The following is a 49,175-nucleotide window of genomic DNA, read 5'->3' on the forward strand; positions in this document are numbered from 1 at the left end:
AGATCATAGTTGCTTGTCAGTTCTTGACGGTTGATTTCATCCGGGTTGGACGAATGCGATCGTTTGATTTTATTTTTGAAGAAATTAATCAGCGTATTGCTTTTCTGTGCCGCATAATCTTTCAATTGTTGATTTTCGATGGCGCCAATTCCCACACGATAAAACAAATCCAAACTGGTTTTTAGTTTGAAGTAGTTCACCAATTCATTGACCACCCCTTCATTCAGGGTGATTTTGAGGTGTTTTAATTTACGTGTCAGTAATTCTTTTCCTTCTTCGGCAATTTTCTTAGTGTCTTCGTTAAGTACACTTCGAATTTTATTTTTCGCGCGAGAAGTTGTCACATAATCCAACCAGTTAATCGTTGGTTTTTGGTGGGAAGAAGTGATAATTTCAACCTGATCCCCGCTTTTCAATTCGTGATTCAAGGGAACCAAACGTCCATTAACTCTTGTCCCTCGCGTTTTAATTCCGATTTCGGAGTGAATACTAAAGGCAAAGTCCAACGAAGTCGCGCCTTTGGGTAAGGATTTGATTTCTCCTTTGGGTGTAAAGACGAAGATTTCCTTGGCATACAAATTCATTTTGAAATCTTCGACAAAGTCGACCGCATTGGATTCTGAGTTTTCCAACGCTTCTTTCAACAAGTTTAGCCATTTCTCAAGTCCGGATTCTTCCGTAGCACCTTGTTTGTATTTGTAATGCGCCGCGTATCCTTTTTCCGCGATTTCGTCCATGCGTTCGCTTCGAACTTGTATTTCGACCCAACGGCCTTTCGGACCCATGACGGTGATGTGCAAGGCTTCATACCCTGTCGATTTGGGCGATGAAATCCAGTCGCGTAAACGACTCGGACTCGGACGATAGTGGTCGGTTACGACAGAATAAATTTTCCACGCTAGGAATTTTTCGTCGTGGGTATTGGATTTATAAATAATACGTAATGCAAATTTGTCGTACACTTCATCAAAGGTCACGCGCTGCACCATCATTTTACGACGAATCGAATAAATGGATTTGGGTCGGCCCTTGATGATATACTCAATCCCTTCTTCGTCCAAAGATTTTCGCAACACATCCGACACCATTTTGATGTAAGCATCTTGTTCTTCTTTGGTTTCTTTGATTTTACTGACAATGTCGTTGTAAATAGTCGGTTCGGTATATTTCAACCCCAAATCTTCCAATTGGGTTTTGATGTTGTACAATCCCAAACGGTGGGCGAGAGGCGCATAGATGTATAAGGTTTCCGAAGCAATTTTCTCTTGCTTGTATTGCGGCATCGAATCCATCGTTTGCATGTTGTGCAAGCGGTCGGCGATTTTGATGAGAATTACCCGAACATCATCGTTTAACGTAAGCAGCATTTTTCGGAAATTCTCCGCCTGCATTGAGATGTTCATGTCTTTTTTTACCTGCGCAATTTTGGTCAATCCACCTACTAATTGGGCAATTTTCGGATTGAATTGCTTTTCGATGTCTTCAACAGTGATTGGCGTATCTTCTACCACATCGTGCAATAGTGCTGCCGCGATACCCGTGGCACCCAAACCAATTTCAGAAGCCACGATTTTAGCCACTCCAATAGGGTGAAAAATATAGGCTTCACCGGATTTACGGCGTTGGTCTTTGTGCGCATCTACGGCCACATCAAACGCTTTGCGAATCAGTTTTTTATCGTCCACACTTAAGGTTTGGTAACTGATGCGCAAAAGTTCTTTGTATTCTCTAGCGAGTGCTTTTTTCTCTTCTTCTAAATCTATCTCGTGCATAAGAAATCGTTGGGTTGGCTAAATATACAACATTTTCAGCCAATCCTGCAAGATGGAAAGATAGGTTTTGTCTATTCGACCTTCGAAAAATTCAAATCTTGAAAATCGTAACTGAAATCGGTCAACGGCGAAATCGCTTCCATTGTAAAACCGATGATTTTCCCGCTGGAATCGCGTTTAAAGTATACGTGGGCATCGGCCAACAAACTGCGGTTGTACCATTTCACAGCATAATGATCACCTTCCACCCAATGTAAGGTTCCCGTGAGTCGGGGCGAACGGTGGGAAGTGAAAATGGTTTTGCCTTTTGTCGAACTAATCGTAACTTCCCCAAACCACGGGTCTTTGAATTCGCCAGCCACTTTTGAATAATCTACTTTTATTTTATTCGTTTCGTTTTGTGTGACTTGCGCCCATATTTTATCAGTGATTTCATCGGCATTGTTTTCTTTCGCTTTGCGCTCTGTACTCAAAGCCGTAACGTGATCGGGATAGTTGAATCCCAAATAGGCATCTTTAATAGAGTTTGAAATCGCATTGAAAGCCGAACCGCTTTGTTGGTTAGTGAACACAATAATTCCCAATTGATCTTCGGGAAATAGGATAGTTTGTGTTACAATTCCGTCCAAACCGCCGGTATGAGAAACCTGTAGATGGCCGTTAATATCGGTCAATTGCCATCCCAATCCATAGGTTTTGAAATGGCAGTTATAAGGCGCCACATTCGTAATCGGCATGATGGTTTGTGGGGTCCACATTTCATTATGTGTAGTTAAACTGAATAATTGCTTTTCAAGATTCGAACCGTATTTACCGCGATTCAATTGGGCAATTACCCATTTGCTCCAATCATTCACCGAGGTTTGAACGCCTGCCGCTGCATCAAAAATGGGGTTTTTGTACCGTTTGATGACTTCCAATTTGCCATTAGTGGGTACATGCGGCACGATGGCATTGGTGGTGTCTTTGAGTCGGTTCCATGAAGTCGCACTGCGCTTCATTTCCAACGGTTCCATCAGGTTTTTCTCTACAAATTCATTCCAAGACATTCCAGATACTTTGGCCACGACCTCACCCGCTATGATGTACAATAAATTGTCGTAATCGTATTCCGTACGAAAGCCGGAAACGGGTTTTAAATATTGAATGTTTTGGATAATGTCTTTGGGGGTAAAATTATGTCCGTCGGGCCAAATCATCAAATCTCCAGCGCCCAATCCCAGTCCGCTCTTATGAATCAACAAATCCCGAATGGTGAATTCTTTCGTGACATAGTCGTTATACATTTTAAACTCGGGTAAATATTGAATGACTTTATCGTCCCATTGTATTTTCTTTTGATCGACCAAAATTCCTAACGCGGCTGCAGTCATCGCTTTGCTGTTGGAAGCTACCGCAAATAAAGTGTTGGCATCGACCTTTTCTTGCGTTTTAATATTGGTAACCCCATAGCCTTTGGCCATTACTAATTTTCCGTCTTTGATAATTCCTACTGCTATTCCGGGAACATTAAAGGCTTTACGCGTACGTTCTACCACATCGTCCAATTGGGCTTCGGTCATTTGGGCGAATGTCGTTAGTGAAAAGATGAGGAACAGGGTAGCTACAAGTGTTTTTTTCATGGGAAGAATAATTAAATTAAAAACCACGTTGACGTTTGGCTTCAAAAAGTAAGATCGCTGCCGCCACGGATACATTCATGGAATCAATGGTGCCCGACATGGGTATGATGATATTTTGGGTGGCCGCTTCCCGCCACGCAGCCGTGAGTCCGGTGGCTTCAGTGCCTACTACAAGGGCGGTCGGACCCGTATAATCGTTTTCGTGATAGGCGTTTGAATTTTGTAAAGTGGCGCTATAAATGGCGATATTTTTTTGTAGTAAAAAGGTAATGACTTCTTCAGAGCTTCCTGTGGCAATGGGATTGGTAAATAAACAACCCACACTGGAGCGCACGATATTGGGATTGTAAAGATCCGTTTTGGGGTTGGCAATCAAAACGGCATCGGCACCTACCGCATCGGCTGTGCGTAACAAAGCACCCAGATTCCCGGGTTTTTCAATCGCTTCAGCTACTAAAACCAATGGGTTTTTGGGTAAATCTAAACGAGCAATTTCGTGATTTTTCATTTTTGCTACCGCAATTATACCTTCTGTGGTATCGCGATAGGCCAGTTTTTGATAGACTTCTTTATGAATTTCTATCCATTCGCAAGAAACGGGTAATTGTTTTTGTAGTTCAGAATAATCAACAAGTTCAGGAACAAACAATACGGTTTCCAATTCGTATCCGCCTTTCAAGGCCAGTTCAATTTCCCGTTGGCCTTCAATCAAAAATGTGCCGGATTGTTTTCGGGCTTTGGCTTTTTCTTGCAAAAGGACAAGGGATTTGATGAACGGATTTTGGGTCGAACTGATTTGTTTCAAAACAATAAATTTAGAAGGCTAAAATACGAGAAATCGGCGAAACCTTAAAATGTGAAATAGAGCCAACCCACATAGGGTTCGGGATAGCCATCGTCGTTTAATTTCAGTACGTAATAATAGGTTCCTTTGGGCGAAATATAATTACTAATGGTGTTTTTATCGATCGAAAATCCGTCCCATTCTGGTAAGTTGTTATTACCTGTCCATACCAAATGCCCCCAACGGTTGTAGATTTCGAGGGTGAAGTGGGTGAAAATATTATACAATCCATCAATATGAAAAGTGTCATTCGCTCCATCTCCATTGCCTGAAACATAGTTGTAAATCGTAGGCGGACAGTTTTTGGTTTGCAATTCAAACGAACCAATGGTATAACAATGGGTATTATCAATGCGGAAATAAATGGTTTTGGGTGTGGCATTCGCCCAGTAATTTTCGGGAGTAAGGATGGCATTGACCTGATTGGTCGCATCACTCACAGATTCATAGTAGCCTGAAAATTGCGCTGAGGACGCATCAAATGCGGTATTCGCATAGTCGAAAAAGTCAAATTGACCGGAAGTAAACCCTTGGTTACAACTCACCAATGGCGCTAAAGTTTGGACCACCGGACTCGTCCATAACGAAATGGAAAACGATGCCGCGTTATTGTTTTCAATGAGTTCGATCACCGTACTCTGTCCCAATCCGTTGTCGTCCACTTGTGCATCCAACGTAAAAGTATCCGGAACGGTTGTAGGGATAGTAAGGGTAACTTGTCCCGTTTCACTTCCATTAACAGGAATGATGGTTTGGGTTTGGGCTTGCCCCACAAGCGTTCCTCCAATATAAAATGCAATCGGTGTTTGTGCGGGTAGTGGGTCGGTGGCATTCGGGTTGGAAACCGTATAATGCACTGTAATATCTCGTGAATCGCAACTTTGGTCGACCGAATCGATTTGAATGACAGCATCAGGGAGCTGACTGTTAAATGTCGTAACTATGACATTCATTAAAACCATATCCTGTCCCGAGGTGAGTTGGATCAAAGCTGAGGTATCCCCAATTTGGATGTTGTTTTGGATGGAGTAAATGTCCAAATCCATGTTGTACATTGTCGAACTGCCTGTAATGGAATTGGTACCGTTAAAGGCATTCGTGGCCGGATTTAAAGGCGGATTGCTCAATAAATTTCCGTTGATGCGCAGACTTTCATTTACGGCTAAATTGGAGTCACCTTCCCATGCCACAAATCCAATTTTGGCCCCAACATTATCCACTACATTCAAGTTGGTTAAATTGATATTTATTGACGAAGGAATACTTTGCAGACCATCATAAATATTCACTTGATTGATGGGTAATGTAGGGTCGGAATACACAATCACCAAGGCCCAACCCGCAAAATTGGTTCGGTTTAAGCAGTAGCCGGGCTGAGTTATAAGTTCATTACTAATGTCTAAGTCAGCTAAAGTATAGATTCCGTTGCCTGTGGTTTGGAGTAGAGCAGTTACATCAGCGAAAGCACTGAAATAGGGAAGTCCGGAGGAGCTGTTAATGTTTGAAAATAATCGAGTTGCGGTTACAGTTTGGTTGTTTAATGAAACCGAAGTGTCGCCGGTACCCGAGCCTGCCCAATACAAAAAGGCTTGGTGCAATTGTTGTGTCCCGGCAAGTGTTAGTGTGGCTGAAGAAGCGGCTGCAATCAAATTTTCACAACCAGCGGTGGTGTTATTTTCTCCCAAATTCAGGGTGTTGCCCACAAAAGTAAAGTCGTAACGACCATTATATTGTTGGTACAAGCCTACATTTTGCCCATACATTTTCCCCATTAGGAAAAAAATCAACAATAATCTTGTGTAACAGACGTTTGGCATTGAAATTATTTTATTGCATCTAAAAATAGTAATTTATTTTTTAATTATCGTTAAATTTGAATTGGTCTAACTAAAACGGACCAATCGAAATCACAGAGAATCAACAGATTTGTACCAAGTAATCCCATACCAACCTTCCGATTATGAGCGCTGGAATGCCTTTGTAGCGCAATCCCGTAACGGTACTTTTCTATTTCATCGCGATTTTATGGAATACCACCAAGATCGATTTCATGATTTTTCAATGTTGGTGGTAAAAGAGGAAAAAGTTGTTGCCCTTTTGCCCGCCCATCGTGTTGACAATGCGGTGTTTTCTCATTGGGGGCTCACGTATGGCGGCTTGGTATTGCCCGTTTATACCCATATTTCCGAAGTTATAGGCATAGTGCAATCCATTTTAAACTATTTGCTTCAAAGTGGTATTGAAACCTTGCACCTCAAAGAAATTCCTTCTTTTTATTGCCAAGGTTACAATGGAGATTTAGCGTATATACTGCACCAATGTCAGGCACAAATTACCCGAGCTGATTTGCTGTCTACCCTCGATTTAACACTTCCATTGGCGATTTCAAAATCCCGAAAAGAAAGCATTCGTCGGGGTCAAAAGAACGGTTTGATTGTGCGGGAAGAAACGGATTTAACCGCTTTTTGGAACGAATTGTTGATTCCGAATCTCGCCCAACGGCATGCTGCGAAGCCGGTGCATACGCTGGAAGAAATGACACTTTTACAAAGCCGTTTTCCTCAAAACATTCGCCATTTTAATGTCTATGAAGGCGAAAATTTAATTGCGGGAACCACCGTTTTCTGTACAGGTCGGGTGGCGCATCCACAATATATTGCGGGCGATGATCGTCGTTCTGAAACGGGTGCGTTGGATTTTTTATACCATTTTTTAATTACAGAAGTGTACTCCAATTGTCTGGTTTTCGATTTTGGAATTTCGAATGAAAACCAAGGGAAAAATATCAACAGTGGCTTGCAGTTTTGGAAAGAATCCTATGGTGCTCAACCCGTAGTTCAACATTTTTATCGAGTGGCCACCGCCTCTTATGTTCAACTAGATTCCATTCTCCTATGATTCCATTTTTAAACTTACAAGCGCTCCATGCTCCGCATCACGAAGCCTATCATTTGCGTTTGCAACATATCTTGGATCAGGGACAATTTATATTGGGGGAGGAGGTAACCCGTTTTGAAAAATCCTTTGCCGAGTTTTGCGGTGCTCCTTATGCCATCGGTGTTGGAAATGGTTTGGATGCAATAACTCTCACGTTACGTGGGTATCAACTGTTAGGGAAGTTACAACCTGGGGATCATGTTTTGGTGCCCGCCAATACATTTATCGCTTCGATAATTGGAATTCGAGAGGCAGGAATGGTACCTGTTTTGGTCGAACCCGATCCGGAAACCTATAATCTCTCCACAAAAGATTTAGAAAAGTATTTGAATTCCAAAGTCAGAGCAATCATGGTCGTTCATTTGTACGGTCAATTGGCTCCCATGGAGGAATTGATCGCCTTTGCCGAGAAACTCCAATTGCTACTCCTTGAAGATGCGGCACAAGGTCACGGTTTGCCCAAAGTGGGGAATCATACCCAAACTTACAGTTTTTATCCTGGGAAAAATTTAGGCGCACTTGGTGATGCAGGGGCGGTAGTTACACATGAAGTCGAACTTTATCAGGTCATTAAGCAGCTCCGAAATTACGGTTCTGACCAAAAATACCACAATGAATTGCCCGGTGTGAATTCGCGACTTGATCCCTTGCAAGCGGCTTTTTTGTCGGTGCGACTCCCATTTGTTAACCCAGAAAATGAACAGCGTCGCGCCATTGCCAAACGTTATACTGCCGAAATTAATCATCCTTTGATTCAAACACCAAGCATTGCGGATTACAACCGTCATGTGTTTCATTTGTATGTTGTTCGTTGTGCACAACGCGATGCTTTGCAACAATATTTATTTGAAAAAGGGATTGAAACGTTAATTCATTATCCCATTCCGCCCCACAAGCAAGGTGCGTTTCCCGAGTTACATCATTTGCCATTGTCTTTTACCGAACAACTGCACCGCGAAGTGTTGAGTTTGCCTATGAGTCCGCTCCTCACCGATGAAGAAGTATCGTACATCATCCAAACTTTAAACGCGTTTTAATGGCCGGACTACGTTCAATATGGAAAGAAGATTTATGGAAAATTGCATCCCTGAACAGTCTTTCCATTGGATTAAAGTTGGTCACCGGATTTATCACGTCCAAGCTATTGGCGGTTTACATCGGACCTGCCGGATTGGCTTTGGTGGGAAATTTGCGTAATTTTCTCACTTCTGTAGAGAATATCGCAACTTTCGGATTCACCAACGGCATTGTGAAGTATACCGCTTCGTACCAAGACCAACCGGAACGGCAACAAGAGTTTATCAATTCGGTGCTTACGTTTCTGCCTATCATGGCGCTGCTGTGTTCACTCGGAATAGGCGGCTTCGCTTCGTATTGGAATGCATGGCTTTTAGAAGGTGATTCCGCTTATAACTCGGTGTTTTTTTATGTAGCGTTAGCATTGCCATGGTATTTGGTAAGTGTGGTGTTAACGTCCATTCTCAACGGTTTAGAAGCCTACAAAAAAGTGGTGTACACCCAAATTTTTGGAATGTTGGCAGGTTTGGTACTTACAGTCGGATTGGTACTAACCACGCAAACCTACGGCGCATTAATAGCAGTAGTGGCCGCTCCAGCACTTCAATTTTTTGCGGTTGTCTTTTATTTAAAAAAACAAATACAAGGTTTCCGTTTCCAAATTCATAACAGCGATTTGCAAAATTTATCCCATTATTCATTGATGGCCATTGCTTCCTCAGTGATTGGTCCGTTGGTATTTATTGCCATTCGAAACCGACTTATCCTTTCGTCGGGGATGGATGCTGCTGGGTATTGGGAAGCGTTGAGTCGGATCTCTAGTTATTATTTTTTGTTTTTATCCACGTTAATCAGCTTGTATTTTTTACCGCGATTGGCTAAAGTCACTACAATAGCTGAAGAAAAGTCCATTTTGAAATCGTATTTTTTTCAACTCATGCCCGTATTTACCGTAGGCTTAATTGGAATTTATCTATTCAGAGTATGGGTAGTGCGTTTGTTTTTTACCAGTGCGTTCGAACCCGTAAGTGACCTATTAATTTGGCAGTTGGTTGGTGATTTTGGAAAAGGAATGGCGTTGATTTTAGGCTATCGTTTTTTTGCTTATCGCCAAACCCAATTGTTCCTTTTTACCGAATTGTTTTCGTTGGCCAGCTTGTATTTTTTAGCCCAATATGGCATACAAACCGAAGGTCTTGTCGGACTTATGAAAGCCTATGCGCTGAATTACGGAATTTATTTCGTCTTACTCGTCTTGCTGTACCGTTTTGGCAAGCCCGTGCATAGGTAGATCGCCGCGGCCATAGCCGTGCACTTCGATGCAATCGTATTGAGCTAAATCATATACGGCTTGAATTCGTCTGACTTTCTCTTCAGCATTGCAATTTTTTCCGTGTAAATTTCCGGTAAGTTTGTTGTTTTTGTATTCCAAATGAGTCGCAATAAGGTCGAATTGTTGTTGTTCTGTCCAAGCTTCTAGCCATTCTTTCGCGGAAGCGGTCACAATACAAATCGTGGCATATTCTTGTTCTTTTTTTAAAGAATCAAAAAGCGAACGATTCAACGCTTTATCAATTTCATGCAAAGCAAACTGCCGACCGATGGATGCTAATTTATCTTTTGGCATGCCCCCAAAAAAGAAGCGCAACCAAGTGGTTTTGGCCTTAGTAGGTGAAACTAATCGAAGTAAATAGCCGAGTAGAATCGGACTCAATATTACCATTCCGAAGAAATACCGACCCTTTCCAAAGTAGGTTCGGGTAAAAACAAGCATACTGTCATGGGTATACAAGGTTTCGTCAAAATCTACAAATACGATTTTTTTCATGCTTGTCCGTATAAAAGTAAGCCCATAAAAAGTAGCCAACCCAAAAGGGTACATTGTAAATAACGGTCTTTTAAAACCAAGGTATTCGGAGCCAATGGTGTTTGATCGACTATGGCCAATTTCAAATACCGCAGTAATCCGTTCAAAACAAAAAAGGCAGAGATATAAATGTAATCGGATTGGTATTGGTTTTGGATGTCCGGACTCATGCAATACATCAAATACGCCACCGTGATTAATGCACTTAGTATTCCTAAACAAGTATCGATGAAGGCCAAATTATAGTGTTCGATGTTTTTCCGAGTGGTCACGCCTTCCAAATGTAAGATGAAATCGGTTCGGCGTTTCGCTAAAGCCAGAAATAAAGCTAATAGATAGGTTTCCAGAATAATCCAAATCGAAAGATGGGTCGATGAGGCTATACTTCCCACCCATAACCGCAACAAAAATCCGATCGCGATAATCGACACATCCACCAAGGCAATTTGTTTGAGTCGGATACTATAAAGAATATTAATAAAAAGGTAAAGTGCTAAAACCCCCACGATTTTGGGATGGCAATAATAGGCAAGGGCGAATCCAATTCCGAGTAATATGCCGGCCAATCGATAGGCTGCAGTTAGTGATACATCACCAGCGGCCAACGGTCGGTTTTTCTTGACGGGATGCGCTTGATCTTCTACGATGTCCCGACTGTCATTAAATATATAAACACTACTGGCAATCGCACAAAAAGCAAAAAAGGCTAAAAAGGTGTTGCCCATTTGTACCCATGTGATTCCACCCGAAAAGAACAACGGCGCCGCAATAAAAGCGTTCTTAATGTACTGTTCCGGTCTTAGAAGTTTGAGGTAAGGGTGCATTGAGCGATGATCCGTTATAAACAATGAAATGTTGCGTTTCCTTGATGGGGTGAAAATGGCGAACGATATAATCGGTGACCACACTGAAATCCGCTCGGTCTTTGGGCATGAATAATTCGTTCCCTTTGATGAAGGATTTCTCTACGAAAATAAGGTTTTCTTTTTGACTAGCAATTTTTAGTAGTGTTTTCGGGTCGCGGTGAATTTCCCAATTCAATAACCAGTCGGCAGGCAATGGATTACGTAGGGAAAATGCATAATAACCAATGGGAATATTGGGAGCGAAAATGTATTTTTTATGGGGATAGGCAACTTGAAGTGTTTTGAGTTCTTTCATTTTTTCAAAATGCCCTTTGCTGGTTTGTATCCCTTCCAATTTTGCACTGACCACACCGAGATTGTAATGCAATTCAGATAACGGACGTTCAGCATAGGGTTGGTAGTGATAAACGGTACCTGTAATGAGAAAGCAAGCGGTGATCCATTGGAACAAAGGCATATAATTTTTGGGCATCCCTTCGAAAACAAAAAAATAGAATACGAGTAAGAGTCCGAGCCCCATAAAAACAGGAAAAGGATAGCCCAAACTAATGCTCGAACACCAAGCGATTCCGAGAATAATCCATAAAGGTGTTGACTTGATCCAATCCTTTTTTTGGAGGGATATAAAGGATACCATGCCGATTAATAACATACACCATAGCAAACGAGCACCTTCTTGAAAAGTGGTGAGTAATCCGTAGACCAAAGCCCATAAGCTACCGGCAATGGCGATTTGAAGCAGCATTTGACCGAAGGTTAGTTTTTGATAAAGCGCATAAATAATAATGAGTAAGGCTATTACTCCCACAGGAATCCATGCTAAGCCCAGGTTTTTATATCCTAAAATATAATTCTGAACTCCGGAAAGCCACAAGTCGGATAAAGTTGTTTCTCCCGTGGTATGTGCTATAAAAGCAGGGAGTAAATGATTGAGGTACAGGGCTAAAATGCCAATTCCAAGAAAGAAAAGTTGCCACAAAAACAACCAAAGTCCTTTTTTACTATCAAAATACAACACCGTTGCAACTAGAAATAATAGAGGAACGGGATAAAAAGATTGTTTGGTTAAGGCCGATAGAACCGTCATTAAAGCGATGATGGGCCATAGAAAAGCATTTTTTTTATGGGCATACGAACCCAATAAATAAAATGCTATGGATGCGAATAAGAGTCCGTCCGTAGTTGGCCAAGGATACATGGGGAAAAATTGAACGGAAAAACAAATTCCGCCCAAGGCAAGCACGCTTAACGTTGTTTTTTCCCAACGGTAAAAGTATTTAAATCCTTTAACCCAGAAGCGAATTTGCAAAAAGAAGAGGCACCAATTGATCAATTTTAAAATATAAAATTGCCCGACTAAAGGTGTGATTTTCATCAAGCCAGCCCAAAGGTACAGGGTGGCGGGCGGACCTTTGAAAAAAAAGTCGCGATAAGGAATTTCGCCGTTTAGGATGCGCCAACTGTACCCTACGATATAACCACTGTCCCAAAGGTCCATTCCTTGGGTGGCGAGAAAGGCTGCCGCAGCAACACAGAGTAGCGGTACTATTAATTTACGGAATTCCATGTTTGTAAATACTGTTGTGCTACAGCAATGTAATCATGGTGTTGGCGAATAAAAGCTTGTGCATTCGCACTTATTTGTGCAATCTTTTCGGGATGTTGAATAAGGTCACCCAGTTGTTGCGCTAAATAGTCAGAATCGGGAAGGGCATTGATGGCCACTTCATTTTCTTGTAATCCGTATTGATTCAAAAATTCAGTTTCAGCTCCCGTGAAAACCACTTTGCCTTGGGCCATTGCTTCCAAGGCATTATACCCTTGGTCAAAAGCAAAAACTTGATCTAAGAGGATATGTGCTTTTTCAAAATAGGTATGGTATTCGCAATAGGGGATATCAGTAGTCGTAATTATTTCGGCACGATCTCCCCAACGTTCTTTTACAATAGTGAGGGCCTCTTCAAAAAAACGAATTCCTTTGGTGTGGTAATTTCCAGAATTGATACCTAAAAAAATAACCACTTTATCGTGAACAGGATTGGGTTGGAAGGTATTCTTTTCGGTATTGACAGGATTCGGAATGAGTCCCATGAATTTCGGATGATTGCGTAAAGGCGCCACATAATCCAAGTCAGAGGCGATGATACCTTTACAATGTTCCATTAAAAACGCATGAATTTTTTGATGTTCCGGCGTTTGGTATTCCCACATGAAAAGGTATTCTGACGCCGTGGTTTGTTGGTTTTCAAAATACGGATCCATGATTGAGTACCGTTCTTTTTTGGCCAACATATGTTTGAGGTTAAGCGTATCCACGCCACAACTCAATAGATAACAATTCGCGTTTTGTGCGACAATTGTTTGAATTAAATTAAATTCCCAGTTGGGTGTTGTTTGTATCGGCTTTTCATTGATGAATTGCACAACATCAAAATCTTTCAATTGTGGCAAGTGTTTCCAAAAGCGAAAGCCGTGTTCGTAGACCACCAAGTCTTTTTTGAAGAGTCGGAACCAAATACGACGAATAAACGATCCGGGAACGGATTTAAAAAAGCGACCTCTAATGGAAATGTCTGCGGGATAATTTTTAAAGCCGTCGCCGTTATTCACTAACACAACCTCATGGCCCAAAGCCTGAAGTCCTTCTTTTAAGGTGTTGTGCAGCCGACTAAATTCGCCCAGCAGTAGTATTCTCACTTTCGTTATATTTGTTGTGGCTAAAATAGGAAATTTTGAACGTACCCTCAAAAAACTTAACAGTATGTTTGGTGTCAGATCAATTAGCAGGCGGTGGCGCTGAGCGTTTTTCGGCACAACTTTCTATTTTTTTAAACCAACATCAAGTCGATGTGCATCATGTCTTGGTGTTGGATGCTATTGAATACGACTATGCGGGAACGATTTTTAATTTAGGCCTTATAAAAAACAAGCATACCGGTTTTTGGGGTAGAATACAACGATTCAAAGCCCTGTGGTCGTATTTTAGGACCCATCGTTTTGACGTGATTATTGACACCCGTGTGAAAAAGAAATTTTGGCAAGAAGGGTTGATTCATCGTTGGGTGTACAACGCTCCGTATGTATTAATGGTGCATAGTGCACGAACCGAATGGTACCTTCCCAAAGGGAACTGGGGTGCGCGTTGGATTTATCAAAAAGCCGCTGCTGTTGTGGCTGTTTCCCAAGGAATTTCGACCCAACTCCGAGAGGTTTACCAACTCCAAAATGTTCAGACGATTCCGGTAGCGGTGACCACATTTCCCCAGGAACCCCAGCATTTTTTACCTCCTTTTATTTTAGCCGTGGGTCGGATGAACGATGCTATTAAACAATACGATCGTTTGCTTGCAATGTACGCCCAATCCACCTTGCCTTCCCAAGGTATTCGATTGGTGATATTGGGAGAAGGAGGCAAGTTGGTTGAATACAAAGCCTTAGCATCAGCATTAAATATTGAAAATACCGTGCATTTTCCGGGTCGAGTTTCCAATCCGGGATTGTATTACGAAAAAGCCCTATTTACCGTACTGACGAGTAAGAATGAAGGATTTCCTTCTGTACTTTTGGAATCACTGGCTTGTGGAACCCCTGTTATTGCTTATGATTGTCCTACAGGTCCGTCAGAAATTATTCAACACGAAATCAATGGCTTACTGGTTCCTGACCAAGATGAAACTGCATTTATTGCGGCGATGGAACGCATGATTTCCGAGAAAGCCTTATATTTACAATGTAAAGACCAAGCTCCCGCTTCAATCGCCTCCTTTACTTGGGACGTAATTGGCGCACAATGGTTAGAAATGCTAGCGAAAATCCGATGAATTTAGAATTTATTGATATCCCCAAAATTAAAAACCCCAAAGGCAATATTGCTGTACTTGAGGGAGAAGTTGTTCCCTTTGAAATCAAAAGAGTTTACTATTTGTTTGACGTTCCCTCGGGAGCGCGACGTGGTGGACATGCACATAAGAATTTGATGCAAATATTAATTGCCGTTTCTGGTAGTTTTGATGTGATTTTAAAAGACGGTCGGACGACACATAAAGTGACATTGAACCGTCCCGATCGGGGTCTCTTGATACGGAACAACATTTGGCGGGAAATGGAAAGTTTCTCTGCGGGTGCCGTAGGTTTAGTTTTGGCTTCGGATGTCTATGAGGAATCCGATTATATTCGCACCTTTAAGGAATATCTGGCTCATGTAAAATGAGAATCGTCTATGTCATACCCCGCATGTCGGGCGAAGGTGGTGTTCAACGTGTGATCGCGATGAAAGCCAACTATTGGGTACAACAGCATCAGGCTGAAGTGCATTTGGTGACACACGATCCCACTCCATCTTTTTATACCTTACATTCTCAAGTGCGATTGCATTATATGAAACTTAAAGGCAATCGGTTGGGATATTTTATCCAATACATCACACAAGTCAAAGCGTTAATCCAACAAATTCAGCCCGACGTGGTCATGGTTTGTGACGGATTCAAAGGTTTTTTTCTACCCTATTTTATTCGCAAAATCCCTTGTGTTTTTGAATCTCATGGTTCCTATTATAACCGCGTTTTTCAACCCAATCAATCTTGGGTGAAAGATATGCAGTACCGCATAGAATTGGCCGTAAAGCGCCATTTAGCCAAACGATTTTCCCGATTTGTGGTTTTGTCTGAAGCGAGTGCCTCCGAATGGAATTTGCCCAATTCTACGGTTATTCCCAATCCCAATTGGGTGACTAAAGAAGCGGTTCAATTCTATCAACCCACTCCCATTGCGCTTGTGGTGGCCCGTCACAGTTATGAAAAAGGAATCGATCGTGTTTTAGCGATTTGGAAACAATTTACCGGGCAACATCCCGATTGGCAATTGCATATTTATGGATCAGGTGATGCTACAGACCACCAATTATTGGCATCGAAATTTGGGATTACCCACTCGGTCCGATTTTTTGAACCGGTTCATCAAATGGAAGCGGTATACCAAAAAGCCGGAATGTTTTTAATGACTTCCCGATTTGAAGGGCTGCCCATGTCCATGATTGAGGCGTTAGCATTCGGAATTCCCTGTGTGGCCTACGATTGTCCTGTGGGCCCCCGTTCGTTATTACAGGGCAAAAATGGATTTCTTGTTCAAGAGCAAGACGAAGCTACTTTTTTAACGAGAATGAATGCTATTGCTTCGGACAACTATGCAAAAGAGGAGATGTCGAATGCCGCTCGAGAATCGGTGCAGCAGTTTGAAATATCCATTGTGATGCGACGTTGGTTCGAATTGTTAACCGAACTTGGAGTTCGTTAATTGCGCATCAAATAATACAATTTATACAAGTCGAAAATCCGAATATTGGGTTTGCTGGAGCGTAAATTGCGTTTCATTTGTGGGGCAAGTAGTAGTAGAATAGGGTAGAGTATCGGTTTAAGTCGCCATTGCAAAATGCGTTTATGCCATTTCAAGGCCTTAATGTCTTTAGAAGTTATCCATCCTTTTTGTACCATTTTTTTGGCATTTTCCAAGGCTTGTTTTGTTTTTTCTAAAAACACTTCGTTCTCTTCCAGTCCGAGGTGAATAGCCGGATTATCAATGTGTGTAATGGTTTGCCCCGTGTTTGCAATTCCTTTGACAAAGAGCAAATCTTCGTACCCATAAGAGGCAATCGTCGGATTGAATTGCACGGCTTCAAACACTTTCCGCTCGATGCATAAGTTGGAGGTAAGGCAAGTAGCATATGGATTGATTTGACGTTTTTCAACCGGAATTTCTTCCCTTTTTTTGCCATAAATCCAACGCAGACGTAAGTTAGCCGTCGGTTTTTCGGTTTGGTAAGCAATGCCGCCAAATACAATGTGATGTTCTTGAATCGCCTTCAAATACCGTAGTATAAAATCAGCGTGTTGCGGCATCATATCGCCATCCAAAAACAAAAAGTGGGTTCCTTTTGCCGCTTTTGCCAAAGCATTTCGATTGGCTGCACGACCTTTGTTTTCCGTATGGGAAATAAATTGACAATGGGGCCAACTGTTGATTTTTTCATTGGATGGGTTCCAATGGGAATGCGATGCATCATCAAAAACCAATATTTCAAAGGGATAGGCTGCTTCGATACACTGTTGGTGTAGTACTTCCACGAGCGGAAGCATATCCCTATCGTATGTTGGCAGCAGGATGGAAAGCATTATACGGTTTTCTGAACCACTTCAAAAATGGCTCCGTCTTCACATTTTAAGGTTTTGGAAGGGTATTTTAACAACAAGGCATAATCGTGTGTTGCCATGATGATGGTTTTTCCGTTGGCATTAATTTTCTTCAACAATTCCAATACTTCAGCACTGGTTTGCGGGTCAAGATTACCTGTGGGTTCGTCGGCCAAAATTAATTCGGGGTCGTTTAATAACGCACGAGCAATGGCCACTCGTTGTTGTTCACCACCCGACAATTGGTGTGGCATTTTGGAAGCAAATCCTTTCATACCAACGTGATCCAACACTTCGTCAATTTTGTCTTGCATTTCCCCTTTGTCGGTCCAACCTGTAGCTTTTAAAACAAACAACATGTTCTCGTTCACCGAACGATCGGGAAGCAATTTAAAATCTTGGAAAACGACGCCTAATTTACGGCGTAAAAACGGAATGTCTTTTTCCTTCAATGTTGGTAAATCATAGTCCACCACATATCCTTCACCCACCGTAAGTGATAAATCACCATACAAAGTTTTCATCAAACTACTTTTTCCTGTACCACTTTTTCCAATGATGTAAAGGAAATCACCAGGATTCACTTCGAGATTCACTTGGGATAAAATGACACGGTTTTCTTGATAAATCGTTGCATTTTGTAACGATACGACGGGTTGCGACATAAGAGTATTTTGTTAGTGGGGTAAAAGTACTAAAGTTAACGTAGGTTTTCAAAATAAATTTTAGGGAATAGGTGATAGTCATTAGACGGTGGACTTTAGACGTTAGTTGTTGGAGGAAGTAAGTTTTTGGAAGGGGTGTAGAAGTGTATGGGGTGAAAAAGTGTATGGGTGTAAATGCGGAAGGGGTTTAAAAGTGTAAATAGGAATAAAAGGTAATAACCATAGTAGCCTCGGCTCAATGAAGGCTTAGAAGCTTAGCTTCTCAGAATCTCAGGAGCTTTCATGCACTTTCCTTCGTGTTTTGTTCGATTTTGAAGCAACGCGAGTTATTTTTCCCCAATCGATTAGGGGCGCAACTATGGCACAACTGTGGCACAACCCTGAAGGAAACTAGAAGGAAACTAGAAGAAAAGTAAACAGTGTACAGTATTCAGTTTTCAGATTAACTTAACATGTCATGTAGGTTGGAAGTACAGTTTAGTTAAATTAAAAATTAGGATACCTTGTGTTAGCTGATGTGGGTTAAAATGAAGTTGTTTTTATTTTGAATAAAGTATAATTCAGTTTGATAAGTCAGCGCTTAAAAAGCATCGGAATTCCCTACTCGGTCTATCAAAAGGCTGCGACGGGTTGGGTTTAAATGAACGAATTGCTGTATAACTTTTGTTAAGAAAAATGTTTATAATAAAACCCGTTAACCTCCCGTTATACTAGGGATACACGTATTTTTGAATACGTACCAAAATTGGATAAACATGCGAAAATTAGAATTGTTTTTAGTGCTTAACGGCTTGGCAATCACCTCCGTGGCTACGGCGCAACAAACCGCGGTATACACTCATCAATTGAGTGATTTTGACCGTGCTGTAGCCTTGTATAAAGACCAGCAATATTTGGCAGCTCAGTTACTTTTTGATAAAGTGAGTCAGCAAAATAAAGAAGTAGAAGTACAAGCCGATTGTGCTTTTTACATGGCCAGTTGTGCGGTACATTTAAACCAACCCAATGCGGCGACCATGGTACAGGATTTTGCTGCGCAGTATCCCACAAGTACGAAGTTAAACCAGACTTACATTGAAGTCGCCCATTATTACTTCGAGCAAGGCGATTATCCCCACGCGTTGGAGTATTTTGACAAAGTGGATGAAAGTGCGCTCACCTATGAAGAATTGGACCAATTCAATTTCCAAAAAGGCTACGCGTATTTCAGTGCAAAAAAAGCCAAAGAAGCTACGGCCTACTTCAATAAGGTTGCCAATTCCAAAAAATACGGTTCACAAGCCCGCTATTATTTGGGGGTAATGGCCTACGATAATGATAATTTTAAAGATGCCTCCAAGTATTTTGATCAGGTGGCTGGCGATGAAAAGTTCAAAGAAAAACTGTCTTACTTTCAAGCCGACATGAGTTTCCGTCAGGGGAATTTTGATAAAGCCATCGAACAAGGGAAGACGGCCATGGCGAAGTCCTCTGCGGCAGAAAAATCAGAATTGAATAAGATCATAGGCGAAAGTTATTTTAACCAAAAAAAATACGCCGAAGCCTTGCCGTATTTGAAAGAATACCGCGGTAAAAAAGGCAAATGGAGCAATACCGATTACTACCAATTGGGGTACACCTATTACCAACAAAAAGATTACGAAAACGCCATTTTGCAATTCAATAAAATTATTGATGGGAACGACCATGTTGCGCAAAACGCCTACTATCACTTGGGTGAAAGTTATATGCGTACCGATCGTAAACCCCAAGCGTTAACGGCGTTTAAGAGTGCATCCGATATGAATTTTGAGGTAAAAATTCAGGAAGATGCGGCTTATAATTATGCGAAGTTGAGTTATGATATTGGGAATTCCTACCAAAGTGTGCCTGATATATTATCCGGATTTATAAAAAAATACCCCAACAATCCCAACAAAAAAGAAATCGAAGGCTTGTTGATCAATTCTTATATTACTTCCAAAAATTACAAAGAAGCCTTGTATTTGTTGGAGATGAACAAATCACCTGAAAACCGTGGTGCTTATCAAAAAGTGGCTTTTTACCGCGGTTTGGAATTGTATACCGACGGCGATTACAAAGAAGCACAAGTACTGTTTAAAGCGTCGTTGCGCGAACCCAAAGACGCGCGATTTACAGCCCGTGCTACGTTTTGGAAAGGCGAAACCGAATACCTGTTTGATAATTTTCAAGAAGCCTTGCTCAGTTTCAAACAGTTTGAAGGCATGGCAGAAGCCAAGGGTACTCCCGAGTACAAAAACATCAATTACAACATTGCCTATTGTTATTTCAAACAAAAAGAATACGATCAGGCAGGGAATTATTTCCAAAAACAAATCGATGCAGTTAAAGACGACCGAATTCGTTTAAACGATTCCTATTTGCGTTTGGGGGATAGCCGATTTGTAACCTCCAAATACTGGCCGGCTATGGATGCCTATAACAAGGCGATTGACATGAAAGTGGTGGATGCCGATTATGCCGCCTACCAAAAAGCCATCAGTTATGGTTTTGTAGCAAAAAATGACCGAAAGATTGAAGATTTCGTGAAGTTTTTACAAACCTTCAAATCTTCGCAATACCGCGATGATGCTTTGTTCGAATTGGCGAATACGTATGTGGCTGAGCGAAAAATTGATCAGGCGATTAAAACCTATGATGATTTATTAAAAGAGTTTCCGGGCGGAACCTATGCTGCCAAAGCGGTTTTACGCCAAGGATTGGTATATTACAACGACAACAAGGATGAATTGGCTTTAACCAAATTTAAAAAGGTGGCCGCCGATTTTCCAGGAACACCCGAATCCATTGAAGCGGTGACAACTGCCCGATTGATTTATGTGGAAAATGGTCGTGTAGATGAATATGCTACTTGGGTGCGCTCATTGAGTTTTGTCGAAGTTTCAGATAAAGAACTCGATGACGATACGTATGAAGCAGCAGAAAAACAATATTTGCAAAACAATGTGAAGTTGGCCATCTCTTCTTTAAGCGGCTACATCGCAAAATTCCCACACGGATTGCATGCATTGAAAGCGAATTTCTATTTGGCGCAATCCTATTACGCGGATGGATTAGAACAAAATGCAGTTCCCAAATACGATTATGTAATTGACCAACCTAAGAATGAGTTTACGGAACAATCACTGGCGCGTTTGTGCGAAATTCATTTGAAGAAAAACGATTATGCCAAAGCCACTCCGGTATTGCAACGTTTGGAAGCCGAAGCGGATTTCCCACAAAATAAAACTTTTGCCCAAGCCAATTTGATGCGAGCGTATTACGAAACCAAAGATTACCCGAATGCAGTAGTTTATGCGGAAAAAGTGTTGAACAATCCCAAGACGGATAATAAGGTAAAAAGTGATGCACAAATTATCATCGCCCGTTCGGCCATCAAAGCCAATGATGAAGCCAAAGCCCGCGTGGCGTATGCGAATTTGTTGAAAATTGCCAAAGGCGAGCTCGCTGCAGAAGCATTGTATTATGACGCCTATTTTAAAAACAAAGACGGCAAATATGCTGATTCGAATAAAATCGTTCAAAAATTAGCTAAAGACTATTCCGGGTACAAATATTTTGGTGCCAAAGGATTGGTCGTAATGGCTAAAAATTATTATGGAATGAAAGATAGTTTCCAAGCCACCGCCATTTTAGGTAGTGTGATTGACAACTTCGCCGAATACCAAGATGTGGTCGATGAAGCCAAAGCGGAATTGGACCGCATCAAAGCAGAAGAGTCGAAAACCAATTCTTCCATTGAAAACAACGGCAAATAATTAGGGACAACATGAGAAAGCAAAATCTATATATCGCAGTTACGTTAGGGGTACTTTTTGGAAGTTCGACCCTAAGGGCACAAAAACAAGATGAAAACATCGGAACCGAAGTGGTGAATGTGGTCAAGCCGTATACGCCAACGATTTCAGATGCTTTTAAAGTAAAAGAAACACCCTCTTTGGAAGATGAAGAAACAACCAAAAGGGAAACTATTCAATACAATATTTTTTCTTTTCCCGTGGCCTCCACATTTACCCCAGCCAAAGGAAAAGCAGCTGGAGTAGAACAAGAGCCGAAAGCGAAATTGTATAATAATTATGCCACTTTAGCGGCAGGGAATTACGGCAATATTAACGGCGAATTGTTTCTAACGCATACCTTAGAAAATAGTGATTATGTGGGCGTCATGTTGCGTCACTTATCTTCGCAAGGCGGGATTAAAGATGTAAAGTTGGATGATAATTTTTCCAATACCGGGTTGGACCTAACCTACGGCAGTAAATCCCAAAAAATGGCTTGGAATGCCGATTTGGGTTATCAGCGCCAAGTGTACAATTGGTATGGATTGGATTCAAATTTGTATTCGGGAATGACTCCTGAAGCACAAGATGCTTTTTTCAATTCCTTGGAAACCAAAAATGCTTACCAAACCATTTATGCCTGTGGCCGCTTGCAATTGAGTGAAAGTGCATTCAAAGAAGCCAGTTTGCGATTTACCCATTTTTCGGATAGTTATTCCTCTGCAGAAAACCGTTTTGTTGCCAAACCTTCCTTCGAATTTCGTGTGATGGACGAGAAAGTGAAATTGGATATGGTGTTGGATTATTTGGGGGGTTCATTTGATAAAGATTATTTCAATACTACCGGAATTAAATACGGGTTTGCCAACTTTGGGGCGCAGCCTTCGTTCCAAATCAATCGCGATGATTTTACGGTGAATTTTGGAGCGGCGTTTTTCTACAGTTCGGCCACAGAGGGCGGCGAAAGTAAGTTTTTTGTGTATCCAAAAATTACAGCGAGTTATAAAGTTGTGGGCGATATTATGGTGGCCTATGCTGGGGCAGAAGGAAATTTGAAACAAAACTCGTATCGCGATTTTGTGCAAGAGAATTTCTTTTTGTCGCCAACACAAATGGTGGCTCCCACCGATCAAAAATACGATATCTATTTTGGGTTAAAAGGTAAGTTAGCCAACGCGATTGGGTATAATGTTCGCGCTTCTTATTTGACTGAAGATAACCGTGCCTTGTTCCGTAACAATGTATATGATGCCGGAGTTGTAGATCCTAAAGATTATGCTTTAGGCAATACATTTGGAGTGGTGTATGATAAGTTGAATACATTAAGTCTCTTTGGGGAATTGAAAGCCGATTTATCGAAAAATGTACAGTTTGGCGCCAATGCCACGATCAACAGTTACAAAACTTCTGCCGAGCAAGAAGCCTGGAATTTACCGAGTATCCGCGTTGCCTCTACGTTAGATATTGCCATCACTCAAAAATGGTATACAGGAGGTTCGGTATTTTTTGTAGGCGATCGTAAAGAATACAAGTTCCAATACAATTCAGCGGTATTGCCTATAGTTCCTTACACCCCAGAAATCATCACGTTAAAGAGTTATTTTGACTTAAACGCTCATTTGGGGTACAAGCATAACGAGCGCATGACCTTTTTCTTAAAAGGCAATAATTTAGCCAATCAGAATTACCAAAAATGGTTGAATTATCCCGTGCAAGGTGTTCAGGTGTTGTTGGGGGCCAATATCAAATTTGATTTCTAATTCAAGAAAATTATATTTACCAACCTGTAAGCGTAGGTTTACAGGTTTTTTTTATGCGTATGAAAGACCAGATAAAAGTTCGCTACCAACAATTGTTACAAGACCGCATTGACGTCTTTAAAGACATGATTGCGCAGTTAACCGAAGGGGCACAAAACGATGCTAAAGGTTCGGCAGGCGATAAACACGAAACAGCCTTATCCATGATGCATTTGGAACAGGAAAAACTGAACAGTAAGTTGAAAGAAGTCCTCGACCAAAAAGCCATCATTGACCGCATGGATCCCAATCTAGTAACTACTAAAGTTGCCTTAGGGAGTTTGGTAGCAGTGAATGGAATGTGGTTATTTATTGCTGCCGCCTTACCCAAAATCACCTTCGACGGAAAAACCATCATTGCTGTGTCTCCCCAAGCGCCATTAGGAAGTGCTTTGATGGGGCAGGAGGTGGGGTTTACCACACAAATTAATGGAAATCAATATACTATTGCGGCGATTTTTTAGTTATCTACTAAAGATCAACCGCCATGAAGTATTACGTAACCCTTATTGCCTTGTGCATCGCACCTTTTGTTTGTTCACAGTCTTACGGTGAATTTAAAGTACATGATAACGGCCTTATTTATTCCGAAACAGCCGTTGGAAAATTGATACATATTGTTGACTCCTTGAATCTCAAATTTAAAGTCTGCGATCTTTCAAAAAATTTTCAAAGTTTGCCCCAAGCTCAAGGATATTATGTTGAATTAGAAGGACCTCGCTGTAAAGAAGCTGTGGCTGATTTAAAGTCAGGGATGTCTGCTGATGTTTTTATTCAAAAGTATCAACCCGAACACAGTTCACTTTTGTCAATTCTTCAACAAGAATACATCAATTACGAAAAACGGCCAATGATTACTTGGCGGATGTTGGATGTTTTGCAACAAAAGGACTATGAAGTAGAACTTCCTAAAGACGAATACAAAACCCAGTTTTCGGGTCCCTTAAAGCAAAAATGGGTATATCATTACAAGGTATATGAATATGATAAAAGTGAGCATTTATCGGCGATGTATTTCTTGTCTTCACCCGAGTCGAAATCCATTCCGTCCCATTATTCTCGAGCCATTCAATATGCTTTGTGCATGATTGATACTACGCAAACGGTGATGTTAACCGAGAAAGTTAATTATGAACGATTTGATCGCAAGCACACCAAAGCTTTTTTAAAGTTTTGGAATTATTTGGAAAAAAAGTATCCCCGTGTAAAACCGCGGCCTTACGATTACGAGTTAGGATTTACCTTATCTCAGTTGAATGACTATGAGATGCCAGATAGTACAGCGACTTTCCCCTATGATACTATCGCGGATATCGATTTTGTCACGGTAGATTCCACAGCTGTCGATACTGCAATCGTCGATACTACAGTTGTTGATACCACTGCGGCCGCATTTCCTTATGTACCCCCCAAACCTTCCCGATTATATCGGCGTTTACAACGAATGACTAAAGAAGAGCGACAACAATTAAGGGCTCAAAATGATGCGAATTATCGATATAATTATGAGCAGGATAGTATTTGGGATTCCCATTTAGCAGAGCAGGTTCAAAAGCTCTATACATCCGACAAAAAATTTAGCAGTCTATTACTCGCTGCCTATGAAGATGCGATACGTAACTCGCATTCTGACGCTAACTTAGAAAGGGTGGTTGCATGGACACTTGGTAGACGAGAAGCTTTAGAAATGAAACGTCGACGTCGGGTGATTGGCGGTTGCAGTATGGACCAAGGACCACGCATTCATGCTCAAGAAATTGCTGTTTTAGCTGCAGAAACGACCAAATGGGAAATTTTCCTTAGAAGTCATTTGGATATTATGAACGATCGCTTTGAACGTGTTAGTGATGGAAGTTATGCCTATGCGGGACGTAAAACCTATATCCGTGAATTGGAGGTGCTTGATATTAATCTGATTGATTTGATTGTCGGCATTACTTTACGAATCGATAATCCTTCACCAAACCATTATTACAGTTCGATCAGTCGCATGGGGCGAGCTTTGGCGGAATCCCAAGATCGGGAGCGTATAGAACGAACAATCTTAGAAGCCGTTTCGGCAACCGACTTAGATGTGTACAACCGACAATTGTTTTACTATTTATATATGAATTACGTATACAATTTACCCGATAAGACACAACGAGAGGTTGCTGGAATGCGACTCAATGCACTACTACCTACTTTACCTTTCTCTGCAAAAGGGTATGTAGAGGAAAAGTAAGCAACTTTCAAATTCTAAAAAGAACCGTTCAGAAATGAGCGGTTTTCTTTTATATTGTATAGTATTCTTCAATTATTGTTTTAATAATAAACTAAATTTAGATTTATAGTTTTAAAAATATAATCTAAACTACAATTTTGCTTTCACAATAAAACAATAATAAAAGAATACGAGTATGTGTGGATTTTTAGCCATTATAGGAAAAGGAAAAGACGAGCAATTGGTGAAAGCACTTTCAAATCGTATGGCCCATCGCGGACCCGATGAAAGTGATATCCATGTTACTGAAAATGGACATATCTTAAGCCATGAACGTTTATCAATTATCGATTTACATTCGGGCAAACAACCCATTCAAGGTTCGAAGTCGGCTTGGATGGTACATAATGGCGAAATCTACAACCATCAAGCATTGCGTGAAGGCGTATTGAAAGAACATTCGTTCCGCACCAAATCCGATTCGGAAGTGATTGTGCATTTGTATGAAGAATTTGGATACGACTTCGTCGACCAATTGGATGGTGACTTCGCTTTTGTGGTGGTTGATGGCGATGATTACATTGCAGGTCGCGATCCACTTGGGGTGAAACCTTTATATTACGGAATGGACGAACGTGGACGTATGTATTTTGCGTCAGAGATGAAACCGTTGGCGGATCAATGCAAAACGTTTTCCACTTTTCCTCCCGGACATTATTACACACCCGAAACCGGTTTTGTGAAATACTACAAACCCCAATACGAAGATTATACCGCTTGTGTGGAAGAAGCCGACTTGGCGCTGCTTCGCGAAAAATTGACCGAAGCTACCCGTAAACGTTTGATGAGTGATGTACCAATTGGCGTATTGTTGTCTGGCGGTTTGGATTCTTCATTAACGTCTTCCATCGCTTCGCGTTTGTTGAAAGAACAAGGCAAATCCTTGCATTCGTTTTCGATTGGGTTGGATCCTAACGCGCCCGATGCGGTAGCGGCTCGTAAAGTAGCTGAATTTTTGGGTACTGAACACCATGAGATTCACTTTACTATCGAACAAGGTATTGAAATTTTAGAAAAACTAGTGTGGCATTTGGAGACCTATGATGTGACGTCCATTCGGGCGAGTACACCGATGTATTTCTTGGCCAAAGCCATTACCGAAAAAGGCATTAAGGTGGTGTTGTCAGGTGAAGGTGCCGATGAGGTGTTTGGCGGGTATTTGTATTTCAGAAATGCGCCCAGCACGGTTGATTTTACCAAAGAAACCATCGAACGCGTTCAGAAGTTATTTACCGCTGATTTGTTACGTGCTGATAAGTCAACCATGGCGCACGGATTGGAGGCTCGCGTACCGTTTTTGGACAAAGCCTTTTTGGACTATGCGATGTTGATCAAAGGCGAAGAAAAATTGCCCAAAACCTATGGTGGGGTAGAAAAATACATTTTGCGTAAAGCCTTTGATACTCCTGAGCAACCCTATTTGCCTCAAGAAGTTTTGTGGCGTCAGAAAGAACAGTTCTCGGATGGCGTTGGCTACAACTGGATTGACACGTTAATCGACTACTGTTCGGCGCAAGTTACCGATGCACAAATGGAGCAAGCGGCGGAGTTGTTCCCGTACAACACGCCGGCGACGAAAGAAGCCTATTTCTACCGTACCTTATTCCATAAGCATTTCCCACAAATGAGTGCGGCACAAACCGTACGCAAGTGGATACCGAAATGGCAAGAAAACCAGGATCCGAGCGGACGTGCCAATGCCGCTCACGTGCAGGCCGATACCGAAATTGCAAAAAATCCGATCTCCGCATAATCGTCAGATTATATATTGAAGTTTAGTTTGTTTGTTTGAAAAATGCCCGTAATGCAAGTTGCGGGTGTTTTCTTTTTTAATCCAAAAGGTAAGGAGTAAAAACATCCTTAGGAAATGTTTAAAACCCGGTTTGAAAATGAGGTAAAGAATTGTTGAAATTAGTCCCTTAAAAATCAATAGTTTAGAAAAGGGATTGAAAATAGGTGTTTTTACAGCTTTATTTTGGATTTAAAAAGCAAAAAGGATATTAAACATAAATGTTGATAACTTACCCCATAAAATGCCTTAAATCACTTTAAAATCGTCTTTGATTTTTTATATTTGCGTGTTATACAAAATTCCGAGATTTTTTTATGAGCGAAGAAGTAAAAAAGAACGCGTATTCCGCCGATAGTATTCAGGCGTTAGAAGGAATGGAGCACGTACGGATGCGTCCGTCCATGTACATCGGAGATACCGGAGTGCGAGGTTTACACCATTTAGTTTACGAAGTTGTCGATAATTCCATTGATGAGGCGTTGGCGGGTCACTGTGACACCATCAGCGTAACCATCAACACTGATAATTCCATTACTGTTGAAGACAACGGTCGTGGTATCCCTGTGGACTTACACAAAAAAGAAGGCGTTTCTGCCCTTGAGGTGGTTATGACCAAAATTGGTGCTGGGGGTAAATTTGATAAAGATTCCTATAAAGTTTCCGGTGGTTTGCACGGGGTAGGGGTTTCCTGTGTGAATGCCCTTTCTGATCATTTGCGTGCTACGGTTTTCCGTGAAGGAAAAGTGTGGGAACAAGAGTACGAGCGTGGAAAAGCGTTGTATCCCGTAAAACAAATTGGTACAACTGAAAAGCGTGGAACTACGGTAACGTTTAAACCCGATGGAACCATTTTCACCCAAACTTTAGAATATTCTTACGATACCTTAGCAGCACGTATGCGTGAGTTGTCGTTTTTGAATAAAGGGATTTCCATTACCTTGACCGATATGCGTCACACCGACGATAAAGGCAATCCGGTAGGAGAAACCTTCCATTCGAAAGAAGGGTTGAAAGAATTCGTTAAATTCTTAGACGGGAACCGTGTGCCGATTATTGCTAGTGTCATCAATATGGAGAATGACAAAGGTGAAATTCCGGTTGAGGTGGCTTTGGTCTACAACGACAGTTACTCTGAGAATATCTTTTCGTATGTAAACAACATCAATACGCACGAAGGAGGTACACACCTTCAAGGATTCCGTATGGGATTGACGCGTACGTTGAAAAAATATGCCGATGCTTCGGGAATGTTGGACAAATTGAAATTTGAGATTTCAGGGGACGACTTCCGTGAGGGATTGACAGCCATTATTTCGGTCAAAGTAGCCGAACCGCAATTTGAAGGGCAAACCAAAACCAAATTGGGGAACCGTGAAGTAGTTTCACCGGTATCGCAAGCGGTTTCGGAAATGTTGGAGAATTATTTGGAAGAAAATCCGAATGACGCTCGCACGATTGTTCAGAAAGTAATTTTAGCGGCACAAGCGCGTCACGCAGCGAAGAAAGCGCGCGAGATGGTGCAACGCAAAACCGTTTTGGGCGGTGGCGGATTACCGGGTAAATTATCCGACTGTTCTGAACAAGATCCGGCAAAATGTGAGATTTACTTGGTCGAGGGGGACTCGGCGGGTGGGACGGCCAAACAAGGTCGCGACCGTAACTTCCAGGCGATTTTACCGTTACGTGGTAAGATTTTGAATGTGGAAAAAGCGATGCACCACAAAGTTTTTGAAAACGAAGAGATTCGCAACATCTTTACCGCACTCGGAATTACCATTGGTACCGAAGAAGACAGTAAAGCGTTGAACTTGGAAAAATTGCGTTACCACAAAGTAATCATCATGACGGATGCCGACGTGGACGGTAGCCACATTTCGACGTTGATTTTGACCTTCTTCTTCCGATTCATGCGTGAGTTGATTGAGGCGGGACACGTATATATTGCGTCACCACCGTTGTATATGGTGAAAAAAGGAAATAAAAAAGAGTATGCTTGGAACGACGACCAACGCGATTTGATTTCGCAGCAAATGGGAGGAAGTACTAGTGTACAACGTTATAAAGGTTTGGGAGAAATGAACGCGGAGCAGTTGTGGGAAACTACGATGGATCCAAGTATGCGTACGCTACGCCAGGTGACGATTGATAACCTCACCGAAGCCGACCGCATCTTCTCGATGTTGATGGGGGATGAGGTGCCACCGCGTCGCGACTTCATTGAGAAAAATGCAGTATACGCAAAAATTGATGCCTAACGAAATTTAAAAAGGATGTCCTAGCCCTGATGGTAGTGGAAATCCTTTTTTGTTTTATCCGGTTACGGTACAACAAAAAAGATTGAAACGGACAGCAGGAATAGCTTCAAAAAATAAAAAAATAATACAAACTTATTAATTACATTTTACAATGAAAGTTACGATAGTAGGAGCAGGAAACGTAGGCGCAACATGCGTAGACGCGATTGCTCACCGAAGAATTGCCAGTGAAATTGTGGTCGTAGATATCAAAGAAGGCTTTGCAGAAGGGAAAGCGATGGATATCATGCAAACGCAAACGACTTTAGGATTCAATACTAAAGTGGTTGGAAGCACCAATGATTACAGCAAAACAGCTGGAAGTGATGTGGTGGTAATTACTTCGGGAATTCCGAGAAAACCGGGGATGACCCGTGAAGAGTTGATTGGTATCAACGCAGGCATCGTTAAAGGAGTGGCCGAACAATTGTTGGCGCATTCTCCCAATGCGATTGTAGTGGTGGTTTCCAACCCGATGGACACGATGACCTATTTAACGTTAAAAGCTACGGGCTTACCGAAAAACCGTATCATCGGTATGGGTGGTGCCTTGGATAGCTCGCGTTTCAAATATTTCTTGTCGCAAGCGATGGACAAGCCAGCCAATGATATTCAAGGGATGGTGATTGGTGGACACGGCGATACAACCATGATTCCGTTGACGCGTTTGGCTTCGTATAATGGTGTGCCTGTTTCACAATTCTTATCGGAAGAGGCTTTGGCAAAAGTAGCGGCTGATACGATGGTTGGTGGCGCTACCTTAACAGGATTATTAGGAACTTCCGCTTGGTATGCACCGGGCGCTTCAGTGGCGTATTTGGTGGATGCTATTTTGAACGACCAGAAAAAAATGATTCCTTGTTCGGTACTTTTAGAAGGGGAATACGGACAAGACGACATTTGTATGGGAGTACCTTGTATTATTGGTAGAAACGGGGTAGAACAAATTGTGGATGTTGCCTTAAACGATGCGGAAAAAGCCTTGTTTGCGAAAAGTGCCGATGCGGTGCGCGCGATGAATGGCGATTTGAAATCGATTTTATAGGTTCGATCCTCAACGATACACACTGCCCGTAAATGAATTTTTACGGGCAGTTTTGTTTTATAAGCTTAGATATTTTGTACTTTTAGATTTTTGTATAACCTCCAAACCGACTACTGTTGAATCAATTACATTTTATTTTACGACTTTTTCATCAAGTATATGCCATGATTATGAATGCATGTAAGCTGCAGTGTATTCCTTCACGGATGGTAGTTTTAGGGTTGGTATTTCTTAGGGGTAATTTTTCAGATGCCCAAATCATCAATTTCCCTGATATAAACTTTAAAAATGCGTTGTTGTCGAGTGATACAAATAACATTGCAGGCATTGGAAATATTCCTAATGTTTTTTTTATTGATATTGATTCTAATGGTAATAATGAAATAGAAGTGTCAGAAGCTTTGTCAATTAATTATCTTTTTCTTAGTTCAAATAGCATTACAAATTTATCAGGAATAGAATTTTTTACAAATTTGACATATTTAAGATGTGATGATAATTTTATTAATTCAATTAATCTTTCTCAATTAGTTAACTTAGTTAATTTAAACTGTTCCAGAAATTTATTATCAACTCTCGACATAAGTTCACTATCTAATTTAGAAAATTTATTTTTTACAAATAATCAAATCACTAACATTGACTTCAGTAACAACCCTCAGTTAGAAGTTGCTTATTGTGGAAATAATTTATTAAGTCAACTAGATTTTAGTAATAATCCGCATTTTTATGACTTAGGGTGTAAAAACAACCCTAATCTTACGGAGTTGATTATAAAAAACAATGCCCATCAGGTATTTGGTACTGGAACATGGTTAAACGAATGCTGGACGGGTTGCCCGAGTCTTTCGCGTATATGCGCGGATAGTTTTGAACTTAGTGCGTTGCAAACGTATTTGAGTGATTGCGGGATTGCAACGTCGGGAATGGTGATTTCGAGCAGTTGTGCGTTGGATATCCCTACACATGAACTCGAGTCATGGGTGGTATCTCCCAACCCCAATCAAGGTTTGTTTACGGTATTGTTTCCTGAAGCCATACCTCAAATACACCTGGAATTGTATTCCATTTGGGGTCAAAAGGTATATGAATCCGATCCTTTGGCGGCTAAAGAAGTGACTATAAACGCAACGGGATTACCACAAGGTATTTATTATTTGGTAGGCACCAGCCCAGGCGGTACGAACTGTCAAAAGTTAGTAATCGAATAATTTCAGACAAGCTTGTAGCAGGAAAATAAGTTAGAATCATCGGCTTTATCGGAAGGGAATTCCTTTTCCATGGGATGAAATGGAGTATAGGGGTGTAATTACCCACAATAAATAAAGAGAGACCGCATTATTGCGGTCTTTTTTTAATAATAAGTGTCTAAATAATTTGTTAATCATTCGGTTAATTTTATATTTGCACGTTTCAAAAAATCTGTCTGTGGGATAGGGTGTTGGTTTTTTCTGAGAATCAACGGGTTAGCCTACGGCAGTTGTTTTTGGTGAAGAGTTAACAAAAATTAATTAATTTTTAGTAGTAATGCAGAATAAGGGACTCGTTAAGTTTTTTGCAATTTTATTTGCTTTGGTAAGTATTTACCAGCTTTCATTCACTTTCGTAGCGAATGGAATTAAGAAAGACGCCAAGGCATTTGCCGAGCAAAAATTGGCCGAAATCAAGAAAAAAGCTGCTCCAGGTCAGCCACTTCCGGAAGTATCCGAATTGGAAGTACAATACTTGGATTCTTTGAAAAAAGTAGATGTTTTTAGTCTTGGTTTTGCCGACTACAACTATGAAGATGTAAGCAACAAACAAATCAACAAAGGTTTGGACTTAGAGGGAGGGATCAACGTGATTCTTCAAATCTCTGTGAAAGACGTATTGAAAGGGTTGTCAAGCGACTCTAAAAATGCGGTTTTCAACAAAGCTTTGGATAATGCTGCTAAAATTCAACAAGGTAATGAGTCGTATTTGGATGCGTTCTTCCGTGCTTTTGATGAAGCTGCGGCTGGAACAGGAACAAAATTAGCTTCTCCTGATGTTTTCGCTAACAAAAACCTATCGGACGAGATCAACTTCAAAATGTCGGATGACCAAGTGAAGAAAGTGATCCGTCGTAAAGTGGACGAATCGGTAGATTCTGCTTTTGGGGTATTGCGCAAACGTATCGATAAATTTGGGGTTGTTCAACCGAACATCGCAAAATTGGGTCAGACTGGACGTATTTTGGTAGAATTACCAGGAGCGAAAGATGTTGACCGTATTAAAAAATTATTACAATCAACTGCACAATTGGAGTTTTGGGAAACCTACCGTTTGGAAGAAATGGGAACGTTTTTTGAAACGGCTAACCAAGCGTTACGCACTTCGGATGTAGCAGCAAAAACAACAGAAGACAAAACGGTTGTAAACGACTCGTTAAAAGCGATGTTGGGGAACAAATCGAAAGATTCAGTATCAAAAAACACGGCTGATTTAGGTCCGTTGAAAAGTCGTATGACTTACGGTGGTGGTCCTGTATTAGGTGTTGTAGCTGCAAAAGATACCGCTAAAGTAGGCGAATATTTGCGTCGTGCAGACATTCGTAACTTAATCCCAGCAGACAAGCGTTTCGCGAAATTTGTATGGAGTAAAGCCAATGTATCGGTTGATCCAAAAACGAAAAAAGAATCACAAACTTTTGAATTGTACGCTTTAAAAGGAAACAAAGATAATGTAGCTCCTTTAAGTGGTGGTGTGATTGTAGATGCTCGTGACACGTTTGACCAATTGGGTAAACCAGCGGTTTCTATGCAAATGAACGGTCAAGGAGCAAAAACTTGGGAAGAATTAACAGGTAAGGCTTATACAGACAAAGGATTTATCGCTATTGTATTGGATAACGTAGTGTATTCTGCACCGGGTGTATCAACAGGTCCAATTGCGGGTGGTCGTTCTGAAATTTCAGGTAACTTTGATGTGGCTGAAACCAAAGACTTAGCGAACGTATTACGTGCGGGTAAACTACCGGCTGCGGCTGAAATCGTTCAATCAGAAGTTGTAGGTCCGTCTTTAGGACAAAAAGCCATTGATGCAGGTACTACTTCGTCTATCGTAGGTTTGGTATTGGTATGTTTATGGATGATGTTCTACTACGGTAGAGCAGGTCTATACGCTAACATTGCTTTATTAGTGAACTTATTGTTCTTGTTTGGTATCTTAGCTAGTTTAGGTGCGGTATTGACGTTGCCAGGTATTGCAGGTATCGTATTAACTTTGGGTACTGCGGTTGATGCTAACATCATTATTTATGAAAGAGCGAAAGAAGAATTGCGCGATGGAAAATCGTTAGGAGAAGCTGTGGTGACTTCTTACGGTTGGAAAGGGGCGATGCGTTCGATCATTGATGCAAACGTTACCCACGTTTTAACAGGAGCAATTCTTTATATTTTCGGTACAGGACCCATTCAAGGTTTCGCAACTACATTGTTGATTGGTATTTTCACGTCGTTGTTTACGTCTATCTTTATTGCACGTATCTTCATCGATAGAGATGTGGCCAACAACAAACCGTTAGCGTTTACAACCAACTTAACAAAGAACTGGTTTACAGGATTTAACTTCGACTTCATCGGTATTAAGAAATATTCGTATATTTTCTCTACATTGGTAGTTATTGTAAGCTGTGTATCGTTCTATTTTAACGGATTGGATGAAGGCGTTGACTTTGTGGGTGGACGTACTTTCCAAATTAAATTTGAGAAAACTGTGGACGCTTCAGTTATTTCTGAAGAGTTAACCAAAGAATTTGGAACAACTGTAGAAGCCAAAGTATTTGGTGATGATGACCAATTGAAAATCACAACCAAATACAAAATCAAGGAAGAATCAGAGAACACTGATAAAGAAGTTAATGAGAAGCTTTACAAAGCATTGTCTAAATATTTCCCAGGAACTAAATATGAGCAATTCATCAATACCTACGACGGTAAAAAAGTTGGGGTGTTGCAAGCTTCTAAAGTAGGGGCTGCTATTTCGGCAGATATCAAAACCAACTCGTTCTGGGCGGTTATTGGTGCAATGTTGATTGTAGGTTTGTACTTGGTAGTTTCATTCCGCAAATGGCAGTATTCCTTAGGAGCGTTAGCAGCCGTATTCCACGACGTAATCTTCGTATTGGGTGTTTACTCTTTAGGATACAAATATGCGCCTTTCCACATGGAAATGGATCAACACTTCATCGCGGCGATTTTGACCGTTATTGGTTACTCGATGAACGATACCGTAATTGTATTTGACCGTATTCGTGAGTTCTTGGCAGGTAACCGTAAAGGTCACTTCAAAGATGTGGTAAATGCTTCTATTAATACAACGTTATCCCGTACATTGAATACTTCATTAACGATGATCTTAGTATTGTTAATCATGTTTATCTTCGGTGGGGAATCGATTCGTGGTTTCGTATTTGCGATGCTTATTGGTATCGTAATCGGTACGTATTCATCGTTATTCATTGCAACACCGGTATTGGTAGATACCATGAAACAAAGCGATATCGATGATATTGAAAAACGTCACTTTACAGATCAAGAATAATTGATTGTAGACATACATTGAAAACCACTCTTCGGAGTGGTTTTTTTTTGGAATAGCAGGAAAGGATAGTGCTTTGTAGAGTGTAGAAAGTGTTAAGGGTGTAGAAAGTGTAAAGGGTGTAGAAAGTGTAAATGGTGTAAAGATGTAAATGGTGTAAAGGGTGAAAAGTGTAAAGGGTGAAAAGTGTAAAGGGTGAAAGGTGTAAAGGGTGTAAAAGGTGTAAAAGGTGTAAAGGTGTAAAAGGTGTAAAAGGTGTATAAGGTGTATAAGGTGTATAAGGTGTATAAGGTGTAAAGGAGTAAATGGGCAATTCAACGAATTAAAGTATCAAAAGTGTTATACGTTTGGTAGAATAAGGAAAATAAAGGCATAAAAAAACCTCCCGAAGGAGGTTGTATCACTTTATATATCGATGTCATCGGGTAGGGGTCGTTCCGCCATGAAGAGGAAATAGAGTCCGACCAGGATAAAAGGAATACTCAGCCATTGACCCGTTGAAAACTGATTGAGTCCGTCGATTTTCTCTAACCCACCTTGGGATTCTTTTACAAATTCGACCACAAAGCGTACGGTCCACAATAATATCAAGAAAACTCCAAAAATGAGTCCGTGTTTTTCGGCTGCTTTCGTTCTCCAATACAAGTAAAACAAGATAAAGAAAACAAAGATATAGCAGAAGGATTCATACAATTGTGCAGGGTAACGATAAGGTACTTGCGCCAATAAATCGGCAAATTTTGGGTCGTGAACTAAAGCATGATAAGCGGCTTCAGGAGTAGCTTGTCCTGTTTTTTCCATGATGATTTGTGCAGGAAAGGTATCGTGAACAAATCGAGTAGCGAGAAAGCTGTTGGCATTGGTTACTTTTCCAATGATTTCTGAATTAAAGAAGTTACCAATACGCACGAATATAGCACCACAAGCTACAGGAATGACCACGCGGTCCAAAACCCATAATAGCGGTCGGTTAATGACTTTTTTGCTATAAAAATACATCGTGATAATGATGGCAATCGCTGCGCCATGGCTAGCTAAACCTGCAAAACCGGTAAATTGGAATTCGGGTTCAAATTGGAATGGCAATAAAATCTCAGCGGGATGATTGCGGAAGTATTCCCATTCGTAGAAAAAAACATGTCCCAAGCGCGCACCCAAAAGGGTAGCCAATACAGTCCAAATGAAAAGCGTATCGAGTTTATCCAGCGATTCTTTTTCATTTTCGTAAATCCGTTTCATAATGTACCAACCCAACGCAAAGGCGATGACGAACATTAAGCTGTAAATACGAATGTTTAAAGGGCCGAGGTGAAAGCCTTCTGCGGGATTCCAAATCATAGTTTTTGGGGATGTTTGATTATAACCAAAAATAAGTATTTATTTTTTGGATGTATTTAAAATTATGTTATTTATCGGTATTTTTTTTAGGTGGCACAGGGTCATAACCGGTTTTTCCCCAAGGGTGACAGGAAAGAATTCGTTTTATGCCTAAATAACTTCCTTTAAGTGGTCCGTGGATTTGCACTGCTTCTATAAAATAATGGGAGCAGGTGGGATGAAAGCGACAAGTTGAAGGTGTGAAAGGCGAAATAGCCGTTTGATAAAAGCGGATGAGTGCAATTATCGGGTAGGCTATTATTTTCTTTATCATGATTACAACGTAAAGGTAGTGCCTTCTTTTCCGTCTTTCAATTGAATACCTAATTCACTGAGTCGGTCGCGAATTTCATCGGATAACGCCCAGTTTTTGTTGGCGCGGGCATTGTTTCGCATCGCAATCAACATTTCAACTACACCGCTTAATTTATCTGTGTTTGAAGCCGTTTTCTTACTGTTTTTAATACCCAATACCTCATGGATAAATGCATGGAGCGTTGATTTAAGCAACTGTATATCTTCCGCAGTTAATTGCTCTTTTTGGTCGTTCACCAAATTGATGTAACGAATGCCTTCAAAAAGGTGTGCGATGAGAATAGGAGTGTTGAAGTCATCATTCATGGCTTCATAGCACTGGTCAACCCATGCAGCAATGGATAACGTTGATGTAGGCGCCGGACTTAATTTTTCAAGTAAATCCAAAGCTTCCATCATACGGTTATAGCCTTTTTCACTGGCCAACATGGCTTCGTTGGAAATATCCAAAACGCTTCTGTAGTGGGCTTGCAAAAAGCAAAAACGGACCACAGCAGGATCGAAAGCCTTATCAAAAAAGTCGTTTTTACCTTCGAGTAGTTCCATTGGAAGGATATAATTCCCGGTGGATTTACTCATGCGCAGGCCGTTCATGGTCAGCATATTGGCATGCATCCAGTAGTTGACCGGACTTTTTTCATTGCAACCTTTTCCTTGTGCGACTTCACATTCGTGGTGTGGGAATTTTAAGTCTAATCCTCCACCATGAATGTCAAATGTTTCGCCCAAATATTTCGTACTCATGGCGGTACATTCAAGGTGCCAACCGGGGAAACCTTCACCCCATGGAGAGTTCCAACGCATAATATGTGCGGGTGATGCATTTTTCCACAAGGCAAAGTCTTGTGGATTTTTCTTCTCGTTTTGTCCGTCCAAATCACGTGTGTTGGCTAATAGTTCTTCCACATTACGGTTACTGAGTTCCCCGTAATTAAGTCCGCGCTTATTGTACTCTAAGACATCAAAATACACAGAACCGTTACTTACATAAGCCAAACCTTTATCGATTAACTTTTGGGTGAGTTCGATTTGTTCGATAATATGTCCGGTAGCCGTGGGTTCAATACTCGGAGGAAGGAAATTGAATAGTTCCAATACCCGATGAAAATCCACTGTATATTTTTGAACCACTTCCATGGGTTCTAATTTTTCCAATCGCGATTGTTTTACAAAGCGATCGTTGTCAACATTACCATCGTCGGTAAGGTGACCCGCATCGGTGATATTGCGCACATAGCGTACGTTATACCCCAAATGCATGAGGTAGCGGTAAATCATATCAAAACTCATAAAGGTGCGTAAATTTCCCATGTGTACATTGCTATACACGGTTGGTCCACAAACATACATTCCCACATTTCCTTCGGTGATGGGTTGGAAAGTTTCCTTTGTTCCGGTTAGTGAATTGTAAATTTTAAGCGTATGGTTTTGATATAAAGTACTCATGATAATCGATTAGAAACGCGTATCTAGTTTAATGTATTCTAAAAATTCCTGGCGAACGGCTTCTTCTTTGAATTTGCCTCCAAATTCAGCGGTTACCGTGCTGCTTTCAATGTCGCGGATGCCACGGGAATTCACACAAAGGTGTTTGGCATCGATGATACAAGCTACGTCGTCTGTTTTTAATACTTGTTGTAATTCTCGAACAATTTGGATAGTCAAACGTTCTTGTACTTGAGGACGTTTCGCATAAAAATCGACAATACGATTCATTTTTGAAAGTCCGACAACGTTGCCATTTGAGATATAGGCCACGTGTGCTCTCCCTACAATGGGGAGTAAGTGATGTTCGCAAGTTGAATAAACGGTGATGTTTTTTTCAACCAACATTTCATTGTATTTGTATTTGTTTTCAAATGTTGAAGAGCCTGGTTTTTTGGTGGGATTTAGTCCACCAAATATTTCTTTGACAAACATTTTGGCCACTCGGTTAGGTGTGCCTTTCAAACTGTCGTCGGTTAGATCCATTCCTAAGGTATTAAGAATGTTTTCAACGTCTTTTTTTATTGATTCAATTTTTTGCTCGTCTGATAGCTCAAATGCGTCAGCACGAAGGGGAGTATTTTCGTTGGTAGCAATGTGATTATTGCCCATTTCATCCTGTAAGTTGTCCTCAGAAATCATTGATATTTGTTAAAGTTATAAAGCAATTTTTGATTCGCAAAGATAACCATAAATGGGTAAGATGTTGCAGATTCTCATTCAAAAATAAAATTTACGTATTTTAAGATAATGTTACTTTAAATTTAATTATTTTTAGCCCTTTAAAAATTACGCGCGAATGAGAGTTTTTACCCTAAAATTGCTATTTACTATACTGTTTGTTAATGTTTTACAGGCTCAAAATCTTTTGAATAATGGAGATTTTGAATCCGGAGGAGTAGGAGTAGGTTTTAACATTAATGGAACGGGATATAACTATGTAGCTACCGCTTCAGGTACCACTGCTGCTGGGGATTACAGTTTTACTACAAATCCACAACCTTTTAATACAACCAATTTTATAACCACGGGTGATCATACTACTGGAAGTGGTACTATGATGATTATTGATGGAAGTAATGACGGTGGTAACCCTAGTTTTTGGAAAGCAGGGAATAGTGGCGGTGGTGTTTGTGGTTTGACAGTTGGTGCGACTTATACTTTCCGTTATTGGGTTCGATCCATTTCTACAACTGTAACCAATCCCGCAACGCAAGCCGACATCCGTGTGGTGTTTAACAATGCGACAGTGGTTACAAGTCCGGCAAGTACGTTAGCTCCGGTGACTACTGCAGGTTGGGAACAACGCGAGTATACGTTTACTCCTACAAATGCTTGTGTCAATATTGAATTGCGTAATTTCAATACAAGTTTTGTAGGTAATGATTTTGCTATAGATGATTTGGCGGTGATTCCACCTCCTCAACCCTTAACGGTACGTTATTCAGTAGTAACACCCTATTGTGCAACGCCAGCCACGGGTTCGATTTCAGTTTATGGTAATGGAGGTACAGCACCGTATACAAATTATACAATTGCGGGTCCGGTGAACCTAAACAATACCACCGGAGTTTTTACCAATTTACCTGTCGGAAATTACACGGTGAGTGTTACAGATACAGCGGGTAATACGGTTTCTCAGAGTAATGTTCAATTAACGGGTGCTCCAAATCCATTAACAGTTTCTCCAAATTCAACTATTTGTGCAGGAGGAAATACAACATTGTCGGTAGCGGGTGGTACTTCATATACATGGACGGCATCTCCGGCTGATCCCTCGTTAACCACACCAACGAGTGCGACACCCATTGTGAGTCCGACTACCACTACTACGTACACGGTTTCTTCTATTGCGAATTTTAATAAAAATTTGGTATATAATGGAGATTTTACTTTAGGAAATGTTGGTTTTGCAACGGATTATGTTTATGTGTCTCCTACTAACTCTTCGGGAGCACAACAATTATATGGTGTTGTCAATAACCCAAATGCATGGTATACTTCTTTTGTGAACTGTCCTGATCATACGAATGGTTCTGGCAATATGATGGTTGTTGATGCTTCAGTATCGAATTCAGGAAATGATAGTGTATGGAGCCAAACGATACCAGTCAACAACAATACCAATTATACATTCTCGTATTGGGTACAAACTTTATCACCTAATAATTTTGCGACATTACAGGTTAAAATCAATGGTACTGCTTTAGGTACAGTCCAAGCGCCAACTACTACAGTTTGTGGTAACTGGACACAGGTCACCTATAACTGGAATTCTGGGGCAAGTACAACCGCACAAATTGTTATCAATGATACCAACACAGCAGCTGCGGGTAATGATTTCGCGTTGGATGATATTGCTTTTACTACAGCTGTGACTTGCAATGCAACTAATGCAGTTACAATAACAGTAAATACATTATCGATTTCTGTTCCGAGCAATCAGACCTATTGTGATGGCGCCACTGTTCCTGCTCAAAACTTTACCAGTTCGTTACCTGGAACTACATTTACTTGGACCAATTCCAATTCAAATGTAACCATTGGAAGTTCGGGTTTAGGAAATATTAATTCTTTTCTAGCAACGAATAATACGACTGTACCTCAAACAACTACAATTACTGTTACAGGTTCTTTTAATGGTTGTGCGAATGATGTAAAAAGTTATACCATTACCGTAAATCCTCCACCAGCAGTAATGGTTAACAATATTGTAAAATGTACGGGTGATACATCACCGGGAGTTATTACTGCCACACCTTCATTTCCGGGTACCTACAATTATGCTTGGACAGTACCGGTTGGAGTACCAGCACCGGGGAATGTGGCCAGTTTCCCTACGACTATCGCAGGAAATTATTCTGTGACTATTACCAATACTACAACAGGTTGTACAGCTACATCTTTTGTGCCGGGAGTGTTTAGTTTTGATTTGGATTGTTGTGTACAAGATGCAATGACAGTTTCAGCAGAAGATTATACATTGTGTGAAAATACCAATTGTACCGTACTTAGTGCAAGTTATATTGACATAAAAGACACTTCTAACTATACAGTAAGTTCCATTCCATATGCACCAGAATTAGCTTTGGGAAATTTCCCCACAGCATTGTGTACTGTTGATGATGCCTATACACAAGTGGTAAATCTTCCTTTTCAGTTTAGTTTTTACGGACAATGTTATAATCAATTCCAATTAAGTACAAACACTTATTTAACCTTTTTGGCCAATAATACTGTTTGTACAGGAGGAAGTAGTCCTTGGGCTTTTACGCAATCCATTCCAGCTTTGGCTGCTGGAAATGCCGAATTCAGAGCGTCTATTTTTTTCCCAATGCAAGATACTAATCCGGCGGTTCCCTCTACTCCTGCGGTTTCCATCAATTACATTGTAGATGGACTAGCACCTTGTCGTAAATTGATTGTTAATGTTAAAAATATGCCTTTATTTTCGTGTGGAACGGGTCAAGGTCTACAAGAAAGTCAGTTGGTTTTACATGAAAGTACCAATATCATTGATATTCACGTTAAAAGACGCTCGGTATGTACGGGGTGGAATAGTGGTAGTGGTGTAATTGGTATTCAAAATGATCCCGGAAATTTAGGACTTGCTGCTCCAGGAAGAAATACAGGTACTTGGACGGCCACTAATGAATCTTGGCGTTTTACACCTAGTGGAACTTCTTTAACATCGATTGAGTGGTTGAATGGAACTACGGTTATAGGTACTACACCTTCAGTACCAGTATGTCCTACAACTACAACAACCTATACCGCCAATGTGAAATACAATCTTTGTGGTGGTGTACGAACAGTTTCACGTCCGATTACTATTGAGGTGAGTCCGGATGATACTTCTAACGCACCATCAATAACCAATTGTATCCCTAATAATTCCTTTGATTTAACACAAAATGAAGCGCCAGTTTTAGGTCCTTTATTAGGGACAGGAGAATATGAAGTATATTATTATTTAAATCAATCGGATGCTGAAAATTTAGCATCAAATAATATTGCAAATCCTTCTTCTTATTTACTAACTACGGGCAATAGTCAAATCATTTACATGAGTTTGTATAATGTAAATACGGGTTGTATTCGCATTAAGCCTTTCAGTGTATCTATGATTGACTGTAGTACATGTCCAACAATTACAAGTCCGTCTTCTGCACAAACCTTATGTCTAGGCGCTGATATGGATCCGTTATCAGTTAGTACTACTTTTGCGGGAACTAATGCTATTTCTTATGTTTATTTTACCACGCCACAAGTGGGTTCAAATATGTATACTGGTGGTACTTTACTCGGAAATGCAACACCGAATGCTTCTAGTATCGCAACGTACAACCCAGGCGTTTTAGGTACAGTGGGTTCACTTCCTAATACCACGGGAACCTATTATATTTATGCCATTGCAAATCCAACGCCATCGTCGTTAACCTGTAGACCATATCAGGAGATCATTGTTACTGTGACATCCTTAAATGGATTGTCATTAACTTCAACTCCTGCAACAACTAATCAAACACTATGTTTGGGTGATGCAATTACACCTATAACTTATACATATGACCCAACAGCAACAGCTACAGTAACTGGTTTACCTGCGGGAGTAACTGCCGCAATTGCATCGGGTAATATATCCATTACAGGAACACCAACAACCATTACAGCGACACCTCTTACCTATACAGTTTCTGTAACAGGTAGTGCATGTGGCTCTCCTACGGCGACAGGTACTATTATGGTTGAACCAGTAGCTACTTTAGTACTTACTTCTGCTGCTGCAACATCAAATCAAACGGTTTGTGACAATGTTGCTATTTCCAATATTGTATATACATTCGGTGGTTCAGCAACGGGTGCTACAGTTACAGGATTACCTCCTGGAGTAACAGCAGCCGTTTCGGGTAATACTTTAGTAATTTCTGGAATCCCTACAACTAGTTCGGGGTCACCTTTTAATTATACGGTTACTACTACAGGTGGAAGTTGTGGAACTCCTTCATTAACGGGAACAATTACGGTTAATCCAACAACTACTTTGGTGTTAACTTCAGCAACAGGGACTGATAATCAAACGGTATGTGTCAACAGTCCAATTACTCCTTTGATATATACTTATGGAGGATCTGCAACGGGGGCAACTGTAACTGGATTGCCTGCTGGTTTAACATCTTCTATTACTGGAAATACGGTAACCATTTCTGGAAGTCCGACTACCAATGTTGGGTCTCCATTCACAGTTACCATTACAACTACTGGAGGAAATTGTGGAACTCCATCAATGTCAGCAAATTTCACAGTACAACCCCAGGCAACTTTAGTGTTAACCTCTGCTGCAAGTACTAATAACCAGACAGTTTGTGTTAATACACCTATAACGAATATAGTTTACACATTTGGAAATGGTGCGACGAATGCCACAGTTACAGGATTGCCATCTGGAGTAACAGCAACAGTTACTGGTAATACAGTTACTATTTCAGGAACTCCGACAACAAACACGGGATCTCCATTTAATTACACAATTACTACTTCGGGAGGAAACTGCGGAGCACCCTCTCTAAATGGGTCTATTATTGTGAATCCAAGTGTCACGTTAAGTTTGACATCAGTGGCAGCAACAACTTCGCAGACAGTTTGTATCAATACTCCGATTACTACTATAGAATATACGATAGGTAATGGTGCCACTGGTGCCACAGTAACTGGATTACCTGCAGGTGTAACGGCTTCCGTAACAGGTTCGACCGTGACCATTTCAGGATCACCTACCACTGTTACAGGTTCACCATTTACCTATACCGTTACCACAACGGGCGGATGTAGTTCGCAATCCTTGTCTGGATCTATTACAGTCAATCCTAATGTAACATTAAATTTGACATCTGCTCCTTCAACAACTTCACAAATAGTTTGTATTAATACACCTATAACCAACATAGTTTACACCCTTGGAAATGGTGCTACAGGTGCAACGGTAACTGGATTACCAGCAGGTGTAACTGCAACTATATCTGGAAATACAATCACTATTTCTGGGACACCAACAACCAATGCAGGTTCACCTTTTAATTATAATGTTACAACTACTGGTGGTTGTAGTACTCAGACGTTATCTGGTACAATTACAGTGAATGTTGGTGCAACATTAGTGCTTAGTTCTACAGCATTCCTTGCCAATCAAACAGTTTGTATTAATACACCTATAACGAATATTGTATACACTTTTGGAGGGTCTGCAACTGGAGCAACAGTTTCTGGATTACCTGCAGGTGTGACTTTTTCAGTTTCGGGTAATTCGGTAATTATTTCAGGGTCACCTTCAACTCTTGTCGCTTCACCTTATACTTTTACAGTAAGTACAACTGGTGGAACATGTGGTGCTCCTTCATTGACAGGAACAATTACAGTTGAACCTTTAGCCACTTTGGTATTAACATCAAATGCATCAACAACAAATCAAACAGTTTGTGAAAATAACCCAATTACGAATATTGTATACACTTTTGGGGGTACGGCTACAGGTGCTACCGTTACAGGTTTACCTACTGGGGTTACGGCTTCAGTAACAGGAAATACAGTGACGATTTCGGGTACTCCAACTTCAGCAACGGGTTCGCCTTTTAATTATACGGTGACTACAACAGGTGGTGCTTGTGGATTCCCATCTTTAACGGGAACCATCACAGTGAAACCAACGGACACTTTAGTGTTAACCTCTGCGGCAACAACTAATGCTCAAACAGTTTGTTTGAACAGTGCCTTAACAGCGATAGAATATACCTTTGGAGGAACTGTTACTGGTGCCACAGTAGCTGGATTACCAGCAGGTGTAACCTACGCTGTTTCTGGAAATACTGTTACAATAACAGGTGCACCCACAACATTAACCGGTTCGCCATTCACTTATACTGTGAATACAACGGGAGGAACATGTGGTTCACCCTCTTTAACGGGAACCATCACTGTTCAACCAATAGCTACTTTAGTTTTAACTTCAAATGCGGCTACTGCTAATCAAACGGTATGTATTAATAGCCCAATTACGAATATTGTGTATGCTTTTGGAGGTACGGCAACAGGTGTTACAGTAACGGGACTACCTGCTGGGGTTACGGCTGCAGTAGTAGGAAATACAGTTACTATTTCAGGTTCTCCAACAACAGTTACGGGTTCACCTTTTAATTATACGGTGACTACAACAGGAGGTGCTTGTGGATTCCCATCTTTAACGGGAACCATCACTGTAAAACCTACAGATACATTAGTATTAACCTCTGGGTCCACAACGAATGCTCAAACGGTTTGTTTGAACAGTGCCCTTACAGCGATTGAATATACATTTGGTGGTACAGTTACTGGGGCCACAGTTACTGGATTACCCGCAGGTGTTAGCTATGCTGTATCAGGAAATACTGTTACGATAACTGGTGCACCTACTACTTTAACCGGCTCGCCATTCACCTATACTGTGAATACAACCGGAGGAACTTGTGGTTCACCTTCTTTGACGGGAACCATCACTGTTCAACCACTTGCAACATTGGTGCTAACTTCTAATGCGGCTACTGCTAATCAAACGGTTTGTGTAAATAGCGCAATTACAAATATTGTATATACTTTTGGCGGTACAGCAACAGGAGCAACCGTTACAGGCTTACCTGCAGGGGTTTCAGCTAACGTAGTAGGTAATACAGTTACTATTTCTGGTACTCCAACTACAGTAACAGGTTCGCCTTTTAATTATACGGTAACAACTACAGGTGGTGCTTGTGGTTCACCTTCATTAACAGGGTCAATTACTGTACGTCCTTTAGCAACAATCGTTCTTTCATCACCTACGGGATCAGATAATCAATCCGTTTGTGCTTTTTCATCGATAGCGGTAATTCGCTATACGATTGGAGGTACGGCTACTGGAACTTCTGTAACCGGTTTACCAACCGGTGTTACTGCTTCATTCAGTGGAGGTGTAACTACGATTTCAGGTGTGCCTACAGTGCCTGGTATTTATAATTATACAATTACAACTACAGGAGGTGCTTGTGGTACAGCAACTTTATCGGGTTCAATTACAGTAATCCAAGCACCAAGTGCGACACAGCCTACACCTTATGTTCAGTGTGATGACAATAACGACGGCGTAGCTTGTACATTTATTTTGGATACCAAAATTCCTGAAGTGACCAGTAGTTCAACGGTAAGTGTAACTTTCCACTTGACCTTAACGGATTCACAAACAGGATTCAATCCAATTCCTTCTAATGTGCCGTTCTGTAACAACGATTATGATCAACAGACCATTTATATCCGAGTGTTTGACCCGGCAGCACCAGCTTGTCCAACATTAACCACATTGAGTTTAGTTGTGGTTCCAAAACCAGTAGCGACGCCTCCAGCGGATTACCACAAATGTGATGATAACACGGATGGTATTGCGGTGTTCAACTTGAATACAGTGGTGAACCCACAGGTATTGGGTAGTTTAGCTGCCTCACAGCATACAGTGACTTATTATACCTCACAAGCGGATGCTTTGGTTCCTCAAAATGCCTTATCGGGAACGAATGCTTTTGCTTCGGCCTCGACGACATTGTGGATTCGTGTGCAAAACAATACTACAGGCTGTTTTGATGTAGTGTCCGTAAACTTAGTGGTTGACCCATTACCGCTATTACCAGCTGTGGGCTACTTCCCGCAATATGAATTGTGTGAGACTACGGCTCCTGTGGGCTATGAATTCTTTAATTTGAATTCGCAATTACCAACTATCTTAAACGGACAAACGGGCATTCAAGTGAAGTTTTATCCGACCTTGGCTAATGCCAATGCCAATACCAACGCGATTACAAATACGGCGGCCTATCAAAACGGACCTCCTTACAACCAAACTATTGGTATTCGTTTAACCAATACCACGACAGGATGTTATGTAGTGTCTACCATGGACTTGATTGTGAATCCGAAGCCAGCACCGAATGTGCCAACGGCTCCGTATGTGGTGTGTGACGACAACCAAGACGGTGTGGGTGAGTTTGATTTAAATACCTTAACGCCTGTCTTGTTAATGGGTACGCCAGCTTTGTACACCATCAGCTACCACCTTACGCAAGTAGATGCACAAACGCCCGTTAACGCAATTCCGTTAACTCAACCGTTTATCAATAACGATCCGTTTGTACAGATTATCTGGGTTCGCGCCGAAGATCCTACTACAGGCTGTTACACGGTAGTTCCTGTAACCTTGCAAGTGAATGTTTCGCCGATAGCGCCAACCAACTTGCCGACGATTAACAACTGTGATGTAGACAGCAACCCACAAGACGGTTGTACGACCTTTAACTTAGCGTCACAGACTCCTGCGGTTTTGGCCCAACAAACTACAGCTGCCAACAATTATACGGTAACCTATTACACTTCACAGGCCGATGCTTCGGCTTCACCAGCGGGTATCAACCCGATTGTGAATACAACCAACTATACCGCTTGTGGCACCACAACCATTTGGGTGCGTGTGGAGCATAAATCAACGCATTGTTTTGCGGTGGGTTCTTTTGACTTGCAAGTGAACACGTCTTTGGTGTTGACCACGCCTACGCTGTATGCATTGTGTGATGATGATGCCACACCAAATAATCAGTTTACGAGTTTTGATTTGGTCAGCTTTGTGGGTACGGTTCCCGGGCATACCCTTGCATTCTACTTGGATGCGGCCCATACCCAACCGATCAATACCCCAAGCGCGTTTACCAATATCATTGCGGCTAACCAAACGATTTTCGTAGGTGCTACCAATACTACTACAGGTTGTAAAAGCTACCGTACCTTAACCGTGCGGGTATTGCCAGTTCCAACACCGCGCACCAACCCACCGGCTTTGGCAGCGAAGTGTGATGTGAATAGTCCAGGAGATGGGTATGAGATTTTTGACTTGACGGTGAATGCTACTTATATCTTAAACGGACAAGCCAATGTGAGTTTGCATTACTACCCGAGTTATAACGATGCGGTGGCGGATACCAATGAGATTCTTACACCAACGGTAGCCAACGTGAATCAGAACGTATGGATTCGTGTGGAGAGCAACTTGAACATTGACTCGTTCAACGAACACTGTTATGTACTGGTTGAACAAGCCTTAACGGTGAATCCGTTGCCAACCTTGGTACAGCCTGTGGCCGATTACCAAGAATGTGACGATGATACCGATAATATCACGGCGTTTAACTTAACCGCTTGGGGTCAGGCCAACTTGCTTACGGGCAATGCGCTACCGCTGAGTAATTATACCTTGAGTTTCTACGAAGATGCAGCACTCACGCAGTTGATTGCTAATCCTAATGGATACTTAAATACGAGCAACCCACAAACGTTGTATGTGGTGGCGACCAACAGTACGACAGGTTGTCGCTCAGTAGCGGGAACATTCAATATCTTGGTGAATCCCAAGCCACAAGCTGACGTACCGTCTATTCCCTTTAAAACATGTGATACCGACGGAACAAACGACGGGCAGTTTGCCTATGACTTGACTCCACTGGTGGCGATTGCTTTGGGGACACAACCTAGTACCGATTTTACGGTAAGTTTCTACAACACCCAATTGGATGCACAGAATGAAACCAATGCCATCACTGATTTAGTAAATTATATGACCTATACCC

30 protein-coding genes (1 of these 30 cut by a window edge) are annotated in these 49,175 nt (G+C 41.2%); 16 read left to right on the forward strand and 14 right to left on the reverse strand.

Going from position 1 to position 49,175, the window contains the following annotated elements:
* The 4 genes from EQG61_RS05945 to EQG61_RS05960 all read right to left on the reverse strand — a co-directional run.
* A protein-coding gene (locus EQG61_RS05945; RefSeq protein ID WP_129460986.1) for a RelA/SpoT family protein crosses the window boundary here: on the reverse strand, positions 1-1,772 show its 5' portion. 445 nt of this gene lie to the left of the window's left edge; only the first 1,772 of its 2,217 coding nucleotides appear in the window; the start codon lies at positions 1,770-1,772; its stop codon lies off the left edge, out of view.
* A gap of 71 nt (positions 1,773-1,843) precedes the next feature.
* The gene (locus EQG61_RS05950; protein ID WP_129460987.1) at positions 1,844-3,394 is read right to left on the reverse strand and encodes a serine hydrolase; all 1,551 of its coding nucleotides are present in this window, start codon (positions 3,392-3,394) and stop codon (positions 1,844-1,846) included.
* A gap of 16 nt (positions 3,395-3,410) precedes the next feature.
* On the reverse strand, positions 3,411-4,199 hold the full coding sequence (locus EQG61_RS05955) for a TrmH family RNA methyltransferase (RefSeq protein ID WP_129460988.1): 789 nt from the start codon (positions 4,197-4,199) through the stop codon (positions 3,411-3,413).
* Positions 4,200-4,243: 44 nt separating this feature from the next.
* Positions 4,244-6,010 carry a T9SS type B sorting domain-containing protein gene (locus tag EQG61_RS05960; protein ID WP_235829031.1) on the reverse strand — a complete coding sequence of 589 codons (1,767 nt, stop codon included), beginning with the start codon at positions 6,008-6,010 and terminating at the stop codon, positions 4,244-4,246.
* A 154-nt stretch (positions 6,011-6,164) separates the two neighbouring features.
* Here EQG61_RS05960 and EQG61_RS05965 point away from each other — a divergent pair, with 154 nt between their 5' ends.
* Genes EQG61_RS05965 through EQG61_RS05975 form a run of 3 tightly spaced genes read left to right on the forward strand, consistent with a single transcriptional unit; the run spans position 6,165 to position 9,483 of the window.
* Positions 6,165-7,136 carry a GNAT family N-acetyltransferase gene (locus EQG61_RS05965; RefSeq protein WP_235829032.1) on the forward strand — a complete coding sequence of 324 codons (972 nt, stop codon included), beginning with the start codon at positions 6,165-6,167 and terminating at the stop codon, positions 7,134-7,136.
* On the forward strand, positions 7,133-8,212 hold the full coding sequence (locus EQG61_RS05970; RefSeq protein ID WP_129460990.1) for a DegT/DnrJ/EryC1/StrS family aminotransferase: 1,080 nt from the start codon (positions 7,133-7,135) through the stop codon (positions 8,210-8,212). The genes EQG61_RS05965 and EQG61_RS05970 overlap by 4 nt, the downstream gene beginning before the upstream one ends.
* A complete protein-coding gene (locus EQG61_RS05975; RefSeq protein ID WP_129460991.1) occupies positions 8,212-9,483 on the forward strand; it encodes an O-antigen translocase in 1,272 nt (423 codons plus the stop codon). The genes EQG61_RS05970 and EQG61_RS05975 overlap by 1 nt, the downstream gene beginning before the upstream one ends.
* On the opposite strand, the gene EQG61_RS05980 is transcribed toward EQG61_RS05975, so the two are convergent.
* From EQG61_RS05980 to EQG61_RS05995, 4 genes are read right to left on the reverse strand one after another with little or no spacing between them, the layout of a single operon-like run.
* The gene (locus EQG61_RS05980) at positions 9,439-10,020 is read right to left on the reverse strand and encodes a haloacid dehalogenase-like hydrolase (RefSeq protein WP_164974893.1); all 582 of its coding nucleotides are present in this window, start codon (positions 10,018-10,020) and stop codon (positions 9,439-9,441) included. The genes EQG61_RS05975 and EQG61_RS05980 overlap by 45 nt on opposite strands.
* The gene (locus EQG61_RS05985; RefSeq protein ID WP_129460993.1) at positions 10,017-10,883 is read right to left on the reverse strand and encodes a UbiA prenyltransferase family protein; all 867 of its coding nucleotides are present in this window, start codon (positions 10,881-10,883) and stop codon (positions 10,017-10,019) included. The genes EQG61_RS05980 and EQG61_RS05985 overlap by 4 nt, the downstream gene beginning before the upstream one ends.
* Positions 10,840-12,492 carry a YccS family putative transporter gene (locus EQG61_RS05990; protein WP_129460994.1) on the reverse strand — a complete coding sequence of 551 codons (1,653 nt, stop codon included), beginning with the start codon at positions 12,490-12,492 and terminating at the stop codon, positions 10,840-10,842. Before EQG61_RS05990 ends, EQG61_RS05985 begins: the two co-directional genes overlap by 44 nt.
* Positions 12,474-13,622 (reverse strand): glycosyltransferase, encoded by a 1,149-nt coding sequence (locus tag EQG61_RS05995; RefSeq protein WP_129460995.1) that lies wholly within the window; start codon positions 13,620-13,622, stop codon positions 12,474-12,476. Before EQG61_RS05995 ends, EQG61_RS05990 begins: the two co-directional genes overlap by 19 nt.
* Before the next feature lie 35 nt (positions 13,623-13,657).
* Between EQG61_RS05995 and EQG61_RS06000 the strand changes: the two genes are divergently transcribed.
* Genes EQG61_RS06000 through EQG61_RS06010 form a run of 3 tightly spaced genes read left to right on the forward strand, consistent with a single transcriptional unit; the run spans position 13,658 to position 16,217 of the window.
* Positions 13,658-14,746, forward strand: coding sequence for a glycosyltransferase (locus EQG61_RS06000; protein ID WP_129460996.1), 1,089 nt, complete (start codon positions 13,658-13,660; stop codon positions 14,744-14,746).
* A complete protein-coding gene (locus tag EQG61_RS06005; protein WP_129460997.1) occupies positions 14,743-15,135 on the forward strand; it encodes a sugar 3,4-ketoisomerase in 393 nt (130 codons plus the stop codon). Before EQG61_RS06000 ends, EQG61_RS06005 begins: the two co-directional genes overlap by 4 nt.
* Positions 15,132-16,217: a glycosyltransferase gene (locus tag EQG61_RS06010; RefSeq protein ID WP_129460998.1), complete on the forward strand. Its 1,086-nt coding sequence runs from the start codon at positions 15,132-15,134 to the stop codon at positions 16,215-16,217. The genes EQG61_RS06005 and EQG61_RS06010 overlap by 4 nt, the downstream gene beginning before the upstream one ends.
* Here EQG61_RS06010 and EQG61_RS06015 read toward each other — a convergent pair.
* Positions 16,214-17,092 (reverse strand): glycosyltransferase family 2 protein, encoded by an 879-nt coding sequence (locus tag EQG61_RS06015; protein ID WP_129460999.1) that lies wholly within the window; start codon positions 17,090-17,092, stop codon positions 16,214-16,216. The two genes, EQG61_RS06010 and EQG61_RS06015, sit on opposite strands and share 4 nt — an antisense overlap.
* A complete protein-coding gene (locus tag EQG61_RS06020; protein WP_129461000.1) occupies positions 17,092-17,775 on the reverse strand; it encodes a cell division ATP-binding protein FtsE in 684 nt (227 codons plus the stop codon). Before EQG61_RS06020 ends, EQG61_RS06015 begins: the two co-directional genes overlap by 1 nt.
* 755 nt (positions 17,776-18,530) lie before the next feature.
* On the opposite strand from EQG61_RS06020, the gene EQG61_RS06025 reads away from it, so the two are divergent.
* From EQG61_RS06025 to secDF, 9 genes are all read left to right on the forward strand, one after another.
* Positions 18,531-21,554: a tetratricopeptide repeat protein gene (locus EQG61_RS06025; RefSeq protein ID WP_129461001.1), complete on the forward strand. Its 3,024-nt coding sequence runs from the start codon at positions 18,531-18,533 to the stop codon at positions 21,552-21,554.
* An 11-nt stretch (positions 21,555-21,565) separates the two neighbouring features.
* A complete protein-coding gene (locus tag EQG61_RS06030; protein WP_129461002.1) occupies positions 21,566-23,335 on the forward strand; it encodes a TonB-dependent receptor in 1,770 nt (589 codons plus the stop codon).
* Between the two features lie 59 nt (positions 23,336-23,394).
* Positions 23,395-23,838, forward strand: coding sequence for a hypothetical protein (locus EQG61_RS06035; protein WP_317127772.1), 444 nt, complete (start codon positions 23,395-23,397; stop codon positions 23,836-23,838).
* A 23-nt stretch (positions 23,839-23,861) separates the two neighbouring features.
* On the forward strand, positions 23,862-25,598 hold the full coding sequence (locus EQG61_RS06040) for a hypothetical protein (RefSeq protein WP_129461004.1): 1,737 nt from the start codon (positions 23,862-23,864) through the stop codon (positions 25,596-25,598).
* Between the two features lie 175 nt (positions 25,599-25,773).
* Positions 25,774-27,390: an asparagine synthase B gene (asnB, locus tag EQG61_RS06045; RefSeq protein ID WP_129461005.1), complete on the forward strand. Its 1,617-nt coding sequence runs from the start codon at positions 25,774-25,776 to the stop codon at positions 27,388-27,390.
* A 353-nt stretch (positions 27,391-27,743) separates the two neighbouring features.
* The gene (gene gyrB, locus EQG61_RS06050) at positions 27,744-29,684 is read left to right on the forward strand and encodes a DNA topoisomerase (ATP-hydrolyzing) subunit B (RefSeq protein WP_129461006.1); all 1,941 of its coding nucleotides are present in this window, start codon (positions 27,744-27,746) and stop codon (positions 29,682-29,684) included.
* Between the two features lie 151 nt (positions 29,685-29,835).
* Positions 29,836-30,768 carry a malate dehydrogenase gene (locus tag EQG61_RS06055; protein ID WP_129461007.1) on the forward strand — a complete coding sequence of 311 codons (933 nt, stop codon included), beginning with the start codon at positions 29,836-29,838 and terminating at the stop codon, positions 30,766-30,768.
* Positions 30,769-30,884: 116 nt separating this feature from the next.
* A complete protein-coding gene (locus EQG61_RS06060; protein WP_129461008.1) occupies positions 30,885-31,979 on the forward strand; it encodes a T9SS type A sorting domain-containing protein in 1,095 nt (364 codons plus the stop codon).
* 316 nt (positions 31,980-32,295) lie between these two features.
* Positions 32,296-35,331, forward strand: a complete 3,036-nt coding sequence (gene secDF, locus EQG61_RS06065) for a protein translocase subunit SecDF (RefSeq protein WP_129461009.1) — start codon at positions 32,296-32,298, stop codon at positions 35,329-35,331.
* Between the two features lie 402 nt (positions 35,332-35,733).
* Here secDF and lgt read toward each other — a convergent pair whose 3' ends face one another.
* The 4 genes from lgt to folE all read right to left on the reverse strand — a co-directional run bounded on the left by lgt (position 35,734) and on the right by folE (position 39,147).
* Complete coding sequence (gene lgt / locus EQG61_RS06070) at positions 35,734-36,666, reverse strand: prolipoprotein diacylglyceryl transferase (protein WP_129461010.1); 933 nt, start codon at positions 36,664-36,666, stop codon at positions 35,734-35,736.
* Between the two features lie 67 nt (positions 36,667-36,733).
* Positions 36,734-36,979 carry a membrane protein insertion efficiency factor YidD gene (yidD, locus tag EQG61_RS06075; RefSeq protein ID WP_206733876.1) on the reverse strand — a complete coding sequence of 82 codons (246 nt, stop codon included), beginning with the start codon at positions 36,977-36,979 and terminating at the stop codon, positions 36,734-36,736.
* A gap of 2 nt (positions 36,980-36,981) precedes the next feature.
* A complete protein-coding gene (gene cysS / locus EQG61_RS06080) occupies positions 36,982-38,466 on the reverse strand; it encodes a cysteine--tRNA ligase (RefSeq protein WP_129461011.1) in 1,485 nt (494 codons plus the stop codon).
* Between the two features lie 9 nt (positions 38,467-38,475).
* The gene (folE, locus tag EQG61_RS06085; protein WP_129461012.1) at positions 38,476-39,147 is read right to left on the reverse strand and encodes a GTP cyclohydrolase I FolE; all 672 of its coding nucleotides are present in this window, start codon (positions 39,145-39,147) and stop codon (positions 38,476-38,478) included.
* A 157-nt stretch (positions 39,148-39,304) separates the two neighbouring features.
* Here folE and EQG61_RS06090 point away from each other — a divergent pair.
* Positions 39,305-49,175: beta strand repeat-containing protein (locus tag EQG61_RS06090; RefSeq protein WP_129461013.1), on the forward strand; the 9,871-nt coding region annotated here is incomplete at its 3' end.

The organism is Flavobacterium stagni, from assembly GCF_004122105.1.
In the GTDB taxonomy this organism is placed as follows: domain Bacteria; phylum Bacteroidota; class Bacteroidia; order Flavobacteriales; family Flavobacteriaceae; genus Flavobacterium; species Flavobacterium stagni.

Coding starts and splice junctions, on each gene's coding strand:
- EQG61_RS05950 (WP_129460987.1), bottom strand. CDS start 3,394: ATGAAAAAAACACTTGTAGCTACCCTGTTCCTCATCTTTTCACTAACG.
- EQG61_RS05960 (WP_235829031.1), bottom strand. CDS start 6,010: ATGGGGAAAATGTATGGGCAAAATGTAGGCTTGTACCAACAATATAAT.
- EQG61_RS05970 (WP_129460990.1), top strand. CDS start 7,133: ATGATTCCATTTTTAAACTTACAAGCGCTCCATGCTCCGCATCACGAA.
- EQG61_RS05975 (WP_129460991.1), top strand. CDS start 8,212: ATGGCCGGACTACGTTCAATATGGAAAGAAGATTTATGGAAAATTGCA.
- EQG61_RS05980 (WP_164974893.1), bottom strand. CDS start 10,020: ATGAAAAAAATCGTATTTGTAGATTTTGACGAAACCTTGTATACCCAT.
- EQG61_RS05985 (WP_129460993.1), bottom strand. CDS start 10,883: ATGCACCCTTACCTCAAACTTCTAAGACCGGAACAGTACATTAAGAAC.
- EQG61_RS05990 (WP_129460994.1), bottom strand. CDS start 12,492: ATGGAATTCCGTAAATTAATAGTACCGCTACTCTGTGTTGCTGCGGCA.
- EQG61_RS06005 (WP_129460997.1), top strand. CDS start 14,743: ATGAATTTAGAATTTATTGATATCCCCAAAATTAAAAACCCCAAAGGC.
- EQG61_RS06010 (WP_129460998.1), top strand. CDS start 15,132: ATGAGAATCGTCTATGTCATACCCCGCATGTCGGGCGAAGGTGGTGTT.
- EQG61_RS06015 (WP_129460999.1), bottom strand. CDS start 17,092: ATGCTTTCCATCCTGCTGCCAACATACGATAGGGATATGCTTCCGCTC.
- EQG61_RS06020 (WP_129461000.1), bottom strand. CDS start 17,775: ATGTCGCAACCCGTCGTATCGTTACAAAATGCAACGATTTATCAAGAA.
- EQG61_RS06025 (WP_129461001.1), top strand. CDS start 18,531: ATGCGAAAATTAGAATTGTTTTTAGTGCTTAACGGCTTGGCAATCACC.
- EQG61_RS06030 (WP_129461002.1), top strand. CDS start 21,566: ATGAGAAAGCAAAATCTATATATCGCAGTTACGTTAGGGGTACTTTTT.
- EQG61_RS06035 (WP_317127772.1), top strand. CDS start 23,395: ATGAAAGACCAGATAAAAGTTCGCTACCAACAATTGTTACAAGACCGC.
- EQG61_RS06040 (WP_129461004.1), top strand. CDS start 23,862: ATGAAGTATTACGTAACCCTTATTGCCTTGTGCATCGCACCTTTTGTT.
- asnB (WP_129461005.1), top strand. CDS start 25,774: ATGTGTGGATTTTTAGCCATTATAGGAAAAGGAAAAGACGAGCAATTG.
- gyrB (WP_129461006.1), top strand. CDS start 27,744: ATGAGCGAAGAAGTAAAAAAGAACGCGTATTCCGCCGATAGTATTCAG.
- EQG61_RS06055 (WP_129461007.1), top strand. CDS start 29,836: ATGAAAGTTACGATAGTAGGAGCAGGAAACGTAGGCGCAACATGCGTA.
- secDF (WP_129461009.1), top strand. CDS start 32,296: ATGCAGAATAAGGGACTCGTTAAGTTTTTTGCAATTTTATTTGCTTTG.
- lgt (WP_129461010.1), bottom strand. CDS start 36,666: ATGATTTGGAATCCCGCAGAAGGCTTTCACCTCGGCCCTTTAAACATT.
- yidD (WP_206733876.1), bottom strand. CDS start 36,979: ATGATAAAGAAAATAATAGCCTACCCGATAATTGCACTCATCCGCTTT.
- cysS (WP_129461011.1), bottom strand. CDS start 38,466: ATGAGTACTTTATATCAAAACCATACGCTTAAAATTTACAATTCACTA.
- folE (WP_129461012.1), bottom strand. CDS start 39,147: ATGATTTCTGAGGACAACTTACAGGATGAAATGGGCAATAATCACATT.